Source organism: Cytobacillus oceanisediminis (genome assembly GCF_004366035.1).
In the GTDB taxonomy this organism is placed as follows: domain Bacteria; phylum Bacillota; class Bacilli; order Bacillales; family Cytobacillaceae; genus Cytobacillus; species Cytobacillus oceanisediminis_C.
On the sequence record NZ_SOEE01000005.1, the window covers coordinates 1 to 57,671 of the forward strand.

Sequence of the window (57,671 nt, forward strand, 5' to 3'; positions counted from 1 at the left end):
TGGTCCTCATTCATCTCTGAAAGTAAATTTATATACAATGGAAAATCATGTTCTAAAACTTTATATTGGAATTTATAATATAATGTTTTCGATTCACTATAATTACTAATTAAACTATTTGTTCTTTTTATTGCATTAATTCTATCTGTGAAATTTTGTTGTTCCAGTCTTTGTTGAGTTATTGATAGATTATTATCATCCTGTCTAATTCTCCAATTGTAAATATACTCCAGAGTCACATAAACATTTTTTGCTTTTAAATAGGCTTCAATTGAAAAAGGGATATCCTCATATAAGATATCTTCATTAAATTCAATTTCATTCTCTACAATAAATTTTCTTCTATAGATTTTATTCCACACACTTGTATCATACAGCAAATCACTATCTTTTTGGATACTAGTAGTTTTCAAGTGATTTTTAAATGCTTTCTTATGAAGTCCCGACAAAAAAAAATTATCATTTTGGAACTGCCTAACATTACCTACTGCTATATCAACTTTATGTTTTTCAGCAATGTAAAAAAGAGTTTCACATGTGGTTTTTTCATAAAAGTCATCTGCATCTAAAAAACCAATATACTTCCCTTTTGCCTGACGTAATCCTATATTTCTTACAAATCCAGGACCTCTTTTTTTCTTGCAATTTACTAGTTGAAAGTTTTTATATTCCCTTGCGTATTTTTCAGCAATTTTAAGACTTCTATCACTAGAACCATCATTAATCATTATTACTTCTATTTCTTTAAGAGTTTGGTGTTTAAGAGAATCCAATGCTTGCTCTAAATAATCCTCCACATTGTAAAAAGGTACAATCACGGATACTTTGAGCATCTATTTATCTCCATCTGCACTAAGCACAATCTTATAAAAACGTTCCATTGCCTGTTTATTGTATCTCTTATAATCAAATCTTTTCTGTTTTGGACACTCTTTTTTTCTATATTGTCTTGCAAAGTCAATTATGCTTTCTCTTAATGCAGACTCGTTGTTATCAATTAACTGACCATAACCACCTTCTAACACACTTCTTACTCCGGTAACATCAGTTGCAATAATTGGTTTCCCAATTATCATTGTCTCCAATAATACTAATCCTTGCCCCTCATAATTAGAGGACAAAATAAAACAATCACTTTCTTTTATTAAAACAAAAGGATTTTCAACCTGTCCTACTAAAAATACTTTTTTTGTTAAATTTAATTCATTTATTATTTCTATAAGCTTGCTTTTTAGTGGACCTTCCCCTACTATATAAAGTTTCATTTTATTATCTATTTCTAAAGCATCATAAAATGCACGAATAAGTTTTTCATGACCTTTTTCAGGGGATAATCTACCAATTGTTACCAAATTGATATCTGTCGAACCTGGAGATTGGGTTCCTTTAACCCTAATAACGTTCCCATTTTTATTTTGCTCTAAAACTATATAATTTTCCCCATTATAACTTATATATTCTCGTCTATTTTTTAGATTATTGACTTTCTTTGAATTAACTAAATTATTAATGTAAGTCATTTTTTTAGATGCATTAGGGACTAAGCTTCCTAAATTTTTAAAGTTTGTTTCATGTGTCGATTTAGCTACTGACACGATTTGATCATAATATTTATAGGTAGAGAAAATTACCTTTAAGTGTTTTTTATGTTTGAATTTACCACCAATTTTTTTATTAAATTCTTCTTTCATATCGTTGTGAAGATAAATTGTCTTTCTTTTAACTTCACTAAAGGCAAATAAGAGGCTCCAAAAATCATTGTATCCTCCAAAATTAATTACATAGTCAAAATGAGTATTTCCAACGATTCTTCTATACTCATTTTTATAAAGAGATTTAGGAACAACCATTTCCATTAATTTTCCTGATATTCCCCTATTTAATGTCCACTGGTGTCTGTAGCTTTCGAAAATTGTTCGATTCATAACTCCAGGCCTATAAATAAAGTGTACATTTTTATTTGCTTTTCTAATATTATTCCATTTTTCATCAGTTCCCTTGGGATTTTCAATAACTACTACTTCATATTTGTTATAATCAATATTATCCAATAAAGTTAAAGCAGACATTGTAATACCATTATTATAGAAGGCACCACAGTATATTAAAACTTTCTCTTTATTCGTTTGAACAGAAATTGTATTTTCCTTGTTTTTATTTCTGAAAATAATATCGATTAACCGATCTGTTGCATTACCATCGTCATTATAACAAAAAGACTGTTTATATTTTTGGTACTTATCTAAATATATATCCTTTATCAGTCCTTCTTTTAGAATGTTATCAGCTACAGCCTCTATTTCTTTACATAGAGGTCCTGGTAACGTATCTATGTTAAGGTAAAATCCTCGTTCTTCAGCATATTGTTCTATGTCATCACCGTAAAAAATAATTGTTTTTTCAGTAGGCAGAAACTCAAAAAATATACTAGAATAATCAGTTATTAATATATCAATTCCAGCTAGTATTACATTTGTATCAAACCAATTCGGAATACAAATATCCTCTAAATTTTTTTCTTCGAAATACTTATAAGCGAAGTAATGTGATTTTAATAGAACTATATAATCATTACCTAATCTCTCTTTTAATTGAAGAACTTCATTTAACAACTTTTGGCTAGTATCACTTTCATTCCCTACAGTCCCTCTCCATGTTGGAGCATATAATATAACCTTTTTGTCTGACTGAATTCCTAATTTACTCAAAACTTCTTCTCTATTGGAATTAATGGTCGAGTCCACACGCGGATATCCAATGTCTGCAATTTTTCCTGAAAAGATATTTATAATATCATGAGATGACAGTAACTTTTCATAGGTAAACTTATTAGGACTAATCAAAAAGTCAGTTTGCAGCAAATTTCTTTGAATATTCATGTGATCGGCCATGCCAGCATTATTTATATCTATACCCAACGTCTTTAGTGGTGTACCGTGCCAAGTATTTATATATATTTGTCCTTCTCTTTTAATAAAATAATAAGGAAAAGAAGTGTTATTAATTAAATATTTTGCAGTTGCTAAATATTTAAGGTAGTTGTCATCGTCAACTGATACTATTTGCACATTGGGTTTTTTCGAAAAGTTTTCAACCAATGGGTTATTCTCATTTACAACAATTATATGCTTGTAATTTTGAAATTCCTCAAGTGTAGATAGCTTTAGGAATATAGTTAAAGGATTACCCGTGAAATTTTTTCCATGGTACGATTCATAAAGTATAACATTATCCCTAACTATATATTTGTTAAGGTACTTACTATATTTAGAACGAATCCTAAACCTTTCATTCGTCTTGTACTCATTAATTGGTTTTTTTATAAAAGGGATTTTTCTTTTGAAATATTTAATAATTTTATTAGCCAAAGTTAATACTCCTTTCTAATTACAACGAGAAAACCTTTAGAAGAATCTCTTTATTTTCCCCTTCAAAAAACTGGTAACTATGTCTTTCAAACTCTATTATTGAATCATCTATAGCATGATCAATAGTATTTCTATATTGTATTTCTTTATCAATATTTGAATTATTAACTAGTACAAACAATTTATATATCCCATTTTTTGAAGGAAGTTGTGTAACATCTAACCAATTACCAAACCAAGCAAACCTGTAGTCCAACTTTCCATTTCCATGATTACTATGAGATAAAAGCCATTCAACCTTCTTGCTTGTTAAACTTATTTTTGTGATGATTTGGTCGTTTTTATCTTTAATTAATAATTCTTTATGCTCATTAGGGCTGTTTTCCTCAATATTTTTGATGTATGAGTATCCACTTAAATATACTTTTTTATCTTTCCACTTAACAGCATTAGACCGACCAACAATATTTCCGCTACTAACATTAATACTTATATGTTTATTTAGTTCTTTATTTTCAATAAATGAATATAAACAATCATCAATTCTATGGTTCTCAGGTATCTCTCTTGAAATAGAATTTATCAATGGAGCTTCTAATTCCAACTCACCTTGAATAATCTTTACTGATATAAAGAAATTTCCCATTGGCAACATTAGCTCTTTAAAATCAATCCATTTACCAAACCATGCAAAATCATAATTTACAAAGTCGTTACCATGGTTTGGATGTCTTGTTAACCAGTCAATGTACTTATTATCAACTAAAACTTCCCGAACTACATTCCCATCCGTATCTTTAAATAGTAATTTTTTCTCACAGGCATCAGGTGACTCTTGTGAAAAACCTGGTATATAAATATAGCCACTTATATAGGCAGACTTAATATTCCAATCAATAGTATTTAGTCTACTATTAGGGACAGGGATATAAAAGTCACAAAGTCCAATTAACTTAAATGGATTTATAAGACTTTCAATTATTAATACCCTTTCCTCAACATTATTTATTCTAGCAAACATTTCAATATATTCTTTTAGAGGGCCACGTCCAATTATAAATAAGTTTAATTTAGAATTATCCTTCATCTTTATTATTATCTTTTCAAAAGCCTTTTTTAAAGATTGTCCATATAAATATGTTAATGTCGCTATATTAATCGTATCTTTTTCAGGCTTCTTAATTCCTATAAAATCAATATTTCCATCAGCCCCATTTTGCTCAAGTACTAAGTATACTTCACCTCCAAAATTTACCGTATCGTTCGGTGATAGATTATTCTTACAAATACTTATTATATTTGAGAAATATTCACATCTTTCTTCTTTAAAAAAATTAATAATTTCATATTTATCTTTATTTGAAGTACCAGATAAATAGTCATTATTTTTTGAATTAATAAATGAATAATCTATGAAAAATGGATTGTTAACGTTATTCATGATTAAAACCTCACTTCAATCTATAATTCTTTTATATACTAAGGTAAAGGGAAGCTCTTTTTGCTTAACCAAAAAAATTAGACTATCCACACTGTGAATAATCTAGTTTAATAAAACCATCAAAAAAGCTTGTTATAATTAATTTAGTTTTAATAACTTTTTTCACCTGGATACCAGAAGAAGATCTTCTTTAATTTGTGTTGTAGATATCCCCTTTGTTCTTGGCAGATATACTACTTTACAATATTCTTGCAAAAAGTCGAACTTACCTTCCCAGTCATCACCCATCACAAAAATATCAATGTTGTTACTTATAACATCCTGTACTTTTTGTTCCCAGTTATCCTCAGGAATAACTTCATCAACATACTTTATAGATTCTAGGATTAATTTCCGATTTTCATAGTTGTGATAAGATTTTTTATTTTTTAGTTTATTAAATTCATCCGTCGAAATCGCAACAATTAAATAATCACCTAAATCTTTTGCCCGTTTTAAAAGATTTATATGGCCCCAATGGAGAAGGTCAAAAGTGCCATAAGTTAATACCTTTTTCATTTTGTACACCTCTTTAGTATTAATTAATTTTCCAAGGGATTAAGATTAATTAAGTATTTTTTCTTTATTTAGGATTTCTCTCATTATTTCTAGAACATCATATCGTAATTCCTCATGCTGTAAAGCAAACTCGATTGTCGTTTTAACAAAACCTAGTTTTTCACCAACATCATGACGATGTCCTTCAAAGTCATATGCAAAAACACGTTGTAATTGATTTAATTTTTGAATGGCATCCGTTAATTGTATCTCCCCACCAGCACCAGTTTCTTGCATTTCAAGGAATTCAAATATCTCCGGAGTAAGAACATAGCGCCCCATAATCGCTAAGTTTGAAGGAGCCGTTCCCTGGGCAGGCTTCTCAACAAAATTACTGACTTGATAACGTCTTCCTTCTATTGTACATGGGTCAATTATTCCATATCGATGAGTTTCACTATGAGAAACCTGTTGTACTCCTATAATAGATGAGCCTGTCTCTTCGTATTGACTTATTAGTTGCTGCACACATGGAACATCACTTTGAACAATATCATCTCCCAATAGTACCGCAAAAGGTTCATCTCCAATAAAGTTTCGTGCACACCATACTGCATGGCCTAATCCCTTTGGCTCTTTTTGTCTAATATAATGGATATTTGCAAGATTAGAAGAATATCGTACCTTTTCTAAAATATCTAATTTGCCTTTTTCCAATAAACTCTGTTCTAATTCCGGAGCATTATCAAAGTGGTCTTCAATTGCACGCTTACCTTTTCCTGTAACAATAATAATATCTTCAATTCCTGAAGCTACCGCTTCTTCGATAATATATTGGATAGTTGGCTTATCAACAATTGGAAGCATTTCTTTTGGCATTGCTTTTGTAGCCGGCAAAAATCTAGTACCTAATCCAGCAGCCGGAATTATTGCTTTTTTTATTTTCTTCATTATTTTTCCCCCTAGATACTTGATATGTATTGCTACTAAAGTCCGGAGTGACTATTTTACTACAAAACGGATAAATATGGTTTAAGATCAAATTAATTTCCTAATTCAGTAAAAAGAAATATGGCATAGTATAACATATATTTGTCAACAATTGTTTAATTTTGTAATAAAAATTTAATGTTTCAAATTAATACACTTTATGTATTCTAACATGTTGCCCCCACTTTTTTACAAACCTTTTTTTGGAAGACAAAAAAATACAGCCCCTATAAGAGCTGCACTAGTTTAATATGATGATATTTAGATTTTTTGTGGAGGTATGAAAGAAAATAATAAGATGAAGTCGAACTCAATAAAGAATTAATTGTAATAAACCAGAATTTATGCCATTCAATTATTATACGATTGACCATATTTACATCTCTCCTCCTTTATTCTCTTTAAGATATCATATGTATATTTATTAAAGTTTAACCCTGTGTAAAGAAAACATTAAGCTTTTTCTTCATATTATATATAATCCCCTCTTATCACTTAAGCACTTTCAGCCTTTGGAGTATTTCTCACAAAAACATCACTATTTACCCATAAGTTTAATAGAAATTTCCAAAAAACAATTGAAAACACTTAAAAGATGAAGTACATTAGCCTATATCACCTAGTTTTATGCAAATATGGAAGGACTATAACATGTATCAGAAACTATATTTTTTAACAGCAATAATGATTCTTTTTTCGTTGGTTTATAGTAATCAACTCCAAGCAAAAGAAAATAAAATCAACGTCTATGTCAACGGGCAAAATGTAAAATACGATGTTCCTCCTCAAAACATAAAAGGCAGAGTCCTAGTCCCCATCCGGTTAACTTCAGAGTCGCTTAACTCGAAAGTAGCCTGGTTTCAAAAGGAACAGTCTGCAACGATTTATGATGGAATTAACACTGTAAATCTTTACTTAAACAAGCCCTTTATTCTTATAAATGGGGAAAAGAAGAGAATCGACACCACTCCAGTCCTGATAACTCTAGGATTCTTGTCCCCATTAGGTTTCTAAGTGAATCATAAGGATACAAAGTAGATTGGAAAGGTTCCAGTAATTCTGTACTCATTACTTCAAGAGTATCAAAGAATAATGACATTACGATTCCTGTTCTGATGTATCACCATTTTTCTGAAGGGAAAGGCTCCCCCACAATCGTTAACCCTAACGAATTTATGGGTCAATTAAAGTACTTAAAACAAGCAGGTTATCAAACGATTTTTAATCATGATCTATTATTATATATAGAAGGCAAAGGAAAACTTCCTTCCAAGCCCCTAATGATTACCATGGATGATGGCTATGAAAGCAATTATATATATGCTTTTCCAATCCTAAAACAATTAAACATGAAGGCTACAATCTTTGTTATTGGAAGTGTAATGAGGGAAAACAATAATTCTCCGTATACGCCAAATACTTTCCCAAAGTTATCGTGGGAACAGGCTAGAGAAATGCATAATTCCGGACTTGTAGAAATCCAGAGCCATACCTATGATTTGCATAAGAAGGATAGATCCTATAACGAAAGAATTGATGCTGTCATAAAAGGTCCTATTTATCAGGATGGAACCCTGGAAACCATAGATCAATATTACAATCGAATAAAAGATGATCTAAACAAAAATAGAAGAATGATAGAAGAAAAAATAGGTAACACAGTTGTTGCTTTTGCCTATCCTTATGGGGCATACAGCTCAGATTCAGAAAAAATATTGAAGGAAACTGGTCACCTGTTAACCTTTACTGTCCAGGAAGGAGTCAATCAAAAGATAGGAACAACTCTCCTCAAAAGAATTAATGTTCCTTCTGGAACTACAGGAAAAATGATAGAGTCGAAAATAATTCATTATCATAAATAAATATGCTAAATTATTTGTTAATTTTCTTCAAAAAGTTGTAAATAACCCGTAAATTTGTCTATTTTTGTATTATAATAGGATGGAAACACTACTATTTTACTAGGAGGAGAAAAATGGCTGTTATAAAAAGAGGTTTTCTGATCCTGTTTTCAGCAATATTGGTTTTGGCCAGCTTTGCAGGTGTTCAAACTGCAAGTGCAGCTGATTCAGCTGAAAAGACAATCACGATCCTACATACAAATGATACTCATGCAAAAGTGGGGCCAAAAGATGGCGGTATGGGATTCGCGAAATTAGCGACTCTGGTAAAGGAACTGGAAGCCGATAACCCTAATACACTTTTGCTTGACGCCGGTGATACGCTGCATGGAACTCCTTTTGCAACTGTTGAAAAAGGAGAAAGCATTACTCAAATTATGAATAAGCTTGGATATGACGGCATGGCTGCGGGTAACCATGATTTCAACTATGGTTATGGGCGTTTATTAGAACTTACGGAAATGCTTGAGTTCCCTGTTTTAAGTGCCAACGTTCGATACAAAAAAGACGACACTCGTCTTTTAAAGCCATATGAGGTTAGAGAAGTTGATGGAGTCAAAATCGGTATTTTTGGTTTATCCACTCCTGAAACTCATTTTAAAACAAACCCTAAGAATGTAGAAGGTTTAGACTTTACAGATCCTGTTAAAGAAGCAAAGGAAATGGTTAAAGTCCTTAAGGAAACGGAGCAGGTTGATGTAGTAGTTGCTTTAACTCACCTTGGCATAGATGCTTCCAGCACAGATACATCTATCAAAGTGGCAGAAGGCGCTCCGGGAATTGACATAATTGTTGATGGACACAGCCACTCTACATTAGTAAATGGCCAAGAAGAAGGAGAAAACACTCTGATTGTAAGTGCAGGAGAACATACAAAAAACCTGGGTGTTGTTCAATTAACCTTTGATGCAGATAACAAATTGACTGATAAAAATGCTCGATTAATTACGCAGGAAGAAGCAGCAGATGTTGCTGAAGATTCTGATGTAAAAACACTAATCGAAAACATCAAAAAAGAGCAGGATGTAATTCTTTCCGAGAAAATCGGCACTACAGAAACACTGCTTGACGGTGTACGCGAGCATGTTCGTGCAGGAGAAACAAACCTTGGAAATCTATTAACTGATGCAATGATTGCAGCAACAGGTGCTGACGCTGCGATCACAAACGGCGGCGGGATCCGCGATTCCATCCAAGCAGGAGATATTACAAAAGGTGACGTAGTAAACGTATTGCCTTTTGGTAACTTCCTTGTAACGAAAGAATTTACAGGTGAACAGATCAAGGCTGCGCTAGAGCATGGAACAAGCGATTACCCTAATGTTAAAGGCGCGTTCCCTCATGTAGCCGGAATGACTTTTGAGATTGATCTTAAAGCTGGAAAGGGCAACAGAGTAACAAACCTTACAATCGATAATAAACCAGTAGAACTAGCTAAAACCTATACAGTTGCAACAAATGACTTTATGGCTGTAGGCGGCGACGATTACACAATGTTTGCTGATGGCCCGCTCGTTAATGAATACGGTGCGCTCGATGAAATCCTGATTGACTATATCAAGGAAAATAGCCCAATCAACGCTAAGATTGAAGGCCGTGTGGCAGCAGCTCTTCCATTTAACGATGTAAGCAAGACAGCTTGGTCAAGAATGTTTATCGCTGATCTTTATTCAAAAGATTTAATTAAAGGTACTTCAGCCACAACATTTTCTCCAAAAGCTGAATTAACTCGTGTTCAATTTGCATCCATGCTAGTTCGAGCTTTAGATTTAAAAGCAACTGCAAAAACGCCATTCACTGATATCTCAAATTTCCCTAAGGAAATTCAAGATGAAATTGCAGCCGCATTTGAAGCTGGATTAGTTAAAGGTGTTAGTGCAAAAAAGTTTAACCCAAAAGCTTCCATTAAACGTTATGAAATGGCATTAATGCTTGAACGCGCTTATGAGTACAAAACAGAAGCTGACTACAAAGCGAAAGAAGATGCTCCTTTTACAGACATCTCTCACTTAACAGATGAAGCTAGAGAAGCTATTGCAGCAGCTTATGAACTTCAATTCGTTCAAGGGTACGGCCACAATGACTTCCGCCCTACTGGCAAAGCTTCCCGTGAAGAAGCTGCAAAAGTAACTTCTGTATTCCTGAATAAAGTTAATAATTAAAAATAAAGCCTGCTTCTTTTTTTAAGAAGCAGGCTTTATTTTTTTGGACTTTACTTAATGTTTCATTAAATGCTTATTTGACTTGGATTTTCAATTCTTAACAAACAAGTAAAGTACAATTAACAATTGAATGATATGCTCTAAAAAAAGGTTAGGAGTGATACAAATGGTCAAACAATTAAAGATTGAATGGCATAAGTTATGGTTTATTACGTATAACACACTCTTAGGCTCTACATCATCTTCTATTCTGTTAGTAACATTTTATAAGAAATCCAAATATCACTCATCGAAACTCTTACAGCTTTTATAGCTGTTTAGATTAACTTTCCTGCGAAAACAGCCAAACAGACAATCACCCCAGTACAGGCATCAAGAAATTCCATCACTCCTGCTTACTTAGCAAATGTCTAAATACAAGTTAAATCCTGGAGAAATTATTGGTCATCATTCAATTTCCAGATATGATGGTGATGCACGACATCATTAAAATCGTAGTCGTACTCCTCTTCAGTAATTTCTTCACTCAGCGCTTCATTAATATCAAAACTTTTCATAATCCGCTCAATAATATTTTTCATACAAAACCTCTGGGCTTTTTTATAGAATTATTGCCCAATTCCTTAGGATTTATATCTAAATAAAAAGAGATCCAAGAGTAAATACGCGAATATTAATATCACACAAGAATAATTCCTTAACTAATTAACACTTCGACTGAGCTTGCCTGTTTTTTAATCAAACGTTTGATTGATATTTTACATTACGTATAGGCTATAAATGAACAGTGGACCCCAAAGATATTAATCTACTGAAATGCATTTCCAAGTGCTACTATGAAATTAATAATGAACCATACACCAAACCCAATATAAAACAAGGTCATGCATTTAATTAGTTTACTAAAACCTTTAATGATAACCATGATGACCATATAAAAGAACAGAGATATTAAGAGGGGATTTTTCCAGTATCCAGCATTCAAAGAATATTTGTATAGGAAATAAAGAGAAGAAATAAACCAAATTATAAGACTAACATTGTAGATTATCTTTTTGATTTTCATAAAATTATTTCCCTTCAAATTAAAGTAAAATCAAATTGTTGCTTATAATATTTAAATGACTCTCAGTGTTTGACTAATTCCACAGTATCGATCCCATCGCACCTGCATATGGCTGTGTCATCCCTACAGAAATTTTCGGACAGGATAAATAAATTCACGGGTCAAATTCCACCAATTATCATTCGAAATCTCTTCCTTAATATCGTCAGGACTTTGGACTTATGTAGATTGAGAAGTGATCACTAACTTTTCCCCTTGCTACTATACCATTATTGTAAATTGCCAAATAAAAAAATGAAAGGAAGCATTAAAAGATTCGAACATGGAATGAACCCTTTGAAAAACAGCCACCTCAACAAAGGATGACTGTTTGCTATGTATTATACTTTGCTGGCTAAGATGGTGACCATTGCACTAAAAAGAAAGGTAAGAAACAAAAAAGATATATAAAGCACCTTTCTCTTTATTCTCTATATTTCCCTCAGCAGTGATTCAGATAGATTTCGACATAAAATAATCTTCCATCCCTTGAAAAAACAGCTGGAGAATTTCGGTCAAGACTACAATAGAAAAAGCAGCCAGGCCAGAAAAAATCTTATTTCTTTTCAGTAAAAACAACGCATTTGTTAGAATGAAGAAGACATAAGCATGCCAGTTTTCATAGCAGGAATGCTAGAGACGGGCTTTCAGGCATCGCATGAAACAGATCGGCAAAAGACGATTTAGCGTCCCAATTAAAATGAATAATCCCATGCTCTAAAAAGCTCTCCAAACTAGCTGAGGAAGTACTTATGAAAATAACTGTGCACCAAAATAATAAAACAATCTCCCCGTCTCCTCCTTCCATACATTCTTGCCTTCGCGAGGGGTTGTATACAGAATTGGAACTTTAATAGTATAGGTAAGTACAAAAGACGGGCTTTGCCCGTCTTTTGCTATTTTTCAGCAGCCATGTTTGAATAACAAAAGCCCTGCGAAGACGATCCTCTTCACAGGGCTTTGCGGTAAATTCTTATACTTTTTTTCTTCTCTGAGTGTAAATAAATAATATTGAAGCTGCCAGCAATGTCAGTAGACCCATGGCTAATAAATTATAATGGTTCGTTGCAGTATTAGGCAGCTTACTTCCACTTGCTGCTTTCTTTTCTTTAGCTGCAGTAGTTTTCACTTTATCAGCTGGCTTTGGATCTGACTTGCCGCCTGAAGCTGGCGTTTTTCCTGGAACAGGGGTATTATCTGAATCTCCATCCTCTTCAGGGTCTTCTCCAGGATCTTCTCCAGGCTGTTCTTCACGATCTGTAACTACATTTTCGGATGCCTGAGCAATAACCATTCCTTCATCATTCAGAGCTTCGACCATGATGCGATAGCTCGTATCGGGTAATAATTCTTCAAAAAGATAGCTGCTGCTTTCAGAATCCAGGGAATCCATATACTCACCATCTAAGTAGACATCATAGCCGGAAATCTCCTCTTCTCCTTCGTATGTCCAAAAAGCTTCAATTGAGTCTTTATCTGTTTTCATATCGGTAAAGTAGAAGTCTTCACTTGCTGTCCATACATATTCCCAGGCATAATCAACTGGTTCCTCTCCAGCATAGGCTTCCAAGGTAATCTCATATGGTGTTCCTGGCTCCAATCCTTCAAAGGTATAGCTTGTTTTAGAGGAATCCACTTCATCAACCAACTCTCCGTTTAAATAGATACGGTAGCTACTGATGTCTTCTTCCCCTTCATATATCCACGATGTTTCAATCGAAGTGCTGGTTGTATCTATCCAATCGAAATATAAATGTCCTTCTTCACTGTAATTTCCGTATTCAACATACACACCTTTTGCTTCAAGCTCTTCAATCACACGCATGGCTTGTGATCCTTCAGATAGGTCGAGCAGGTCATTGTTATAGAGACTTACATATTCCAGATGCGGCAGCTCCAGCAGGACCGTAATATCCGTGATTGGCAGCTCATTTGCACTAAGCATAATCAAATTCTTCAAATCGGCCAGAGGGCTTAAATCCTCAATATTGTTGCCATCAATACTCAAAAACTGCAGTGCGCCTAATGATTTAGCCCACTTAAGTTCCGTGATGTCAGTATAAGCGACATTTAGAGCCATAAGATTGAGGCTGCCTAAAGCAGACAGATCTGATACTGGATTATGGCTAACTTCAAGCGCCTGAAGATTTTGGAGACTTTCAATTCCCTTTAAGTCAGTCAGGCTATTATCATCCAAGACCAGATACTCAAGCTTTGTCAGTTTCGATAGATTAGGGATTGAGGTCAATCCATTTGAAGACAGGAAAAGGTAATTCAAATTCACAAGCTGATTTAATGGCGAATAATCCTTGATATTCGTATTTGATAAAAACAGAGTGTTCAAGTTGTTCAAAGAATCAAGCGGCTTCAAGCTTGAAATCGGATTATCATCCAAATCAAGTTCACTCAGCTTAATAAGACTGCTAAGCGGAGTCAGATCACTGATCTCGTTCCCCCATAAAGAGAGAGACTCAAGATTTACAGCTTTTTCAATGCCTGACAGATCTTTGATAGATGCTGCACCAAGATCAAGATTAGTGAGATCAATCAGATCACTCTCTTGTACATCCCTGACAATTCCCAAAGAGTCCTTGATGGCCTTTTCCAAGTTTTTATCTTTGAAAGTAATGACTTTGCCGGAAGGCGGCTTCTTGGTCGTCACATCCAGTGATGCTCTTCCAATCAGTTTTCCATTTTCATACGCTTTTACCTTAAAGGTGTATGTGGTATCAGGTTTAAGATTTTCAATGATTTTTGATGTGGTATCTCCTGACAGCTCCTCTTCTTTCTCATCAAACATGAACACATATTGATCCGGATAAGAATAGTCCTCCTCATCCTCTGTCCAATAACCCCATTCAAGTCCAATTCTTGACTCGTTTACAAAGATTGGGTAAATTTCGAGATTCACATTTTCCTGTAAATCATGATAGACCTCAACACCTTTGGCTTCTAAAGCCTCTATTACCGCCAGGGTTGGAGCATGTTCTTCTATTTGCAGATTTCCATATAGATAAACAACCTGCAATTTTGACAGATCTTTTAAGAATGTAAAGTCATTAATATCGGTGTAGGATAAATCAAGATTGGCTACATTTAACAAGTTGGTTAAAGCACTTGCTTCCGCAATCGGATTGTCTCCAATATCCAGGATAATCAGTTTTTTCAAGCCGGCTAGTGGAGTTAAGTCCTGGATCTGGTTGCCGTATATCACCAAGTGATCCAGATTAAGAGCATCTTCAAGTCCCTCTAGTGACTCAATGTTCATATTTGGTGCAGCAAGAGAAGTTAATCGTTCCAGGTCGCTTTTATAGAGTTCGCGTTTCAGCCCTAGCTCCCCCTGAATGGCAAGAAGCAGGTTTTCATCGGCGATGGCTGTCTTTTCACCCTGGGGGGCAGAGAGTGTTGTAAAAGAATGCACCTGGTTTGCAAGAGCCTTGCCGTCTTTTAGGGCTTCGACTTTAATTTCATAAGGAGCTGAGGCATTAAGTCCTGATAAATGATATTCATATACCCCGCCGTCTAACGTTTTTTCCAGTTTTCCATTCACATATAGTTTGTACTCTTCTACCGTATCGCGATTATACATTCCCCATGAAATCTGCGCGGATGATTCTGTGATCCGGTAAGCTGTCAATAAAAATGAAGAATCTTCATCAAGTGTTTCAACAGTGACTCCCTTCGAAGCCAGTGTCTCAAAAACGGATGAAGTTCCTAAATCCAGGTCCAGATAACCCGCTTCCACCTTTTCCAATTGCGGCAAAAATAAAAGTACTTCAATATTGGAAACAGGCAAAGACAATAATTTCACGGAAGTCAGTTTGCTTAGTTCCTTCAGAACAGAAATGTCTGAAACAGAAATGTTTTCAATTTTTATTGTATTTAAATTCACTGCATTTTCGAGCCCTTTTAGACTGGGAATATCACCATAGCTGTTATTGATCTCAAGCGAGGTTATACCAGCTAGGTCATCCTTTAAAATGGCCCCTTCTGCTTTCCCGATTGCGAACCGGATCAACTTCTCTAAATTGGCATCTTCAAAAGAAACCTCTGCCTCTTCAGCTGGCACTTCAGCTTTTTCCTGCTCACCGTTAGCTTCATCTGAATTTCCTGTTTTTTCTTCACTTTCGCCAGTATTGGAAGGCTGCTCAGAAGCTGGCTGAGAATCATCGGCATCCTTTTCAGTCAGGTCTTCATCACTTTCCTTCACCTCAGCGACTTTGACCTCCTTCGAGTCACTCACAGCCTGATCTTCTGCCTTCTTGACTGCATATGTATATGGATGATCTGATTGAATATCAGCATCGATATACTCATATTCCTTTATTACCTTTTCATCCAGGTTTGAAGTTGATTGTAATTTTGCACTAATGGATGTTTCCTGGGAGTTTTTGATGATAAAGAATGTTTCCTCGGCATCTGTCTCAGACAGGGTTTTCCACTTTAGAATGACCTGCCCTTCTTGATAGGTTGGATCCAGCAGCTCAATGGCAGTCGAAGGATTCTTGCTTTCTTCTGCGTTGGCAGCCGGACTGAAAAATGAGAAAATCATGGTTAAAACAACTGCTAAATGTAACCACTTTCTTTTTGGCATTCTCACTGCTCCCTTTAATGTAAAATTTTACTATTTCTATTTATATATGAAATATATACTATAAATAGGAAGCTGTATATCGCGATTTTTGTCGTAAAAAATATATTTTTTAAGGGTGATAGAGTTGAAATATGCGGTCCTATTTTTACTGCTCGCAGGATCTGTTCTAACAGGCTATTCATTATGGCAGATACGTGATTCACATGTTCAGACGGAGGAAAAAAAAGAAGAAGCAATGGAGATTTTAGAAGCTTCAAAAACTGAACCCATCAGTTTGGATTTTCAGCCGAACGAGACAATTGGCCTGCTCACCGTTCCAAAGCTGCAAAAGGACATCCCCATTATCGAAGGAACGGATGAGGAGCAGCTTGCAGTCGGTGTGGGGCATTACCCCGGAACGGCATTTCCCACCCAAAAGGATCAGATTGTGCTGTCCGGGCATCGTGATACAGTCTTCCGGCAATTTGATCAATTGGAGTTAGGAGATATCTTCACTGTAAAACTCCCTTATGGAGAGTTTTCCTATGAAATTTATGATACGAAAATAGTCGATGCAGATGACCGCACAATTATAAGACGCACAGCTCCCGATGAGATCCTGACTGTAACAACCTGCTATCCCTTCAGCTACCTTGGCGATGCACCCCAAAGATTTATTTTTTATGCGAAACCCCTATAATACTAGCAATCACACAGAGAACACCCAAATAAGGTGTTCTTTTTTCTGTATTTCATCAATATTGTACTGATCCACATATTCTCAGCACCTTTTCTCATTTATCCACCCACACCCGAATAGGATAATAGTAAACAAACTATATGCGTAAAAGGAGCGTTATCCATGGGATCAAAAAGACATCAGCAGAATACAATCCTAAAAATGATTTTGGGCTCATTGTGGCGGTTATGATCCTGTTTGCTTTCAAACTCCTATTCTCATCATCTGAGAAGGGATCGAAAGACCTCGCTGAAGAATTCTATTCATATGAACAAAAGGGAGAATTCTCCTCCTCATGGGAGCTCTTTCACTCCAATATGAAGAAGAAATTTTCAAAAGGACACTATATCCAGGACCGCGCCTACGTTTTTATGAATCATTTTGGTGTAGATACTTTTACATATACTCTAGGCAATCCCGAAAAGCTTAAATCCTGGAGAATGTCCAAGGAGGACACTGCTATCAAGGAAGTTTACAAGCTTACTGTCATCCAAACGTTCAAAGGGAAATATGGTAATTTTGATATCGAACAGGACATCTTTGTGGGGAAAGAAAAAGATGAATGGGCAATTCTGTGGGATTATAATAAGTGACTATAACAATGAGCAGCTAAGCTAAGATCTAACCCCTAAACTCAAATACTTCTACAAAACTAATCGGTCTCAATTGTGTTCTTTTTTTACTGCATGGCAGCTGTTCTTTTGGACACTTTAAATAGATTGTCGAGGCATTCTTTCTTAATTCTTTCGTGGCAGATGAAGTCATGGCGGATTTCTTTTTCCAGCTTTGATACGATTTCTTTAATATGTTTTTCTTTATTTTTTAATTTTTTATTCGTAAGATGCGTATCAATCTTTTGTTCAAAATATTCTACTGTTCCAAATAAAGGTCTCATAGATGCTCACCTCTTTCTTTAAATTTATCGCTCTTTAAAACCAATTCCCTTTAGAGCGCCTATCAAACCGAAAAAATTTTTCCAGGTTAAACTTTTTTAAGTTTCGACATGGAATTCAGAAATTTCCCAGGAAAACATTTATTTCAGCAAGAATTTACAACTATGTATAAATTACTTCTCTTCAGGGTGTTGAAAATTACATGTTCCTATTTACCTAAATAACCCTTCCTTTTAGGTAATATTATAGTCGAAGCTTTCAATCAAAACGTTTGATTGAAATGTACCTGCCAGATGTTTAAGTGTAAAGCCGCCCTATTAATCGGACGGCTTTTTAATTCCCCTATGTATTCCTAACCTTCAGGAAATAACCTTTTTCCACACGATTATAGGCAACGCTGTTAACTAACGTATTGTATTTATATTTAGAGTAATAGATATTTATTTCTTTCAAATCTCTATGTATCGTTTTTTCACTTACTTTAAAGCGTTCTGCTGCTTCTTTCTTTCTTATTATTTCCCCATTATTCAACATTTCAAATAGAGACAAAACACGTATCGTTTTTTTGAGTGCTTCTTCAATCACCTCTTTTACTCCCTCCATCTAATATATTTAGGGAAATAATAACATGTTTTTAGTTCTTTTATCATATAATTAATCTTTTATTATCTTAACTATGTGTAAATTCTTTCAATTTAAACAAAAAAAAAGCTTAGCAAAGCCAAGCTATCTTTAATCCTTCCTGTATAGATTTTTCCTTCTTTTATAAAAACTTTTAATAAGAAGGGACACCTCACGGTCATTGACCATTTTTTATTTTAGTTTAGAAATATACTCGAACATTTCTCCACCTTCACTGATCGTATACTTTACGTAATTATCACTGGTTGTCCATAAACCTAACCTGAACGAAATACTAATACCAAAGCTTCCATTAGGCTGGATTTGTGTCTCTATTCCTTCACTTTCAAAATCCGTTTTAGTAAACCTGCTGCGCAATGAGGTATCTTCAAATACTTCCACTTTTTCAACCGTCACTGTTTTATTGTACTTGTTGTAAAAAGAAGTACTGATGCCCTTTATTTCATTGTTAATTGTTACGTTTGCATATGTGTTAAACTGCAGAATTGGCTTATCGCTAACTGTAATGACAGACATCGCTTTTTTCCCATCTTCCGTCTGAACTGTAATTTGTGCAGTACCTTCACCGACGGCAGTTACAGTTCCATCATTAGCAACAGTTGCAATAGACAGATTGCTGGATGTCCATGTAACCGGAATCTCTGTTGGCTGTTCAGGAGTAATGGTCGCTGATAACTTAACTGTCTCTCCTGTTTTAAGAATATAGCCGGAGTTATTTAAAATAATTCGGCCATTGATTAAGTAATCCATTCTGCTTTCAGCACTTTTAAGCTTCGCTAAACCTTGGATTTCAGCATCTTCTTTAATAGAGAATACCTTATTAACAAGAGCTCGAGCATGCTCAACATCCTCTTTATCTTCTATTGATACTTTCTCAGGAAGAGCTGCAATGGCTGCCACTGCATTTTGAATGGCAGGTGTAAGGGCATCATAACTGACGACTGCTGTATAGGAAAAATCCTTATAAGTAAAGGTAATTTCATTTTCACCATGGTTAAGCACCATTTCAAGGTCTATTTCAGCTGTACTGCCATCATCAAATGTCACGGAAATGGTATCTTCATCAACAGCCTTTATGTCTTCAATTTTAGGAGGCAATGCTTCAATGATTACTGTTTTTGAAACAGCCCTTGATGCCTTTCCTTTTCGGTATGCAATCACACTGAAAGTATGCTCCCCTGGCTGTAATGGCTGGAAAGTCAGTGTATATGTACCGTCTTGATTCAGCTTAGCTTCAGTCTTAGCATTTTGATTAAGGGATATCTTTACAGCATCTGCATTCACTGTTTTTCCCGTTACAACAACTGAGTTATCCTCACGAATGTCTGCCTGAACTTCTTTAACTTCAGCAACGAGTTCAACGATATCTACAGAATCCTCCAGCTGAACTTTTCCTTTATCATCAAGGAAGAAAATTTTATATTTACCCGGCGCCAACTCATCAGTGGTAAGTGTAAATTCACCATTTAGTGCAGGTGCTTCTAAAACGATTTTTTCTTGCTCAGGCTTAGTTGTATTTGAAAGAGTAATCTTGACTGTCTTAATGCCTGTTACTTTCCCGTGGAAGGTCAACGTATTGTCTTTATTAATAACCCTGCTCATTTCTATGATTCGTGATGGCTTCTCAAGTGTATCTCCAACCGCCCAATCAGTTTCCGTTAATAGCTTGGCAAAGTCCACTCGCCGAACGTTGTTATCTGGAGAAAATGTGGTTAAAGTGGTTCCATTAATCAGTTTATTTTTATAGAGTGTCTTAACGTAATTTTCATACCAGGCACCTTTTTTTAGATCTGTAAATGGCACGCTCGCTTTAGGGTCAATTTTCAAGCTATAAGCATCCACTACCAATTTAGCAAACTGAGCACGTGTTAGCTTATCATTAGGGGCAAATTCAGTAGAACTCACTCCTTTAATTAAACCTTCTGAGTAAAGGGCATTAATATACTTTGTATACCAGACATTATCTTTAACATCTTTAAAAGGCGTTTTCGGTGCACTTTCAGCATCCAGCTTAATAATATTAACAATCATTTTGGCAGCTTCCGCACGGGTTACATGGCCACCTGGATCAAAAGTGCCATCTGGCCTGCCCTCAATGATGCCTCCTTCATATAAAGCATCCACATACTGTGAACCTGTATCCACATCTGAAAAGTGAATGGATTTAGCAAATCCGGCTGCTGGAGCAAATGAACCAGAAACTAGCGCCACAGATAAAGCCGCTGATAAAAGCTTTTTCCGAATCTTTGGCCGATAAGTCATTTTATAAATTCTCCCTTTTTTATTGCCCTCTGATCACTATTTTCTCTCTATAAAAATATGTATAAAAGGATCAAAAAGCTTATAGTTTTTAGGAATAGTCCCTTAATAAGTTTAATAGCAAGCAGAAATTTTCACAATACTAAATATTTATTAATTGGCAGTTAAAGTTATTTGAGTGATTCTTTTTATCTATAAAAACACTTCTGATTAATGTGGTACAACCAGGTAGGGATGATCACAATTTTTAAAAGATACACCTAGGCTATTGAAAAACATTAAAAATCCTTGCTGTAAATTTGCAAGGTTCAATTTCATCAATTATATTGTAGAATTGTAAATGCGTATTCGGGTTTAGACACCATTTTAAAGCACCTTTCTGATATACCCTTATCATCGGATTAGAGAAGCTCTTATACTTTTTCTGGTTTGAATATATAATTCCAAGGTTAAAAACTTTTTGAAATATTAGACCCATCTAAATAGAAAGATAGTTAAAAATAAACCTTTTGGGGGTACTACTATTTGAAAAAATTATTTTTTTGATGGTTTTCATAATATCCACTTCTTCAAAACTTATTGCTTGTCAATCGAAAGAAAACTACTGAAACCTCTGCTAAATCAAAAAATAATATCAATCAACAATGATTTTAAAAGCATTAGTATTTCAAAAACAAAAGGTTCCAATGAAATCACCTTTGATGACAAAAAAACCTTAAAAGCCTTTCAGGACATCTTTTCAAATGCTATAAGAGAACCTGGTATAGTTGATATAGCTGAACCTGAATTTAATTGGATGTCGTTTAGATAAGAATGTTCAACAAAGTTATATCTATGGATAGGCGAAAAAGGACAAAGAAGCCATTTATTAAAACAGAAGATACAAATACTATCTATACAGTTCAAATGATATGATAAATTGATTGAATTAGTAGAATTCGATTTAATTAAGACTTTGCACGAGGTCTTTTTTATGCACTTCTTAGCATTTCAACAGTAGTGTTACTGGACTTTTGACAGGCTGGTGCCTCCAATGAAGAAGAACGGTACAATCATCAGCCATTGATTAAACATGGACATACTTTTAATTGTTATAGCGTAGACGAAAAGTGGCAGGATGAACAACCATTTCAGATCTATATTTTGGTACAGGTGTATGGAGATGCACGTGGGGGTCCAGCAACATTAATAACACCAATTTTTTTGTATCTAAGCCTCATATATCTCAATCGGCAGCCCATCTGGATCTTTAAAAAATGTGAACCTTTTATTTGTATAAGGGTCAATTTGTACCGGTTCTGCTTTTATATCTCTTGCCAGAAGATATGTAGTCCATTCCTCAATATCCTCAACCTCAAAAGCTAGTGGCGGAGGCCCACTGCTTCAGGATAACTTTGGCGTTCCGGAGGATTAGGAAATGAAAATAGCTCTACCTGATAAGAACCATTAACTCCAAGGTCCAATTTATACGATTGCCGCTCTTTCCGATAGACTTCACGTAATACTTGTAACCCAAGGATATCTACATAAAATAACCTGGACTTTTTATAATCACTACAGATAATAGCTATGTGATGAACACGATTAAGTTTCATATAGACCTACTAATATAAAAGATTTTCCAGTTCTAGAAGGAAAGGACTTAAATCTATTCTTTATCTAGACTCGATGCTTTCCCTAAAAACGTCCTTTTGTGAAAAATAAAAACCATGCTGCAAATTAGTAAGGTTCTATATTAATCAACAACCTTGGTTTATTCTATGGTAAGCAGGTCTTTTTAATTTTGCCATTAGTTATAATTGGAAATGGATCACTCCTTTTCACTTCCAGTTGGCCGCTAAACTCAGTAATCTTTCCTTTTCGGGATTGGCTGGATCTGCAGATTCAATATTTTCGACTGCAGGAGCACTAGAATTTAGGCTGTTAAAGCGTGGAACTGTTATTCAATAAAGCTCTGGATGAACAACGTGCTTATACCATTACCATACTTGGATCTAACTCACTTGGGGAGGGGTCTGATTCCTGGCCAGAACTTTTAAAGGCAGAGCTCCAGTCTGCGTACGGGAAAGACCTTATTAAAACTAAATCTCTCTCCTACGATATGACATCAAGTCAATTTGTTAATCAAAATATGGGAGATCTTCTCAAAAACCCTGGCGATTTGATTCTCTTTGAACCTTTCACCTTGAATGACAATAGGGAAGTAGAAACAAAAGACGGTCTGGAAAACATCGCTTTTGTTATGGGTGAAGTGAAAAGCAAACATCCAGACAGCACGTTTATCCTGCAGCCCCCTCATCCGCTATACGATTCGATTTACTATCCGACAGATGTGGAAGAGCTGAAGGAATATAGTGAAGAAAACTCAATTCCTTATCTGGATCACTGGGCTGCCTGGCCGGAGCTGGATGATCCTGAAATGAAAGAGTTTCTAGCCCCCGACAACAGCCAGCCAACCAAAAAAGGCCACCGTGTATGGGCGGACTTCTTAATCGATTATTTTATTCATGGAGAGTAGTCATCCAGACTAAGCCGCTTCGAACCGGCTTAGTCTAATTGGTAATTTGAATATGCAAATCTCCATCTATTAATTTATTCTCCACTTCAAAAGCGGTTAATATTTCTCCAAGGGGAAGTCCCTTTATCTCTCTTTTTTCAAAAAAGGCTGCTTTATCAATCTTCAAATTCTCCTGGTTCACTTCTATGCTTTTGCCATTATAGGTTACTTTCATTGATTTTCCTCTATCCTCTTTAACATCCATGTTTAAATAATCCCGTACAAACTTATAATCAACATATAGCTCTCCGTCACAGTAAAAAAAGAAGTCTCTGTACGAATAAACCTCGCTCTCAGCTGGTTTTACCTCTATTTTTGATAGATACTGATCCGCTTTCACATTGGCTGCATATGCATTCAGGATGCTTTTTTTCTCCGTAATGGCGTAATTATTGATTTTCCTGCCTTCCGGTGCATTCACGAGATTATTCACATCAAAATAGTAAACAAATTTAACCCGGGGATATAGTTCAGGAAGATATTTATACATTCGGGTTATCTTTTCAACTGCGAAATTATCATGGTGCTTCCCGTCTGTCACAGTGTAATTAGTTGCCCCATATTCTCCTATGACAATGGGCTTTTTATGGCTATAGGTATTATAGACGTAGTCCAATAAACGCAGCGGGTCTTCAAAATCCGACTTTTCTTCGATTTTATCATTGTGATAGAAGACGTTATAAATATTGACGCCAACATAGTCGACATATTCATCACCCGGATAGAAATCATCGATCGCTGCTTCGGGCATGGTAAAGACATTCCAGAGCATCATGACGTTAGGGGCTTCTTTCTCCATCACATCATGGACCAATTTCCATTTCTCGATGTATTGCTCGGAATGACCGGAATAAAAGGTCCAGGTTCCATTCATTTCACTGGCATAGCGCAAAAGGATCGGAACGTTTAATTCACCGGCATCCTTTGCGAACTGTCTTAAATACTCATCATCCTTTACTTCATCCAGGCCGTTATTCGGCTCCCATGCTACCTGAGGGAACCCGCCTGCTGCTATGACCTCTTCAGCCCAGTCCTTGGGGAACGGTTTACCATAACCGACATATTTGAAATAAGAGGCATGTGTCTTCCCTGTAAGCTTGTTGAATGTATTCATGCTAGCATCGATGAATTCATCCTGCAAAACATACCCGCCCGGGTAAATGCCGCTTCTCGGTTCGTATTTTTCGGCTGGCACATTGTCCTTATGTACATAAATCGTTAAACCCAATTCCTGATCCTGAGGCTTTTTGGCCTGCTCCTCCGGACTCTTAATGGAGACAGTGTTCGTTTGTTTATCATAAAAGAAGCCGATTTGAAATCCCAACCTCTCGACAGACACATCGGGGATATAGATAGTGTCATTTATCCTTTCATATCCACACAGCTCATCCTTAGTCTGACTGCACTTTTGAATAAATCCATTGTCATATATCAGCCTTTTATCTTTATATCGAATGGTAAGCTGATTCTCTTTTTTCGCTGTTTTTAATGATGTGATGGCTTCTAAATCAGGCAGGGAAATATAGAGGGTGTTGTTTTTTTCACCAATAGGATGAAGTAACTTATAATGATTGCCGTCATATACGACATTGTCAGAAAATCCGCCTTTGAGCTCTTCGCTATTTTGTTTGATTCTACTCAAAATTTCTGCAGGCTCTATAATCACGATTCCAAATAAGATAATGATGAAAAATGCGGTCACAACCGAGAGTACTAGCTTTCGTTTTGACATCCTTTAAAATCCCTTCTTTACAAGTAATTGATCAAAAGGCTTACGGGCATTTTACTTACCCTCATTCTAACAATAGGCCTGATGAACCGCTGTAAAGATTCTGTTAATTTATAGCAAATGTTTGTAAATAGGATATATCATTGATAGTGTCTTTATTCATGACTGCAGAACTGCCAAATGGGGAAGGCCGCATTACAAAGCACGCAAAAAAGAGAAAAGGCTTCAGCCTTTCCCCTTATCCTTTACTTTTTAGATACAAGATGAGCCACCAAAATGTATCTCTGTGGTGCATCCCCGATAAAATCAAATGGGTAGCAGGTTGTAACGGTCAGCATGGCACGAGGCTTAGGGACAATGACCGTCCTGTCGTCCGCGTCCACAATCCGCACCTTATTTACCCGGTACTCAAAGGTGCCGGCCTTTGTCGTTACTTCCAGCATATCTCCTTCTCCAACTTCACCTAATCTTCTGAAGACCGTATCCCGGTGACCGGATAGGACAGAGTTATCTTTTTCGCCTGGCATGACACTGCCGGCATAATGCCCTACCCCTTTTTCCAGCTCATCTTCATCGGTTCCGTGAATGATCGGCAGAACAGACTTGATTTTGGGAATATACAATTCTCCGATTTCCTCGCCGATTCCCGGCTTTTCCTGGTATAAAACCTTCTCTTCTTCTTTCTCGATGCTGCCTGCTGCAGTGATTTCTTTCTTTAGATTTATTTCTCTTTCAGGCGCATTCATCTTGTAGGAGATATACCCTTTTCCCACTTTATAGGCGCTTGTCGTGGTAAACCAAAGTCCCAGCGCAATTAAGCTCAAGCTGAAGAAAAGAAGAAGCAGCCGCTTTCTGTGGCTGACTTCTCTTCTCTTTCGGCTACTCCGTTGCCTCATATTATCTGGTCCTTACTCTTCGGAATAATGTCGTTCCGATCACAATGGCAAGGAATCCAAGAACACCGTATATAAGATTGTTTGAAGCTGTATTTGGCAGCTCTCCGCCTTTTACTGTTTTCTTTTCAGCAGAAGGTTTTTTCACCTTTTCCGCCGCATTTGTTATATCCTTGCCTGTTTCTTTAACCAAGTCTGAATCAAACATTTCACCTGTGATGATAAGATCTGCCAGAAAATCGCCCGCTAGATTATAGATGCTGACTTTCAGTTTGGCATTGATCAATTCTTCCATATTCATCAGTTCAAACAGAGTCAGGTTCTTCTCTGTATCTTTTGTGATGAGGGTATACTGAGCTTTCACCTGATAGATTGAAAGCAGTTCATCAAAAATGGACAGCAATTCCTCAACCTGAGCTGAAGTCAGATCATCTGTCACATCGAACTCTCCAATGGCCATCATCCGATAAGATAAGTCCTCCAGCCGCTGCATAGTCTCAGCACTTAAAAGGTCATCCTCTATAGAAAGGAGATGATTCTTCAATCTCCCAATCTCGTCATCTGTTAAATCAAATTCAGCCTTAAAAACTTCTAGAAGTTCCAGAATCATTTCTTCATCTACCAGCTCTTCTTCATCCGCTGTATAAAAAAATACGCTCTCGTCAAGGTCACCAACGAAAATGTAATCCTCTAATTCCTCACCAAATTCCGCAAGCAGGCTTCTTAAAGATTCTTCATTCAATTCATATTCATCATAGATAAATTGAATGTTGCTTAAATCGGCTTTGATGACTTCACCAAGGCTGTCACTTAATTCTTGTACAGTACTATAATCTTCAAGTGTTTCGTCATACAAGGAAAGAACCATTTCAATATCTTCCTCCGTGACATCAAAACCTCTGATAAAGCTAATGTCATTTAAGTACTGCTGGAATTCTTCCTCAAATTCCGGACTTTGAGCTGACGCGGCAGGGATAAATAAACTGAAAATTAAGACAAAGACAGTTAAGATTACGCCTAATTTCCTCATGATCTTCCTCATTTCACCATTTTTTTAATACTTCTCTATTATATTTCCTGTTCCTATTTTTTACAATATACAAAATGAGAGATTAATAGACAAATAAAAAAGAGAAGCAGTTGACTGCCTCCCCTAGTTTAAATCCTCTATCTTCCCTTGTTCTTTCCACAACAACCTTTGGACCCGTTTTCTTGATAGCCACCCTATTCAAACCTAAAAGCTTCTACAGGTTTTAATTTGGCTGCCTTATTAGCTGGTATTATCCCAAATATGATCCCTAAAATCACTAAAAAGCTTAGAGCTGCTATGATGATAATAGGTGAAAAAACAACTTTCCAGTCAAATATTAAGGCAATCACTGAAATTGAACCATAAGCAAGAATGATGCCAAGTATGCCTCCCAATAAAGTAAGCATAATGGACTCAATCAAGAACTGAAATAAGATTAGGCCTCTTGTTGCCCCCAGTGCTTTTCTGATTCCAATCTCTTTTGTCCTTTCTGTTACAGAGATAAGCATAATATTCATAACTCCGATCCCGGCAACAAAGAGAGAGATACCTGCTATTCCTCCAATTAATAATGTGAGCGTATTGGTTAATACGGAAACCCCTTTTTTCATTTCTTCAAGGTTCAGTACTTCAAATTGCCCGGTAAATTGCTCTCCCTTGTTTTTATTCAAGATATTCACGACTTCTTTACCTGCTGATTCCATATCTTCTACAGAAAAAGCCTCCACTTCAATTGTATCTATAGATGAACTTTTGAATATATTTTGATACAGCTGCAGCGAGACAATCATTTTATTGGTGTTTAAGCTTAAAGCATTGTTTGTTTCTTTATACACTCCTGCTATTTCGACTGGATACCCATTTACATTTATAATTGATCTAATGATCTCCTGTTTCACTTTGTTTCCTAATAACTCCGATTCTAATTCTTCAGAAATAATTGCACTGGATTTGCCGAATTGAAAATCAAAAGGCGTAAGGTTTTTTCCCTTAATAACTTCAAACCCTTTATTATTAAAGGAGGTTTCCTCAATCCCCAGAAGATCAGCCTGCACTATTTCATTCTGCTGACCTTGCAATTTTATCGTATTTGTATTAGATAAAATGAGATTCTTCACCTTTTCACTTTTTCTAATCTCTATTATATCTGTCTCGGAGATTTTTGGAGATTCATTTACATTGACATCTATTAGTGAAGTGTCTCCTTCTCCGGCAAATGGGTTGTAATTAATGCTGACAATATTTCCGTCTGGTCCTGCAAATTGTGATTTTAATGAAGCTTCAGCCATTTGTCCCATTGTTACAATGATAATGATTGAAGCGACGCCCACAATAAGTCCCACAATCGTAAGTATGGATCTTAATTTGTGGTTAATGATTGATTTCACCGCAAACCGTATACTTTCAAGGGCTTTCATCTAATTTCTCCTTTTATCATCTACAATTTGCCCATCATTCAAAACAATTGATCTTTTTGTTTGAGCTGCAATATTAGAATCGTGTGTAACTATAATACAAGTGGTTCCTTCTTCATTTAATCTTTTAAATATCCTCATTACTTCAATACTTGTTTTCGAATCTAAGGCACCCGTGGGTTCATCAGCTAAAATTATTTTAGGTTTGTTGGCTAAGGCTCTTGCAATAGCAACTCTTTGTTTTTGTCCACCTGACAACTCACTTGGCTTATGGTTCTTGAATAATTCCAATCCTAAGTCTGATAATAATTGACTTGAAATATTACGTCTTTCCCTAAAATGAGTACCCTTATAAATTAAGGGGACAGTCACATTTTCCAAGGCGGTCAGGTCTGGGAAAAGGTTGAAGTTCTGAAAAACGAAGCCAATATAATCATTTCTCAGTAATGCTAATTCTTTCTCGGACTTTTCGCTTATAACCTTATTATCCAATAAATATTCACCTGATGTCTGAGAATCCAGGCACCCGATTATTTGCATTAAGGTACTTTTTCCGGAACCTGATCTTCCCATAATGGAAACATATTCACCATTCTCTACTGTTAAATCGATGTCTTTCAGAACATTTATTGTTGAGCTGCCCTGGCTATATAATTTACAAATTCCTTTTAGTTCAATAATTTTTAATTCACCTTCATTCCAACAGCTGCATTTGATTTTGCGTCTTTTACAACTTGTTCTCCTTCTTCTATGTTTCCAATTGCCTCAATGAGGTCCCCTTTTTCTAAACCTGTCAGGATGTCCTCTTTCACCAGCTCACCATTTCTGGCCACCAAGACAAACTCCTTATCATCGATGGTTCGGAATATTGATTTTTTAGGTATTAATAAAGCATCTATTGGTGCAAGTTCTAACTCTATTGATATATGGAATCCCGGCAATAACTTATCCTGGGATTTAAGATCCCCTGAGAAAGTGTAGCTGGATAAACTATTCTCTTCACCATTTTCAAGCTGATTGATTGGACTGCTTGATATGTCTGTGATTTCACCTTTCCATGCTGCATCTGGAATAGCCTTTGTCTTCACTGTATATTTCATGCCCTTTTCTATTGATAGTCTTTGCAGCTCACTGACTTTCCCCGTAACACTATACCTGTCATTTTCCAGGAGACTGATGATACTTGGTGCGCCTTCCATCGTTTGATCAGTTGATTGCACTTCATGATCTTGTACAATTTTTTGAACTTTACCAGCTGATCTGCTGTAAATTTTTAAATTTGCAAGTTTATCTTCTATTTCTTTCTTGGTTAGCTGGAGGCTCTCCAATTCGATCAACTTAAGGTCAAACTGATATTTAATTTCGCTATATTCTTTTTCCAGGACTTCTTTTTCTTCCTCCTGAGCTTCTTTTATCTTTTTATCCAGATCGATCTTCTTATTAAGAATATTTGAATAATCGATATTTGCGGCTCTTAATTGGAGGTTTGTTTTCTTCATCTGGAAACCAAGCTCTTCATTAACATAGGAGTATAATAAATCGCCTTTTTTTACAGTATCTCCTTCATTAACATGTATTTGATATTCCTTTCCTAACGAGGGATCATAATAATATTGACTTTTATCATTTTCATTAACTAAACCCGGAATTAATAAATTGTTACTAACCTTATGCTTGCTCACTTTATAATAGGCAATTTCCTCTGCAGAAGCAGCTTCATGTGAATTTTTCATTTTATTAACCAGAAATAATATTCCAGCTGCCAACAACAGTAAACCTATTGCACTTAAGATCAATTTCCTTTTCAATTTACCACTCCACTCTCTTGATCTCTATTTTACAAAAACATAGTTCAAAGAACATTTTTTACATAAAAGTAAAACTTAACCAATTCACAAGATAGAAATTACTATAAAGAAAAATATATATCAAGTAAAATTCGGTCTATTTACTACTATGAATAATTTGAACCATTTCTTTTGATCTATTAAATTCCACACTTTTTTAATTACCAGTTTTTATGAAACTCCTTCTTTAATACGGGATAAAGGCTGTACTGATTCTAGTAAAGTCAGTAAATACTATTAAAATAGAAAAATGGTATTAATTAACTATTTTGTATTATTTTGTATATTCCTGTTGATAATATCCAATTCTTCAACTAACATTACAGATATGGAATTATTACATAATATTCCATATCTTACAGAAAAGAGGTGAATATTTATGTTAGAAAAGCTAAACTGGCTAATTGTTGCGACTTTTGGTGTTGCAACTCCAACAGCAGCTGCAATGGCTGCGGTAATCACAAAAGCAGTAGGCGGTGCCATTACTTGGTCTAGAGCCCTTCAGTTGCTTGCACTTACAGGTGTTGGTGCAATCATTATTGCTGGTATTGCCGCTATCGGTTTCTGGTGGTTATCACAGTATGTGAAGAAGAACGGCGAGGCAGGTTTAACTGCTTGGTAAACTAAGAATATAAGACAAAGGGAACTGTTTTTTTGTTACCTTTGTCTTATATATTTTTTGCCTGAAAGTTGAGAAGATGTAATTGGCAACTTTTTCAAGTTTTCTTAATTAAGAGTCTTTTATTAAGTATTAACCAGAAAGGAGTGTGTCTCTTGAAATTAAGCAACTTGCTCAAACTATATATGTTAGAATGCAAAGCCTTTTGGAGAGAATATAGGAATCTTGCCAAGATTAATTTGATCTTTTACATAATTTTTTGCCTTTCACTATACTTAATCATCTATATTGCCATGATATTTGATGTCAATCATTTCATCATATTAAATACATACTTACTATTATTAATCATAATTTTTGGAGCCCGAAACTTTGATAATAAGGTCAAAGTGTTAACCAGTAAGAAAACAAACTATTTATATACACTTCCTTTGAGTGCTAAAACCATCGTTAAACTGAAGTCTCTAAAATTCAGAATAGCGTTCATTTTAGATAGTACAATCATCTTCTTTCCATTATTCTTAATCCTATTAATCCAGAATTTCAATTTAATAGATCTTATCTTATACACTATAATGGGCTTCTGTATTGGAGGCATATTATCATTTTATAAACAATATATTGCGATTCGCAGGGCAAAGCATCATCCATTTTCTTACTTTAAAAGCTTCTTGTTGGGAGTCATTTTTGCTCTATTGATTGTTCAGGGCAGATTGATTATCGATTTAAATAGTGAGGAAATTTTGAAGTTTTATAAGGAGATATTAGCCTTTAATTTAAGTGGAGCTGCTGGAAATATCATATTGGCATGTGCCCCATTTATAGCCTTTAAAAATCATTTGTACATTATTAAGTTTAATCATAAAAAAACAGGAAGGTCAGAGCCTTTCTCTTTTATTGAGTTGAAAGGTGAAGTTTCCAGACAGATCATTATCTCTAATAGAGAAGGAGGATTTTTAAAAAAGGTATTAAATAGCCTATTTTTATATATCGGTTTCTTTGTTTCCCTCGTTTATTTTTCACAGCAAATAGGAACAGCCAATATATTTAGTGATGACCTGATTTTTATATTTTCCATTGTCATTATCAGCAGAAATACAAAACTATTTTTTATCTCCCGCCCTGTTCATAACGATGCAGGAATGGTGTATTCATTTGTTTTCGCGAAATATAAAATCAGTAAAATACTTATTAGCAGGATCGTAATAAATATTTCTACTGCAATCATTAGCAGTATTTTTGTTTTAGCCCCTCTTTTTTATATATCCCTTGCACCATCACAGCTCATAGCAGCCATTCTGCTGGTTGGTACTCTATTTATACTGGCTTTATCATTGATTCAGGAATATTACTCAGTTTTTAAAGTAAAGTTTTTTGAAGCTCTGGAAAATGAACATCGAGGATCCATGATTAAAAGGGTAATCTGGGAAAGTTCAATGATTATGGTAACTTTATATGGATTTTTATTTATAAAAGCCATAAGTATATCTATTCTCCATTACTATCTAATCATAATAGGCTTCCTGTTTTTAGCTATTAGTTTGGTATTCTTTGCGAAAATAATAAAAGGGAATGAAAATTTTTATGGGGAACTTAAGGAATATTATTAGAGACCCTTTTTACATTAGTATTTTATTAACCACAATGATTGCTCTGCTATTTTTTGCAATGGGGTTTCAATCTGGCCTTAACGAAGAACTTTCCGAAGCTGATTATAAGCTATCTTTCTTCGATTTGCTGTTTCATAACAGTTTTCTAAGTTTACTTAATATACTTGGAATGTTTACACTTGGTATTTTCAATCTTTATGCATTATTTGTAAATGCATTTGACTTAGGCAATATTTTAAATGACTCCATAGCTTCAAGCGGATTTGGATATAGCATGAGAAAATTTTTACCACATGCCATCTTTGAACTTCCTTCTATGATAATCAGTTTGGCAATGGGTTTTGCACCTATTTTTTTGATCATACTAAAAGCAAACAATTTTATCTCGACACGCTATACGTTTTGGTTTTTCCTTAAGAAAGTTCTATTTTTTTCTACTATTATATTAATCCTTAATATTTGTGCTGCCTTTATGGAAAGCTTTATATCGGCAAATCTCTAAAGAAGGTGTTTACTAATGAACCGACTTCATTCAATCATTAACAAGAATATGGCTGGCAACCAAATTTTCGTTATGGCCATAACACTGATTGTTTTATTTGTTTATACAAATGCTTTTTTAAAACATGGGTCACTTATAAACGAATTAACCCTGTTGTACACTTCTGAATCCAACAAAACAGTTGTTCATATTATGGAAATACTGACAAGTATGGAGTTTAATATAATAACCCGTTTCGTTTCTATCTTTTCAGTATTATACATTGTTTCTTTCTTATTATGGCTAATCAGCCGCTTTGATCTTGCTTTTTTTAACCCAAACCAACACTTAACACTCAACTTTTTTACTAAAGCATATTTATATAGTTTATATATATCTATATTGGATTTCTTATGCCAAACCATTTATATGACCTTTACAAAACAGGATATACCTTTGCATATACTTCCCTATTACATGGTCATATTTATTACACTTCAATGTATTGTTATTCTATATAACTTAAAAATCAGGGAAAATAAATTATATATAACAGCAGCCTTCTTTAGTCTGCTAATTATTGCTTTAGATATTGCAATCATATACATAGGAAGTGTTTACCAATGAGTTTCTTTCTTGAAATAACGGATATTAATAAACAAATAGATGAAAGAAAAATACTTGATAACTTCAACTTAAATATTTCTAAAGCAACAATTCATGCCCTTTTAGGTCCAAATGGTGCCGGAAAAACCAGCTTACTGAAAATCATATTAGGAATAAGCAAGCCTTCCAGCGGAACAATCACCCTTGACGGAGAACTGATACAAATTCCCTACACACAAAACATCAGAAGAAAAATAGGCTTTCTTCCGGATGAACCAATATTAACTAATCAGCTAACTGGTTTTGAAAATATAAAATATATGAACCATATATATGACAACCCTAAAAATGATTTGGAATTAAAAGAGATATTAGAACAAAATGGCCTTGGAGATTCCCGAAATAAGCTAGTTAAAGATTACTCAAAAGGAATGAAGCAAAGACTTTCCCTTTGTATAACAGAGCTGTATACTCCGTCTCTGTTAATACTGGATGAACCAACTATCGGACTGGATATTGTAGGTATAAGTAATCTAAAGAATAAACTAAAAACATATCGCTCACAAGGATGCACAATCCTATTAACTACACATGATATTCATTTTTGCCAAGAAATTGCTGATGATTTAACACTCATCAATCACGGAAAAAATATTGATGGCGGGCTAACATCTGATTGGTTAAATTCCTATAGTAATATTGAAATGGCAATGATAGACAAACTAAAACTTAAGGAGGAAACACATGTTTCAGTCTAAATCTTTTAACACCATTTTTTATATTATCCTGGGGATTATTGGTTTAGCCCTCTTTGCACTTGGGATGTTTAATAGTGAAAAATCAAGCCTTTGGATTCTTTTGGGGATTGTCGGACTTTCCTCAGCTGCTATCTCTGCCTTTATTCTTTTCAGCAGACTAGGTTCTAATAAATAAATCTCTTTGGCTTAATGCTGTATTGGCTGATGCCGTTTAGGTTATAAAGCAAATAAAAAGCACTGGAGGCGAGACAATAACCCGTCACCTTCAGTGCCTTTTTTATATGCATTTAATTTTTGTGTTTAAAAATTTTTCTGGTGTATGGAAGTACAGAATACTCCCTGTTAAAAAGAGTAGGTATTCTTAATGCTCTGATGGGATCCCCATTGTAGAATATGCCGGACTGTGTTCTGAAGGAATACCAGCCAACTCAATAGGTTTTCCAACACTATGTTCAGATGGAATGCCTGCTAACTCTAAAGGTTTAACGACACTATGCTCAGATGGAATGCCAGCCTCCTGGTTCCCCGCGAAGGACGCTCCAGCCCCAATTACCCCTAATGCCAATGCTCCTGCTAAAATTAATTTTTTCACGACATTGACTCCTCTCTTTTGCATAATTTATTGAATTATTTATATATTAACATTTATTGAGTAATTTTTCCATTTCCGATTCAACAATTTGGATGAATTTATCATTTTTTTGCAGCTGCAGGATATAAATAGCTTTTTGAAGAAACTCAATTCCCTTTTCTTTATTGCCAAGCTTTATATAATTCTCTCCGCTTTGGTAATGCAGATTAGCAAACAAATATTGGATTTCTTCATGTATGCAAATTTCAATTCCCTTTTGGCAATATACCAGCGATTCCTGATATTCCCCGACCTCAGTCAGAGCCTGGGATAAACCAAACAAGATCCTGACCTTCCCTCTGCTCTCAAGGATATGCGGCAGTTTTTCCAAATCATTAAGTGCCTTCTTGAACATCGATATGGCTTCCTTATAATGATTCATATCTTTATATAAAATAGCGATGCTTGCTAGTATTTCAACTTCTCTTTCCGATAAGTTGACCCTTTTTTCATTTGTAAGATCTAAAGCGCCATGCAATATTTGGATCGCTTTATCAAAATCATTTTCAAGATAAAAAACACAGATCCCCTGATGCCAGACTAGGAATTGCTTCAGCATGACAGGCTGAAAAATGGGATTATCCAGTTCCTTTTGCACAATTTCATAGATGGCCTGATAATTCCAATTCCGCTTGTGCTTATTAATAATTTGCATAACAGCTGTAGAATAATTTATGGTAGACTTCGAGGCAATATTAAAGAAGTACGTAAGATCAATATTCATTTTATTTGCTAATTGATTCAGCGTTTCCAGACTTGGATACGCTTTCTCTCTTTCAAAAGAAATAAGTTCTTCCTCTGAACATATTCCCTCAGCAAGCTCCTTAACACTTAACCCTTTATACTGACGAAAAGATTGTAAGCTGTCGCCAATTAAATACTCACTTAAATTCATCAGCTTTCCCTCACTTAGTATGATTAATAGTATTATTTTACCACAAAAGGTATAATATCGTTTAATATGATTCAGGTGTGTCAGAAACTGCATCAGTCTATATTCTGTTTGTGGAGAGCATGCTTTAAAGATGTACTGAGATGGAGAAAAACATCTTCGCAGCTAATTTAAAATTAGTCCCACTATAATATTATTCGATATTCCCGGCAAATATCCTTTCATTAATTAAAAATTTTATAAATGACTGCATTCAAAGTGATGACAGCTTTATTCACTTTTTTAATACAAAATAAAAACCCTTCTATAAAGAGGGTTAAGTATACATCTATATTCTATGTCCTAGTTGATATCATTAATTACCACTATTTTTCTCAGGTCATTTTCAATCTCTGAAAGAAGCTGGTTAACGCTCATTTCCTTATCCCCAACTCCGATTTCATATACTTTTGTAAGCATCTCGAAAAAAAGCTCATTTATCGTTTTGTGACCCTCATTGTCTAGCACCTTTTACTCCTCCTATTTTCCTAGCAATCTCATGACAACATTCTATTTCTTTTTCTGCCATTTTACAATATTTTTCCAATTAAAAAAATAAAAAGAACCGCTTCCTTATATGGAACCGGCTAAAATTGGAGATTTAAAAGGATATTCCTTCAGTTGCAGTTAGGATTTCCTCCTATCAGCAATTCACATTTTAATTAAACCACTAATATGCAATTCATGTATCATTGATAATTACTCATTTTTTATGGGTTTCAGAGAGAAACCTCTTGTATATATGGATTTTCAATAGTAAATATAACTATAAGAATATTTTTAGGAGGGTATTGTTTGGACTTTTCTGCGATTGGAAAAAAAATCAAAGAGTTAAGAAAAGCAGCAGGGTTTTCCCAAAAAGACCTGGCAAAGGATATATGTACTCAGGCGCAAATCAGCAAAATCGAAAAAGGAGATGTCCTTCCTTTGGCATCCACTTTATATTTTATTTCACAGAGGCTGGGTGTTGATATCAATTATTTTTTCGAGCACGGAACGACCCCTAGGCTTGATTATGTTCAGGAGGTCAATAACCAGCTTAGAATAGCCAGGCGCAACCTTGATTACCCCCTCATAAAAGAGATAGTGGAATCTGAAGAAAGGAATCCCCTCTTTACATCCAACAAGAAAAACTTCCAGATTCTCCTCTGGCATAAAGGAATTTACAAATACCATGTGGATCACCAGCTGGAGGAAGCACTTTTATTTATCGATAGAGCTATCAATTTGACATTTGAGAAGGTGTGGAGTGAAAGGGAAATCGAGATTCTGAATAGCAAAGGAATATTATTATATGAAGCAGGAAAATATCCAGAAGCCCTTGATATCTATCTTCAAGCAATGAATCATTTAGAGGGGATGCTATATCTAAATGATGAAACCGTCCGAAGCAGGCTTCTTTATAATACGGCCAAAACCTATACAGATTTAAAGGATTATGATTCCTCTACCAAGCTCTGCCATGAGGCCATTGAAAACTGCTTAGAAAAGGATCAGTTATTTCTATTGGGACATCTTCATTACCATATTGGATTTAATTATGAACTCCAAGAACAGTTTATTTTGGCAAAAAAGTATATGGAGCAGGCTCTTGATATTTTCCGTCTTCAAAGAGATGAACGATATAATGACTTTATACTTGGAAAAATGGCAATTTTCGACAGAAATATCCAATAGTCACCTCGACATAAGTCGACAGTCCCTTATTATTGTAAAATAATAGTTATTTTTTTGTATGATCATGTAAAAATATGATCCTTTTGGACGATATATGTGATAAGATGGTAGCAAAATATGTCCAAGGAGTGATTCGGAAAAGTGAAAAAACAGATGGTTTCAATTGCTGCTGCAGCAATGCTTTCTTCTGCCTTTGCCTCTCAGGCTTCCGCCGATACATACACAGTTAAAAAAGGAGATACCCTGTTTCATCTGGCTATTAAGTACAAAACGACTGTTACGGATATTAAAAAAGCCAATAATTTAAGTTCTGATTTCCTATCAATCAATCAAAAACTCGAAATACCAGGGGCAGCAGAGAAGCCTGAATCCAACCAGCCATCAGGCGGCAACACAGCACCTGCACCTGCTAATACGTCCAAAACCTATACAGTTAAAAGCGGGGATACTCTATCTAAAATTGCCTTAAATCATAATATTAGTTTAAAAGATTTAATGAGCTGGAATAGCCTTAGCACACACTTAATCTACCCTGGACAAGTCTTTAAGGTTTCAAATTCTGCTGGTAATAGCTCAGGAGATTCCCAAGAACAGACAGGTTCAGCACCTGCACCGTCAACACCTTCCAATGGCGGCAGTTCAGAGGTATATGTAGTTAAAAAAGGGGACACTCTAGGCGGCATTGCTGCTAAGTATAAGACTACTATTCAACAGATAAAAATGTGGAATAACTTAAGTTCTGATTTAATCCTGATTGGACAAAAGCTAAACTTAAGTGCAAACGAGGATTCAAATGAATCTGTTTCCAGCGGGAAGCCAGGAAATAATGAGCAGACAAGCGGGGCAGCAGCATCGGTTTTGGCTGAAGCCCAGAAGCATGTAGGGGTTCCCTATCAATGGGGCGGCCAAACTCCTTCAGGCTTTGACTGCAGCGGGTTCATTTATTATGTCTTAAAGGAGACAGGCTCCAAGATGGTGCGCTACTCTTCTGAAGGCTACTACAGCCGTTCATTTTATGTGAGCACACCACAGCCTGGCGATTTAGTATTTTTTGAGAATACATATAAGAAAGGCATTTCTCACTTAGGTTTCTATGTAGGAAATAATAAATTTATCCATGCTGGCTCATCAGGTGTTGAAGTTTCCAGTCTGGATAATTCGTATTGGAAGAAACATTTTGATGGATTCAAGAGATTTTACTAGGACACCTTTTTACAGGTGTCTTTTTTCATATTCTGGAAGGAACATACATATATTTTGAAGAATACTATAAATAGCGGGGTCTAAAGGAGGGGATCAAATGAACATCGTAGGCATTATTACATTTTTGTCCTTATCTTTATTATTAATGAGTCTTCTTTTAATTTATTCCAAGTTCCAGCATCAGACGCCGGGCAAGCTGGCTGCGATTATTGTTTTTTTCCTTTTGAATGCAGCCCCCCTTGTGTATATAGTGTATACCGAGTTAAGTAGGGATTACGCAAGCAATTCCTTTACACTTGGCTCAGCCTTTATGATTGTATGGCTGGTCACAGCCGTGATCCTGTTTATTGGCATCCTGTTCAGGGTCCGGTCCAGTAAGGAAGATCCTTATTATTAGACATAAAGAACCAGCAGCACAGCCGGCTGCTGGTTTCTTTATCTAGATAGAAAACCTCTTGCAGTGTATTTCCACTTTTCTTTTGCCCCCAGTTTTTTTAAGCCTTTTTTATCTATCTTGGCTGGATTCAATGGCGTGATGAGCGGAGTACCTGCTTTTAAGAAAGGCGGCCTTTCCTGTACAACCTTTTCTCCTTTTATCAAACCATCTTTAATTTCCTGAGTTTGGTCAATTTTAACCCCCAGCTGAAGCTCCCTTTTCTCCAGCCTTCCTGTATTTGTTATGGTGAAGGCATAGAATTTGTTATTATACTTTTTAATACTATCAAAAGGGACAGTACGAGTGTCGATAATTTCATTTAGTACGACTTTTACCTGAGCATGCTCTCCGTGGAGGATTTGATTTTCAGATGGTTCATCCAGAAGAATGGAAAAGGCATACTTGCTTTTCTTGTCCACATCTGGCTTGGAAGTTGGGTATGTAAGTATCTTCTCTATCGTGCCATTTACCTTTTCATTCGTTCCTTCCCGTGTAATGAACACTTTCATCCCTTCGATAATCTGCTTCACTTCATCCTCTGTCAGTGTTCCCTCAACCCGTTGTTCATCGGATATGACGGTGACAATTGGATTCCCCAGATCATGCTGAATATCTTTGATTGTGCCTGAAATTTCGCTTGTAACGGTTAAATTCAACAAGCTTTCTTCTGCAGCATTTACCAAATCCTCATACTTTTCAATTTCATTTTCAATTCGGCTGACTTCGAGCTCTTTTTCCTTGATATTCTGCTCGATGGTTTGGATCATATATTCATTAGACATTATACTTGTATCATCGGTCAAGGAGTTCCTCATCAAGCCTGCTTGCATGTATTCCAGCTCGTTTATATGACTTTCCATATCGCTCTGCTCTTTTTCAAGCTTCTCGACTTCAATTTCGAATTTTTCTTTCGTAAGCGTAATGTCTTCCGGAGAATAGGCGAACAGCCCTGTTCCCGGTTCAACATCATCGCCTTTATTTACAAGGAACCCTTCAAAGGTTCCATTTTTGCTATCATAGTAGACATGCTGTTCCTCCTTTGGAACGTAAACTCCTTTGGCAGGCAGCGTTTCAATGATGTCCTGTTCTTTGACATCTGTCCATTTATCCACATAATAGGTTCTGCCGACTTTTTCACTTTTCAGAACAAGCACCATATTTACAGCTAAGAACACCGTTGTGGCAATACTTAATGCTCCTATCTTCCAATTCACATAAATCCCCCCTTTTATATGATTTTTTCAAATTGTATAGTCGATAGGAGAGCCGATACAATAGCAATAAATAAATGAATACCCAGCAGCATTATCAATATGAACCGCGGGTCTCTCTCTGACAATACTTTAAAATACTTATACTGAACGACAAAGGTCCATATTTGAAAAAGGGTGATCGAGGAAAATAAATGAATAAGAAGCTCGATGGAAGTTAAGGATTGAGCTATAATACCGAATGAAAAAAGACTGGAATCTTTATTTAATCCCATGAAAATAAAAAATGGGATGCTTAATAATTTTTCCAATAAATAGATAAAGAGGACTATGAACTGGACTGCTATGATTTTTCTAAATTCTACATCAATCAGGGTCCAAAAAAACAACGCAGGCAAAAACATAGTTATATTTGCAAATACCATTCCCCAGCCAACTTGTCCTAATCCAAATAAAAGTTTGTAAGTTTCATAATCACTTCGAGGTAGCTCTATTAGTTTCTTTGAAACCATCTCACTGCCAATGCCGAAAAATCCACTTATCCCATATATGAATGCCGCCAACAAGGTTAAAAACAGCCCCTGTTGCCATAATCCCGACAGACTTTCCTCTTTCCTGACTTGGTGCGAAATAATATAAGGTTCTCTCAACCCTCTCAAAAGCGGAACTCGGTAGCCCATAACTGTATCCTCCAACCAAAATATTAAACTCTACCTAACATATTGTAACCTAAAATCAAAATATTGGGAATGGTGCCAGGTACCGGTCGATTTTTGTCGATTTATATTTTGCCTTTATGTATGTTATCCTTCTAGGAGAGATTTTTAACACCTGCTAAACATTCCATATTTTACTATGTTAGAAAAATAAATATCAGGGAATTAAAAAAGTTGGTATGTATTTTTTAATCTTGGGAGGAAATTTGGGGAATGATAAATAAAACGACAATTTTAGAGGTATCATTATGAAAAGAAGAAATCTGGATGAAATACAGATGGCCAGGGCATTTGCCATTATTGCTGTTTTAGTGGTTCATACAACATCAGAAGGAGTTACGATTATTCCATTTGAATCTGCCCTCTTTCCTTTATATAATTTTTTAAATATTGCAGGGAAGCTGGGGACACCTACGTTTATCATGCTTAGCAGCTTTGTGCTTTTTTATAATTATTATCGAAGGGATATGACGCCTTCTCTTATTAAGAACTTTTATATTAAAAGATTAAAATTTATTCTTTTGCCTTATTTTATTTTCTCACTTATATACTTTAGCCTTAACTGGTATCTTTATTATGACTACGCTAACCTTTACGAGGCTGCAAAGGCATTCTTATGGGATCTTTCACTTGGTAAAGCATATATGCACTTGTATTTTGTATTTATTAGTGTGCAGCTTTATATTATGTTCCCTATATTAATGGTCCTATTTAAGAGGTCTTCGTTCTTGCGCAAGCATGCCATCTGGATCGGACTTGCCATCCAGTGGATTTGGGTTTGGGCCAACCGTGAATACTTTCAAGTTCAATATAAAGGGTCCATATCGCTTTCATACATGTCCTTTTATTTTGTCGGGGCATACCTGGGGATCCATTATGATCAGATCCTGGAGAAATTTAAAAATAAAGGTTATCGGATATCTACACTAGCTGTTTTAATAACTGGCTATATAACATTATTAGTACTTTACCCGGGTTATATGTATATTTCCCGGACAGGTAGATTTTCCTATATTTTAGATAGTCTTCCTGAATGGATTCAGATGAATCTAGCTGAATTCACGTGGGCTACACATGCCTTATTTGCTGGTGTTATGCTGTTTTTTATCGCTCATGTATTAGAGGGAAAATTATCTGCCAGGCTAAAATCCTTTTTCATGGAAATAGGTGCAGTATCATTTGGCATTTATTTGGTTCACCCCATGCTGTTAATTCTATTCAGGACATTAATTTCTGGTGGAAGTCCGCTACTCTACAACACTTGGCAGGTTGTCACATTCTTTGGAATTACCATTCTTAGCTGGCTTATTGTCCGATTTACTTATAGCACCATTCCAGCATATTGGATATTCTTTGGGAAAATGCCTCCTGTTTATTCAGTGCCGAAGAAGGAGAAAGAAAAAAAAGATGGGATTTCCTTTACCGAAGCTTACGAGGGACGGAAGAAGAGATGATAAGATTCAGGGCTTTTGCTCTGAATCTTTTTTGTTTTACCAAATTCGGCATTCTTATGCTGAAATGCTGTCGGAAATTGCAAAAACTTTTGTTGTTTCAAGTTACCAGAAAGGCGGTATAGATAAGTAAGAATTTTACAACTATGTCCTTGTCACGAGAGTATTAAAAATCGAGGAGGGCTTACTAATGAAAATAAAAGCTGGAAACTGGAGAATGCTGAGTGAGCAGGAGAAGTTATTTATTTTGGAAGCTGTCAGCTTTTTTCAGTCTAGAACGAAGAAGCGGCAATAATGCCAAATGATCATTTAAATATATTTACATTAATCAGTTCGATATAGAAGGCACCTTGCCTGGTAACATAAGGTGATGGTGCCTTAATAATTCGTAAGATTGGCTCAGACATTAAATATCCACCCTCTCATAATTTTAGTTAAGGGTTTTTAGATCTATTTCCTATTTAGAGTTTACTAAAAAAGTGTTTGCACCTATAGATGCAAACACTAGATTAATTACGGCATTAAAACCGCCCTTTATGCTCCTCAAAAACCTTCTTCACTTTCTCCACTACCACTTTCGATCCGCCGCTCTTTTCAACACCCTCCATCATCATCGCGATGAGCAGCTTAGGAGACTGCGGATTATAGGCAACGAACAGACCATTCTCCTGGCCTTTTTCATCGGCACTTTTCTTCAGTTCAGCCGTTCCGGTTTTCCCAGCCAGCGGGTAATCTTTCATATAAGCCGCATGGCCGGTTCCGCTTGAATCCTGGATGACTTTAGCCATTGCGGCTGCCACCGTGTTCGCTGTTTCTTCACTCATGACTGCTTCTTTCAGCACCTGGCCCTTTTCCTCTTCTTCCAGAAGAACAGGTTTGATCATCGAGCCTTTATTGATGAAAGGTGTGTAAGACGCTGCTAGATGGACAATGCTCATTTCCACCTGGCCCTGGCCGTAGCCTGAATCAGCCAGCAGGATCTCTGTGTCCAGGCCGCCAATCTTGGATGGTTCAAGCGGGAACGCGTATGGAATTTCCTCTTCAAACGCGAATTTCTTAAGCCCTGCTGAAAACTTTTCTTTTCCCAGCTCAAGGGACTGCTGGGCAAAATAGATATTATCCGAGTACATCATCGCTTTTTCAAAGTTAACCGGTCCGCCGGGATCTTTAACACGAGTAACTTTATAGCCGCCCCATGAACTGTCCTTTTGCCATTGAAGGCCGCTGACATTAATGGTTTCATCAAGCGTTAGTGTTCCCTCTGTCAGTCCGATTGCGCCTGTCAGCGGCTTCATCACTGAACCTGGCGCATAGGTCTGCTTAAATCGTGTCAGAAGCGGCATGTCCTTATTGCCTTCAATTGCCTTCCACTCATCCGCGGTAAATCCAAGTGAAGCCTGGTTCGGATCAAAGCTCGGGCTGCTGACGAGCGCCAGCGTATTTCCTGTAACTGGGTCAATTGCTGCTGCAGTTCCCGGCTTTCCTCCCAGCTCTGTGTAAAGAGACTTCTGCAGATTCATATCGATGGTAAGCTGAATAGTTTCACCGTTCTCTACCGGTTTTTCAGAGAGGACCACTTCAGAGCCGTCCTTCTTTTGGATGCCGATTTTGATTCCGTTCGAACCCTTCAAGCGCTCCTCAAGGACTTGTTCAAGTCCTCTTTTTCCGATTATATCAGTGCTAGAATAGCCCTCACGCTCTTTCATTTCATCTGCTGTAATCTGTCCAACATAACCAATTAAATGGGCAGCCGACTCACTCATCGGGTAGACTCTGCCTTTGACATCCTGTTTCAGGACACCTTTAAGTGTGAACACTTTATCTAATGTTGCCCTATCATCAGGGGAAACCTTCTTAATTGGCACGAAGTAACTTGGCTGCACCCAGCTGGCATTCAAGCTTTTATTAATCTGCTCTTCTGACATTCCCAGGGCTGATGACAAACCTTTGATGGTCTGCTCCTTCTGATCACCCATCTGTTCTGGAACAACACCAATTTCATATAGTGTGCCATTTAAGGCAAGCGGGTCACCTGTTCGGTCCACAATATCCCCGCGCTGCGCCGGAACAGTTGAATAACTGATTTTATCTTCTGGGCCCAGCTCCGGGAAAATATAAGTCGTATCCCAGGCAACAAACCAATTGTCTTCCTCTTCCTTTTCTTCCTTCACAAGCTTGGCATCATGTGTAAACTCAATCTTGCCGGCTGCACTATCCATGCTTGCTGAAAAAGGAAAACTCGCATTATCTTCTTTTTTGTATTCCTTTTCCATATCCGGCTTGTATGTTACCTTCAGATTATCTATCTCTAAATCCTTATAAATCTTTTCATAACGGGCTGCAAAATCCTCTTTGCTGATTGACTGTTTCGTATCCTTCGACAGGAATTCATACATCTTCTCAAACTCCTGCTTATTCCAGTGCTCCACATACTGCGAAAAGCGATCCTGCGGCTTAATTTCCTTATTGCATCCGCTTAAAGCGAATAAAACCAGGATAGTAAAAACAAAAAACAAAACCTTTCTCATAACTCACCCTCCCTATTACTATATTATCATTTAATTGGAGAAATTTCCTAGCGGCAGGTGCAACTCGAATTTTGCCTAATGTGAACTTTGCAAATTTACATTGTGCACTTTTTAAATCGCCTATCAAAATAAAAATGGATGCAAACAATATAGGTTTGCATCCTTCTAATTATTTTATTTAACCGATTTTTTCAAAACCAATTCAGTATATAAACATACAAAAAAGCCATCCCTGTAACAGACATAAAATATACACCATTCCATCTGAATGCAACGGTCAGCCCGTTTTTCTGAACACATTGGCTGATGATGATATTCAGGGCATTAAGTGGTGAAATGGAGGAGGAAAGCATCCAGGTGAAAATACACATAAATGCAACACTGACTACCGTAATATCAGGCATTTCCGCAAAGTTCAGCGAGGTTAGGATCAGCGGAATGACTATAATTTGATGGACTCCAAGAAAGGCCATTAGCGTAACAAACAGGATGATGAACGAGAACAAAATTCCGATAGACTGCTGTGCTGACCATTGCATGGACCGTTCCAGCAGCTGTTTTACAGGTGTGTGTGAAACAGCGTTGCCAAAAAGACCCGCGCTTAGAAAGAGGCAAATTTCCATCTTCTGTGCCAGTATCTTGCTCTTATAGAGGGAGACTTCTTCCTTTACAGCCTTTTTTTGCTTCCGCAGGACCATCCAGCCTGCCGGCACAATCAGACCATGCTTACCAGCAATAGCATTGATTTGTGGGAAACCTGCTCCATGACAATCAAGAGGAGCACCAGGCCAAGTACAAAGCCGGCCAGCGTGTACAAATCCTTTTTTCTGCCTTTATCAGCTGCCGCGTTTCCAGTTTCCTCCTCAAGTGCAGCAGCCGTCTCCACAGCTCCTGCCGGACGGAACAGAATCATCCCCGCTGCCATCTGCAAAATGGCAAAAACCACACCAAACGCTACATAAGAAAGATACGTGATCTCTAAATAAAACAAAACAATTCCTACTGAAGCAAAGAATGGTGACCAAATAACAGCCGGTGTAAACCCTACATAGTACGACCTTGATAATAACTTGGACGGGATTCTGATGTTTTCCACAAAGCCGTGTACAATCCGTAAGGCCCCCATGTTCAAAATGGGAGCCAGAGTCAGCATAAATGAGCTTATGCCATAAAAAGTATGGGAGGGGCTGTTTTTCAGCTCATTTAAATACGTTATAACTGTGTCAATAATTCCTTCCCTTCTTAAGGGAATGGACAGAAGCGGAGCCAGAATGAGAATGGCCAGCAGAGCCATATTCTGAGTGATGCCCTCGATCAGTTGCATGCCCCTATCCCCGACTGCATAATGAATGAAAATCCCTGCAGTGAATAGGCCCAGTGTAAATATCCTGCCCTTCCTGTCCAATAAAGGCACCATGGTGAAAAAGACAGCTGCAGCTGCCACATTAAAAATAAAGCTAATGTACATATTGGGCACAAATGCCTCAAGAATATAAAGAAAACACATACCTAATACGAGAGAAAACCGTATCATAGGAACCCTTCTCTCTATTATTTAACTCCACTCGAAGGACTTTTAACCTTAGCCGGAGCATGATTGCTTAAAAGCTTCATAAATTCATTGCCAAGCTGATCTGTTGAAGCTTTTCCACCCAGATCCGGAGTTAGTGAACTCTTATGATGAAGCAGTTCTTTCATCGTTTTCAGGATGGCGCTTCCCCAGGCCGGTTCTCCAAAATGATCCATCATCTGGCTAACGGACCAGATGGCAGCCAGTGGGTTAGCAAGACCTTTCCCGGCAATGTCCGGTGCGGAGCCATGAATAGGCTCGAACATGGATGGGAACTCCCTTTCAGGATTGATATTCGCTCCCGCGGCCAGCCCGAGTCCTCCTGTAATCGCAGCCCCCAGATCGGTTAGAATGTCCCCGAATAAATTGGAGGTAACGACAATCTCAAATCTTTCCGGCTGCAGAACAAAGTAGAGGCTTGCAGCATCCACCAAATAGGAGTAAGTTTTGACATCCGGATATTCTTTCCCCACTTCATTAAATACTTCATCCCAGAATACCATGGAGTAATTCAGCGCATTTGCTTTACTGATGCTGGTTAATGTCTTTTTTTGTTTGCGGGCTTCTTCATATGCATAGCGAATAATGCGTTCTGTTCCTTTCCTTGAAAACACACCGGTCTGCAGGACTACTTCCTCAGGTTTTCCTTTGAAGAGCCAATCTCCTGCCCCGGCGTATTCCCCCTCGCTATTCTCCCGTATCACCAGAAAGTCTATCTCTTTTTCCCCTTTGTTTTTAAGGGGGGTCAGCTCCGGGTGCAGAAGTTTAATAGGACGAATGTTTACATACTGATCAAACTCCTTCCGGATCTTCAGAAGCAGGTCCCACAGTGAAATATGGTCAGGCACACCAGGATAGCCTACTGCCCCCAAATAGATCGCATCGAATTCCTTTAATTGTTCGATTCCATCATCAGCCATCATCTTTCCTTTATCCAAATAATATTGGCAGCCCCATGGGAACTCTGTAAATGAAAAAGATATACTGGGATCCAGTTCCTCTATTTTTTTTAATACTTTTACCCCTTCTGCCACAACCTCCGGGCCTATTCCATCCCCAGGGACCAGTGCAATATTCCAATGCTTCATATCATAACCTCCTATGCTTTTGGGCCTCCGGCAACATATAAGACCTGACCGCTAATAAATGAGGATGCCGGGCTTGCAAAAAAGCTTGCGGCCTGTGCGATATCCTCTGGAGTGCCTGCTCTATTTACCGGAATTTGCTTTACTTTGGATTCAATTAATTCCTGAAAGGAAATGCCAAGCCGTTCTGCAACTGCTTTTGTCATATCCGTCTTTATAAACCCAGGTGCAATGGCATTCACGGTAATATTGTATTTTCCCAGTTCAATAGCCAGTGTTTTCGTAAATCCCTGGATACCCGCTTTTGCTGCTGCGTAATTGGCCTGCCCCCTGCTTCCCAGCGCTGATACGGAAGATAGATTGATGATTCTTCCATATTTGTTCTGAACCATTAATTTCTGGGCATATTTACTGCAGAGGAAGGTTCCCTTCAAGTGAACATCCATGACACTGTCCCAATCATCGGCATTCATTTTAAATAACAGGTTATCCCGGATGATTCCGGCATTATTGACTAATATGTCCGCCCTTCCATGCCTTCCCTCTATAAAGGAAAAAAGCCGTTCCACTTCCTGTTCATTGGTGATATCCGCCTTGAACATTTCTGCAGCAAAGCCTTTTTCCAAGAGTTCATGTCTGGTCTCAGCTAAGGCTTCTTCATTAATGTCGACCAAGTAAACATATGCGCCTTCCGAGGCCAGTCTTCTGGATATTTCTTTGCCTATCCCCCTGCTTGCGCCAGTGACAACAGCTACCTGGTTTTCTTGACTGAACAATGACTTCGCTCCTCCCTATTCAAATTCCTGTACAAAAATTCAAGCTGCTGTTCGTACTCCTGCACAATATCCTTGATAATCTCTTCTGTCCTTTTTATTTCATCTATTAATCCGATTGTCTGCCCTAGTGAAATGACACCAGAATTTTCATTGCCATTCTTGATTAATTCCATATAGGCTTCTCCGCTTATATATGGAAACATCTCCTCTAAAGCAGCTCCGGCTTCTTCTTTTTTCAGCAGCTCCAGCGCACGGTCTGTTTTCATCACTCTCATGGCTTTCCCGATTGATTTTTTCACAAGCAGGGTATCTGTTTCCTGAAGCTTTATCAATTTGTCTTTGATTGACTTATGGAGTGCTGTTTCCCTGGAGGCCAAAAACCTTGTACCCATCTGCACCCCTTGTGCCCCTAAAGCAAAAGCAGCAAGAGCAGATTTTCCTGTTGAAAACCCTCCTGCTGCAATGACAGGTATCGAAAGCTCCTGAACTGCCTTTTGAATCAAGGTAAGGCTGGTTACATCCTCTTTGCCCGGATGGCCCCCGCACTCATATCCAACCACGACAACAGCGTCGCAGCCAATTGCTTCTGCTTTTTTGGCAAATCTTACAGAAGGCACGACATGAACGACTTTTATTCCGTTCGCTTTAAGGCTCTCCATATATTTCTCGGGGTTATTGCCTGAGGTGAAGACAATCGGAACACGGGCTTCAATTGCCCCTTCCACATATTCATCCATTGGCTTGCGGATTCCAAGAGCGATATTTACGCCAAATGGTTTGGATGTGAGCTTTCTTGCCGACTCAATATCCTCCAGCATTTCTTCCTTGGACGAAAAGCTTCCAGCTGTTATCAGGCCGAGTCCGCCTGCATTCGATACGGCGGACACAAGCGGGGATGTTCCAAGTCCTTGCAGCCCCCCCTGGATAATGGGATAGCGGATATCAAACATCTTTGTAATAGTTGTGTGCATCATCCCTTTTCACCTTTTGACAGCTTAAAGGTTCCGGTGCAATGTCCAATCAGTTCACCGTCTTCATTCTTTAGCCTGCCTTCAATCAATACCGTGCTGCGATTTTGATGAACAATCTCTGCCTCGGAGTAAACCGTTCCGTCCATCACAGACTTAAGATATTGAATGTTTAGCTGGAGTGTCGCAACCTCATCATATCCCAGCGACCTGCCTGCCATGCCCATTGCTGTATCCATTACCGATGCATATATCCCGCCGTGGACAGAATTTCTTACATTTATGAAATCTTTCTGTATTGGCAGTGCCAGCAAAATATAGCCTTCTTTTAATTCATTTAACCTCAGCCCAATAAAGTTCCAGAATGGGCTGCCTTCAAAATCGGCCCTTACCTTCTGCAAATGCTCCGCTGTCATGAAACAAACCCCTTTCCTGCTTCAGCCAGCTCAGCCTTATTTGCGACAACAGAAACTCTTTCTCCATTAATGGCACGGATTAGATTTTCAGCTATCCGAATGGAGGTTTGCCTGGCAGCTTCCAGGGTGATTCCTCCAATATGGGGACTCACTGTCACGTTTTCCAGCTGAAACAATGGATGATCAAAAGGAGGCGGCTCTTCGGTAAACACGTCTACCCCTGCTCCTAAAATACGATTTTTAGTCAATGCCGCCACTAAATCATTCTCGTTGATCACACCGCCCCTGGCGGTATTAATCAGTACTGCCGTTTCCTTCATTAACTCTATTAAACGATTATCAATCATTTTATCTGTATCTGCCGTTAAAGGAATATGTAAGCTCACTGCATCACTTTCAGAAAAAACCCTTTCTAAGGAAGTCGTTAACTCGACCCCTAAGCGGTCGGCCGCCAGCTGCTTTTCTTCTGAAATACTTCGGACATAGGCCATCGCCTTCATCCCGAACCCGCTGATTAATATTTTTGCCGCCTTTTGGGCTATGCTGCCAAAGCCTACAAGTCCAAGCCTCTTTCCTTCCAGTTCAAAGGTATAAGCTCCATCTCTTGACCGGAAGTTTCCGCTTCTGGTTTCCCTGTCAAAATAAGCCGTTTTTTTCATCACTGCCAAAAGCAGGCTCACTGCATGTTCTGCCGTGGCGGTACTATTGAGTTGTGGAGCATGCAAAACGGCTATTCCCTTTTTGGTCGCATATCCGACATCAATATTATCAAGTCCGACTCCCGCTCCTGATATTGCTTTTACTTGCCGGCAGCAGTCCAAAATGGCTGGAGTGATTTTTGCCGGTGCCCGAAGGATGATTCCGTCGACATGATGAATCTTTAGGTAATTACATATTTCCTGTTCGTCATATTCGGTAAACTTTTTCACATCAGCATGTTTGTTCAGCAGATTCTCCCCATCTGCATGATACATGGGGAGAATCTGAACAATATGAGGCCTGTTCATCTCAACACTTCCTTCATGGATATTCTTAAGCTTGAAGGTTTTCGATTATCGTGGTAATTCCCTGGCCGCCGCCAATACAAAGAGTGAGCAGACCATATTTTTCGCCTCTTCGTTCCATTTCGTGCAGCAGCTTTGTCATCAAAATGGCTCCTGTAGCCCCTATTGGATGACCTAAAGCAATGGCACCGCCATTCACATTCACCTTATTTATATCCATTCCGGATTCACGGATGACTGAAAGTGCCTGAGCTGCAAATGCTTCATTCAGTTCAATCAGTCCAATGTCATCGATCGATAAACCACATTGCTTTAACGCTTTAAATGTAGAGGTAACAGGACCAATCCCCATAATCTCCGGAGATACTCCGCTCACAGCCTGGGCAAGGATTTTCGCCTTTGGCCTTAAGCCATATTCATTGACCTTCTCTTCATTCATCATCAAAATGACAGAAGCTCCGTCATTGCGGCCACTGGCATTGCCTGCTGTCACGGTTCCATCTTCCTTAAAAACCGCCTTAAGCTTCGAAAGCTTCTCGATATTTGTACTGCGCGGATGCTCATCCACACTAAAAAGCTGTGTTTCTCTTTTGTGCTTATATTCAACCGGGATGATTTCTTTTTCGAAGCGGCCAGATTCAATAGCAGCATGCGCAAGCTCCTGGCTGCGCAGCGCAAACTCATCCTGTTCTTCCCTTGATATAGTATATTTCTCAGCGAGGTTTTCAGCGGTTAATCCCATTGTCAGATTCCCGTATTTTTCAATTGGCTGGGAACAAGGCTGGCTTTCCGTATTCGGGTCCAGTATTTGTGCATTTCCGGCCTGGAAGCCATAACGGGCGTTCCGAATATAGTAAGGGGCTGTGCTCATGCTTTCAGCTCCTCCGGCCACGACTACATCAGAGTAGCCGAGCCTGATTTGCATATCTGCATTATTGATGGCTTGAAGCCCGGAACCGCATTGGCGGTGAACCGTATAGCCTGTAACCTCAATAGGCAGCCCCGCTCTTAAGGCGGCGAGACGCGCAAGATTGGAAGTATCCGCACTTTGCTTGGCCTGGCCAAGAATCACCTCATCCACTTCTACATCCGCATGAGAGCGATTCAATACTTCCTGAATGACCTTCTCTGCAAGGTGATCGACTGGAACATCTTTTATGGTTCCGCCCATTCTGCCAATAGCTGTCCGGACAGATTCGACAATATATGGCTGATTCATGCCTTACACCCCCACATAGGAAGATTCCCGCTTAAGCTCATTCGCAATGATATTGCGCTGAATCTCAGAGGTTCCTTCGTAGATTTTTGTAATTCTTGCATCCCTGTAGTAGCGTTCAATCGGATAATCTCTCATATATCCGATTCCGCCATGGATTTGCACGGCTAAGTCTGCCACCTTGTTATATACCTCTGACGCAAATAGCTTTGCAATGGCTGCTTCTTTCACAACCCTCATTTTCTGATCGGTCATCCAGGCAACCCTGTACGTCATGGATCTAAGCACTTCGATTTGCATGCTGATTTCTGCCAGCATATGCTGAACAGCCTGGACTTCGATGATCGGCTTGCCGAATTGCTCCCGTTCCTGGGTATATTGCAGGCAATGCTCAAGAAGCTTTTCGCAGGAGCCAAGGTTTCTGGCAGCCAGGCCAGCGCGGCCATTAGCCAGGATTTTCAGCGCATTGATATATCCCTGTCCTTCTATACCAAGAACATTCTCGGCGGGAACCTCCATGTTTTCAAAGAAAAGCTCTGCCGAATGGGATCCTCTTAACCCCATTTTTTGTTCAACACTTCCCAGAATAAAGCCGGGGAAGTCTTTTTCAACTATAAAGGAAGTAATTCCTTTTGCTCCTTTTGCCCGATCCGTAACTGCCATCACGGTGAAGACATGTCCGTCAACTGCATTTGTAATATAATGCTTGGATCCGTTTAGTATATATTTGTCACCCTTTCTGACGGCGGTCGTTTTCAGCGCCGCAGCGTTCGAGCCAGCGCTCGGTTCAGTTAACGCAAAAGCGCCTATCCATTCCCCCGTTGCCATTTTCGGCAAATATTTTTGCTTTTGCTCTTCTGTCCCAAGCTCCACTATTCCGACAGAGCCGATTCCCGTATGCGCCCCTATTAAAGTGGTATAGCCATTATGTGTTTTGCCAAGCTCTTCATAAATGGCGCACTTTCCGACCATGTCAAGCCCGAGTCCGCCATATTCTTCGGGAATGCTTAATCCGAATAAGCCCATTTCCTTGGACATTTCCACCAGCTTTTCCGGTATCATATCCTTCTCTTCAATTTCCATCGCCAATGGTTCTGCTTCTTCTTTTACAAATTTACGCACATTTTCTCTTAAAAATTGTATATCTTCAGAAAAATTAAAGTCCATTTCTGTCTCTCCCTTATTGGTTAGTAAATGCTGCCGTTCTTTTATCCAGGAATGCCGCTGTACCTTCTCTTTTATCCTCTGTCCCAAAAGCTACAGCCTGTGAAAGCTTTTCAATCAGCATGGCTGTCTCCAGATCAACATCAAAGCCTTTGTGTACTGCAAGCTTTGCCAGTTTGATTGCAACAGGCCCTTTTTTAAGAATCTGAGAGGCAACCTCCTCTGCTTTCGTAACCAATTCATCATCGGGTGCAAGGTATGTGACTAGACCGATTCTCTCGGCTTCTTCTCCATCAATGATTTTGCCGGTCAGAATCATATCAAGTGCCCTTCCCTTGCCAGCCACTCTGGACAGACGCTGTGTACCGCCTGCACCCGGAATGATGCCCAGATTAAGCTCCGGCAAGCCGAATTTTGCTCCCTTCGCTGCGATTCGAATATCGCAGGCAAGGGCCAGCTCGCACCCTCCACCCAGTGCATATCCCTTTACAGCTGCAATCGTTACTTTGCTGGATTGTTCAATTTTTTTGTAGAGCCCCTGCATGCCCGGAATCAATGCCTCGAGCATTTTTCTTTCATGAAGCTGCTTTATGTCCGCACCTGCTGCAAAGGACTTCTCCCCTGCTCCCTGGATGATGATACATTTCACCTCATCATTTGCATCTGCCTGGCTAAAGGCATCTCCAAGCTCCTGGAGTGTCTCCTGATTTAATGCATTACGCTGTTCAGGACGGTTTATGGTCAGCCACATAACCCCCTGTTCGATTTGAACAAGCAGATTTTCGTATTGATGCATGTTCTCACCCCTTAAGAATATTGATAGAATCCGCTGCCGCTCTTTTTCCCCAGCCGTCCCGCTTTTACATATTTGATAAGCAGCGGACAAGGACGGTACTTTTCTCCAAGTGTCTGGTATAAATACTCCATATTGCGCAGCCGGGTATCCAAGCCTACTAAATCCGCCAGAGCAAGCGGGCCCATCGGGTGATTAAGCCCCAGCTTCAGGGCTTTATCAATATCTTCAGCAGAGGCTACACCTTCCATCAGCATGTTCATCGCTTCATTACCGATCAGGCAATTCATCCGGGAAGTCACAAATCCCGGAAATTCATTCACTTCAACGGTTTCCTTTTTAAGCTTTTCACCGGCTTTTTTCACCATGCGGACCGTGTCATCAGATGTTTCCAGTCCACGGATAATTTCAATCAGCTTCATTTTGTGGACCGGATTAAAGAAGTGCATGGCCACCACTTTATCGGGCCGTGATGTTTGTGCCCCAATTTCCGTTGGGCTCATGGTTGAAGTATTGGTAGCCAGAATGGTTTCTGGAGAACAGATGCGGTCCAGCTTTTTAAAGATATCAATCTTCAATTCTATCTTTTCCAGAACTGCTTCTATCACAAGGTCCGCATTTTTCGCAGCAGTCTCTAAATCTGTTTCAAAATAAAGCCGGTCTTTTGCCTTCCCATATTGTTCTTCTGAAATAAACCCTTTTTGAAGGCTGCCTTCCAATAAGCTATAAATATCGTTTTTGGCTTTATCTATTATTTCCTGATTAATGTCATTCAAGTAAACTTTAAATCCCGAAACGGCACAGGTATAAGCAATCCCTTTTCCCATAACACCTGAACCTACTACTGTGATGGTGTCCATTCTGTTCCCCCTTAGTTTGATAATGTATTGGCCACTGTATTTCTAGGTATAAACTTTTGATATACAAACATTGCCGCCAGGATGGCAAAGCCAATGATGTCTGATAAAAATCCCGGGTTGACCATCAGAAGAGCCCCGATAAAAAGAACGGCTCTTTCATACCAATATGAATGGCGGAACAGCCATCCTTCTGCAGCCCAGGCAATCCCAATAATTCCAATGATGGAGGTTGCAACAGATAGAATAATATCCGGAACGTCTCCAACAAGAAGCAACGTTTCCCCATATACAAACATATAAGGGACAATAAATGCCGCGAGGCCAAGCTTTACTGCAGTTAAGCCTGTTTTCATCGGCTCGGAACCGGCAAGTCCTGCCGCTGCAAATGCAGCCAGTGCTACTGGCGGTGTTATGGCAGATAAGGCTGCAAAATAGAAAACAAACATATGGGCTGCAAGCGGGGATACACCCAGCTCGATTAATGCAGGAATGGTAAGCGGAACCTGTACGATGTATGCCGCAACAGTCGGGAGCCCCATTCCAAGAATAATGCTCGTGATCATCGTGAATACAAGCGTAATAATTAAAATGCCGCCTGATAAATCAATGATTAAACTGCTGAATTTAAGGCCAATCCCGGTAAGCCCAATAATTCCGATAATAAAACCGGATGCCGCACAGGCAATAGCTGTTTCAATTGCAGCCCTTGCTCCTAAATCCAATGCCTTGAAAATCTTAGAAAAGGATAATCTTGTTGCCCCTTTTAAAGCTGCAACCAATATCGTCACACCGATTGAGTAAAGGCCTGCCTTCATTGGTGAAGAGCCGGATGCAAGCATGACCACAATCACTACTAAGGGGATAAAGAACATGAATCCGGTTTTCAAAACACTCGAAACCTTGGGAAGTTCCTCTTTCTTTAAACCTACAAGCCCCAAACGTCTTGCCCTCATATCGACCTGGAAATACAGGCAGCAGTAATAAAGGACTGCAGGAATTAACGCAGCTATGGCTATGTCCATATAAGGCACACCTAAATAGGAAGCAATGATGAAAGCCGAAGCCCCCATGATCGGCGGCATGATCTGGCCTCCAGTAGAGGAAACCGCTTCAACCGCAGCTGCAAAGTGGCTCTTATAGCCGGTTTTCTTCATTAATGGAATCGTAAAGGCACCAGTTGTGACCGTATTGGCAACCGCGCTTCCTGAAATGGTTCCCAAAATGGAGCTGGCCACGATAGCCGTTTTGGCAGGACCTCCACGATACTTCCCCATACCAGCCACTGATAAATCAATAAAAAATTGACCTGCTCCTGAAACCTCCAGAAACTTTCCGAACAGGATAAATAGGAAAATAAAGGTTGCAGATACCCCAAGAGGAGTACTAAAAATGCCCGTCACCGTATAAAAGAGGTGATCAATAATCCACATCATAGTAAATTCACGGTGGGAAAGAGACCCCGTAATCAGATGACCCCAAACTCCATAAACGATGCAAATGAAGATAATAATCACCAGTGTATTTCCAATAACGCGGCGTGTTGCTTCAATCAGCAGCAAACCGGATATGATTCCTATGGCAATTTCCAATGCTGTCAGCGGCTCTATATAACTCATCCGCGATGAAATGACCTGGGAATTCATCACATAATAGGAATAACAAGCAATGGACAAAACCATAAACAGCCAATCATACCAGGGGATGCTTTCATTTTTTACCGCTTTCCTGGAAGGCTTATAAATGGCAAATGTTAAAGCCAGCGCAAATGCAAGGTGTGCCGACCGCTGCAGAATGGATTCAAATACCCCAAAGAAAGCTGTATACAAATGAAAAAGAGACATTAAAACGGCAATAACGGAAATGATTTTGGCAGCCGCGCCCTTTAATAGGCGCAGCTTGCTGTTCAGATTTCCATCTTCATCGTATTCCGCAATCACTTTTGAAGCTTTTGCTTCCGTTACGTCATGTTTAGACATCATTTCACCTTCTTTTTAAAAGGATAATTTTGGTTTATTTAAGAGCCCCGACTTCCTTGTAATATTTTTCTGCTCCCGGATGAAGCTTGCCCACGTTGTTTTGCACTGAATACTCTGCATTAAAGTCTTTCATAATCGGGGATAATTTCGTCCATGTATCTTTTTCTTCAACCATCATTTTGGTAAGCTTATAAACTGACTCTTCATCCATTAGATCATCATTAACCAGCAGAACCGTATAGCCGGCAACCGTTTTAACATCTTCTTTCACATTCGAATAAGTTCCGCCTTCAATGTCATATTCCAAGTATCCTTCATTTAACTCATGCAGGCCTTTTACTGTTTCATCATCTAAAGGAATCAGGCGAATTCCAAGGGTTGTGTCCAGCTCCTGGAAAGTAGAAACCGGTGCAGAAACCATTCCAACAATCGCATCGATATGTCCGTCACGCAGCAGGTCGGCTCCATCTGCCGTTCCGATATATTCAATGCCGCCAAGATCGTCATAGCTCATATCATTCAGTTTTAAAATATCCTGGAATGCCAGCTCTCCGCTGTATCCTTTAATTCCCGGGCTAACCTTCTTTCCCTTTAAATCTTTCACGGATTTTATATCAGAATCTGCTCGGACAACGATATGAAATACATTTGGATACAGGGTTGCAACCGTGCTGACATTATCCACTTTTTCTTTAAAAGCATTAATTCCGTTCAATGCCTCAGGAACTGTTTGGCCATTACTGAATCCAAGAGCAAAGGTCCCCTGGCTTAAGCCCAATAGATTGGAAACAGATCCGCCCTCTACTACCGTAACGGAGGATTCCGGGTAAACTTCCTTCATTTTCTCTCCCATCGCCCCGGACAATGTGTACCAGAAACCGCCTACTGTTGCAGAACCGAAAGC

At 37.9% G+C, this 57,671-nt stretch carries 50 protein-coding genes and 1 pseudogene (1 of these 51 running past the window's edge); 15 read left to right on the top strand and 36 right to left on the bottom strand.

Features of this window, described 5'->3' with window-relative positions; all coding sequences use genetic code 11:
* The 5 genes from DFO72_RS13355 to galU all read right to left on the bottom strand — a co-directional run.
* Positions 1-833: glycosyltransferase (locus DFO72_RS13355; RefSeq protein WP_134177254.1), on the bottom strand; the 833-nt coding region annotated here is incomplete at its 3' end.
* The gene (locus tag DFO72_RS13360; RefSeq protein ID WP_113885908.1) at positions 834-3,368 is read right to left on the bottom strand and encodes a glycosyltransferase; all 2,535 of its coding nucleotides are present in this window, start codon (positions 3,366-3,368) and stop codon (positions 834-836) included.
* 19 nt (positions 3,369-3,387) lie between these two features.
* Positions 3,388-4,809, bottom strand: a complete 1,422-nt coding sequence (locus DFO72_RS13365) for a hypothetical protein (protein WP_134177256.1) — start codon at positions 4,807-4,809, stop codon at positions 3,388-3,390.
* Positions 4,810-4,971: 162 nt separating this feature from the next.
* Positions 4,972-5,367 (bottom strand): glycerol-3-phosphate cytidylyltransferase, encoded by a 396-nt coding sequence (gene tagD / locus DFO72_RS13370; protein ID WP_113882163.1) that lies wholly within the window; start codon positions 5,365-5,367, stop codon positions 4,972-4,974.
* Positions 5,368-5,412: 45 nt separating this feature from the next.
* Positions 5,413-6,297 carry a UTP--glucose-1-phosphate uridylyltransferase GalU gene (galU, locus tag DFO72_RS13375; protein WP_113882164.1) on the bottom strand — a complete coding sequence of 295 codons (885 nt, stop codon included), beginning with the start codon at positions 6,295-6,297 and terminating at the stop codon, positions 5,413-5,415.
* 690 nt (positions 6,298-6,987) lie between these two features.
* Here galU and DFO72_RS13380 point away from each other — a divergent pair.
* From DFO72_RS13380 to DFO72_RS13390, 3 genes are all read left to right on the top strand, one after another.
* Complete coding sequence (locus tag DFO72_RS13380) at positions 6,988-7,350, top strand: stalk domain-containing protein (RefSeq protein ID WP_166672480.1); 363 nt, start codon at positions 6,988-6,990, stop codon at positions 7,348-7,350.
* Positions 7,351-7,511: 161 nt separating this feature from the next.
* Positions 7,512-8,198: a polysaccharide deacetylase family protein gene (locus DFO72_RS13385; protein ID WP_258549814.1), complete on the top strand. Its 687-nt coding sequence runs from the start codon at positions 7,512-7,514 to the stop codon at positions 8,196-8,198.
* 113 nt (positions 8,199-8,311) lie between these two features.
* Positions 8,312-10,399 carry a 5'-nucleotidase C-terminal domain-containing protein gene (locus DFO72_RS13390; RefSeq protein ID WP_113882167.1) on the top strand — a complete coding sequence of 696 codons (2,088 nt, stop codon included), beginning with the start codon at positions 8,312-8,314 and terminating at the stop codon, positions 10,397-10,399.
* 437 nt (positions 10,400-10,836) lie between these two features.
* Here the strand turns inward: DFO72_RS13390 and DFO72_RS29485 are convergent, their stop codons facing one another.
* Both DFO72_RS29485 and DFO72_RS13395 read right to left on the bottom strand, forming a co-directional pair.
* Positions 10,837-10,980 carry a hypothetical protein gene (locus DFO72_RS29485; protein WP_166672482.1) on the bottom strand — a complete coding sequence of 48 codons (144 nt, stop codon included), beginning with the start codon at positions 10,978-10,980 and terminating at the stop codon, positions 10,837-10,839.
* A 1,497-nt stretch (positions 10,981-12,477) separates the two neighbouring features.
* Positions 12,478-16,098 (bottom strand): leucine-rich repeat domain-containing protein, encoded by a 3,621-nt coding sequence (locus DFO72_RS13395; protein WP_113882502.1) that lies wholly within the window; start codon positions 16,096-16,098, stop codon positions 12,478-12,480.
* Positions 16,099-16,213: 115 nt separating this feature from the next.
* Between DFO72_RS13395 and DFO72_RS13400 the strand changes: the two genes are divergently transcribed.
* Positions 16,214-16,777: a class D sortase gene (locus tag DFO72_RS13400; RefSeq protein WP_243856157.1), complete on the top strand. Its 564-nt coding sequence runs from the start codon at positions 16,214-16,216 to the stop codon at positions 16,775-16,777.
* A gap of 140 nt (positions 16,778-16,917) precedes the next feature.
* Positions 16,918-17,409 carry a hypothetical protein gene (locus tag DFO72_RS13405; protein WP_243856158.1) on the top strand — a complete coding sequence of 164 codons (492 nt, stop codon included), beginning with the start codon at positions 16,918-16,920 and terminating at the stop codon, positions 17,407-17,409.
* Positions 17,410-17,495: 86 nt separating this feature from the next.
* Here DFO72_RS13405 and DFO72_RS13410 read toward each other — a convergent pair whose 3' ends face one another.
* The 4 genes and pseudogenes from DFO72_RS13410 to gloA2 form a co-directional block, all read right to left on the bottom strand.
* Complete coding sequence (locus DFO72_RS13410; RefSeq protein WP_113882170.1) at positions 17,496-17,711, bottom strand: hypothetical protein; 216 nt, start codon at positions 17,709-17,711, stop codon at positions 17,496-17,498.
* Between the two features lie 340 nt (positions 17,712-18,051).
* Complete coding sequence (locus tag DFO72_RS13415) at positions 18,052-18,294, bottom strand: DeoR family transcriptional regulator (protein WP_166672483.1); 243 nt, start codon at positions 18,292-18,294, stop codon at positions 18,052-18,054.
* A gap of 228 nt (positions 18,295-18,522) precedes the next feature.
* A complete protein-coding gene (locus tag DFO72_RS13420) occupies positions 18,523-20,613 on the bottom strand; it encodes an S-layer homology domain-containing protein (protein ID WP_113882172.1) in 2,091 nt (696 codons plus the stop codon).
* A 1,206-nt stretch (positions 20,614-21,819) separates the two neighbouring features.
* Positions 21,820-22,205 (bottom strand): annotated as a pseudogene (gene gloA2, locus DFO72_RS13425) (SMU1112c/YaeR family gloxylase I-like metalloprotein).
* Positions 22,206-22,540: 335 nt separating this feature from the next.
* On the opposite strand from gloA2, the gene DFO72_RS13430 reads away from it, so the two are divergent.
* A complete protein-coding gene (locus tag DFO72_RS13430) occupies positions 22,541-23,128 on the top strand; it encodes an SGNH/GDSL hydrolase family protein (protein ID WP_113882173.1) in 588 nt (195 codons plus the stop codon).
* A gap of 34 nt (positions 23,129-23,162) precedes the next feature.
* Here the strand turns inward: DFO72_RS13430 and DFO72_RS29765 are convergent, their stop codons facing one another.
* The 6 genes from DFO72_RS29765 to DFO72_RS13460 all read right to left on the bottom strand — a co-directional run bounded on the left by DFO72_RS29765 (position 23,163) and on the right by DFO72_RS13460 (position 30,042).
* On the bottom strand, positions 23,163-24,899 hold the full coding sequence (locus DFO72_RS29765) for a glycoside hydrolase family 26 protein (RefSeq protein ID WP_208326891.1): 1,737 nt from the start codon (positions 24,897-24,899) through the stop codon (positions 23,163-23,165).
* A gap of 242 nt (positions 24,900-25,141) precedes the next feature.
* Positions 25,142-25,792 carry a class D sortase gene (locus DFO72_RS13440; protein ID WP_113882174.1) on the bottom strand — a complete coding sequence of 217 codons (651 nt, stop codon included), beginning with the start codon at positions 25,790-25,792 and terminating at the stop codon, positions 25,142-25,144.
* Position 25,793: 1 nt separating this feature from the next.
* On the bottom strand, positions 25,794-26,819 hold the full coding sequence (locus tag DFO72_RS13445) for a processed acidic surface protein (protein ID WP_166672484.1): 1,026 nt from the start codon (positions 26,817-26,819) through the stop codon (positions 25,794-25,796).
* Between the two features lie 194 nt (positions 26,820-27,013).
* On the bottom strand, positions 27,014-28,237 hold the full coding sequence (locus DFO72_RS13450; RefSeq protein ID WP_113882176.1) for an ABC transporter permease: 1,224 nt from the start codon (positions 28,235-28,237) through the stop codon (positions 27,014-27,016).
* Complete coding sequence (locus tag DFO72_RS13455; protein WP_113882177.1) at positions 28,238-28,915, bottom strand: ABC transporter ATP-binding protein; 678 nt, start codon at positions 28,913-28,915, stop codon at positions 28,238-28,240.
* Positions 28,916-28,917: 2 nt separating this feature from the next.
* Positions 28,918-30,042 carry an efflux RND transporter periplasmic adaptor subunit gene (locus DFO72_RS13460; protein ID WP_113882178.1) on the bottom strand — a complete coding sequence of 375 codons (1,125 nt, stop codon included), beginning with the start codon at positions 30,040-30,042 and terminating at the stop codon, positions 28,918-28,920.
* 418 nt (positions 30,043-30,460) lie between these two features.
* Here DFO72_RS13460 and DFO72_RS13465 point away from each other — a divergent pair, with 418 nt between their 5' ends.
* The 5 genes from DFO72_RS13465 to DFO72_RS13485 all read left to right on the top strand — a co-directional run bounded on the left by DFO72_RS13465 (position 30,461) and on the right by DFO72_RS13485 (position 34,330).
* Positions 30,461-30,703 (top strand): hypothetical protein, encoded by a 243-nt coding sequence (locus DFO72_RS13465; protein ID WP_113882179.1) that lies wholly within the window; start codon positions 30,461-30,463, stop codon positions 30,701-30,703.
* Positions 30,704-30,855: 152 nt separating this feature from the next.
* Positions 30,856-32,310 carry a hypothetical protein gene (locus DFO72_RS13470; RefSeq protein ID WP_113882180.1) on the top strand — a complete coding sequence of 485 codons (1,455 nt, stop codon included), beginning with the start codon at positions 30,856-30,858 and terminating at the stop codon, positions 32,308-32,310.
* Positions 32,285-32,812, top strand: a complete 528-nt coding sequence (locus DFO72_RS13475; protein WP_166672485.1) for a stage II sporulation protein M — start codon at positions 32,285-32,287, stop codon at positions 32,810-32,812. The genes DFO72_RS13470 and DFO72_RS13475 overlap by 26 nt, the downstream gene beginning before the upstream one ends.
* 602 nt (positions 32,813-33,414) lie before the next feature.
* Positions 33,415-34,155, top strand: a complete 741-nt coding sequence (locus tag DFO72_RS13480) for an ABC transporter ATP-binding protein (RefSeq protein ID WP_113882183.1) — start codon at positions 33,415-33,417, stop codon at positions 34,153-34,155.
* A complete protein-coding gene (locus tag DFO72_RS13485) occupies positions 34,142-34,330 on the top strand; it encodes a hypothetical protein (protein WP_113882184.1) in 189 nt (62 codons plus the stop codon). Before DFO72_RS13480 ends, DFO72_RS13485 begins: the two co-directional genes overlap by 14 nt.
* Before the next feature lie 186 nt (positions 34,331-34,516).
* Here DFO72_RS13485 and DFO72_RS13490 read toward each other — a convergent pair whose 3' ends face one another.
* The 3 genes from DFO72_RS13490 to DFO72_RS29490 all read right to left on the bottom strand — a co-directional run bounded on the left by DFO72_RS13490 (position 34,517) and on the right by DFO72_RS29490 (position 36,185).
* On the bottom strand, positions 34,517-34,747 hold the full coding sequence (locus DFO72_RS13490; protein ID WP_113882185.1) for a hypothetical protein: 231 nt from the start codon (positions 34,745-34,747) through the stop codon (positions 34,517-34,519).
* Positions 34,748-34,793: 46 nt separating this feature from the next.
* Positions 34,794-35,681, bottom strand: a complete 888-nt coding sequence (locus DFO72_RS13495) for a helix-turn-helix domain-containing protein (RefSeq protein WP_113882186.1) — start codon at positions 35,679-35,681, stop codon at positions 34,794-34,796.
* A 339-nt stretch (positions 35,682-36,020) separates the two neighbouring features.
* A complete protein-coding gene (locus tag DFO72_RS29490) occupies positions 36,021-36,185 on the bottom strand; it encodes a hypothetical protein (protein ID WP_166672486.1) in 165 nt (54 codons plus the stop codon).
* A gap of 327 nt (positions 36,186-36,512) precedes the next feature.
* On the opposite strand from DFO72_RS29490, the gene DFO72_RS13500 reads away from it, so the two are divergent.
* From DFO72_RS13500 to DFO72_RS13510, 3 genes are all read left to right on the top strand, one after another.
* A complete protein-coding gene (locus DFO72_RS13500) occupies positions 36,513-37,394 on the top strand; it encodes a helix-turn-helix domain-containing protein (protein ID WP_113882187.1) in 882 nt (293 codons plus the stop codon).
* Between the two features lie 141 nt (positions 37,395-37,535).
* On the top strand, positions 37,536-38,597 hold the full coding sequence (locus DFO72_RS13505) for a LysM peptidoglycan-binding domain-containing protein (protein ID WP_113882188.1): 1,062 nt from the start codon (positions 37,536-37,538) through the stop codon (positions 38,595-38,597).
* Between the two features lie 97 nt (positions 38,598-38,694).
* On the top strand, positions 38,695-38,994 hold the full coding sequence (locus DFO72_RS13510) for a hypothetical protein (protein ID WP_113882189.1): 300 nt from the start codon (positions 38,695-38,697) through the stop codon (positions 38,992-38,994).
* Between the two features lie 38 nt (positions 38,995-39,032).
* Here DFO72_RS13510 and DFO72_RS13515 read toward each other — a convergent pair whose 3' ends face one another.
* Both DFO72_RS13515 and DFO72_RS13520 read right to left on the bottom strand, forming a co-directional pair.
* Positions 39,033-40,247 carry an efflux RND transporter periplasmic adaptor subunit gene (locus tag DFO72_RS13515; protein ID WP_113882190.1) on the bottom strand — a complete coding sequence of 405 codons (1,215 nt, stop codon included), beginning with the start codon at positions 40,245-40,247 and terminating at the stop codon, positions 39,033-39,035.
* A 14-nt stretch (positions 40,248-40,261) separates the two neighbouring features.
* Complete coding sequence (locus DFO72_RS13520; RefSeq protein ID WP_113882191.1) at positions 40,262-40,924, bottom strand: hypothetical protein; 663 nt, start codon at positions 40,922-40,924, stop codon at positions 40,262-40,264.
* Between the two features lie 284 nt (positions 40,925-41,208).
* Between DFO72_RS13520 and DFO72_RS13525 the strand changes: the two genes are divergently transcribed.
* On the top strand, positions 41,209-42,414 hold the full coding sequence (locus DFO72_RS13525) for an acyltransferase (RefSeq protein ID WP_113882192.1): 1,206 nt from the start codon (positions 41,209-41,211) through the stop codon (positions 42,412-42,414).
* 518 nt (positions 42,415-42,932) lie between these two features.
* Here DFO72_RS13525 and DFO72_RS13530 read toward each other — a convergent pair.
* From DFO72_RS13530 to DFO72_RS13590, 14 genes are all read right to left on the bottom strand, one after another.
* Positions 42,933-44,939 carry a penicillin-binding transpeptidase domain-containing protein gene (locus DFO72_RS13530; protein WP_113882193.1) on the bottom strand — a complete coding sequence of 669 codons (2,007 nt, stop codon included), beginning with the start codon at positions 44,937-44,939 and terminating at the stop codon, positions 42,933-42,935.
* A gap of 191 nt (positions 44,940-45,130) precedes the next feature.
* On the bottom strand, positions 45,131-45,652 hold the full coding sequence (locus tag DFO72_RS29965) for a hypothetical protein (protein WP_243856159.1): 522 nt from the start codon (positions 45,650-45,652) through the stop codon (positions 45,131-45,133).
* Positions 45,653-45,654: 2 nt separating this feature from the next.
* Positions 45,655-46,473: a hypothetical protein gene (locus DFO72_RS29970; protein WP_243856160.1), complete on the bottom strand. Its 819-nt coding sequence runs from the start codon at positions 46,471-46,473 to the stop codon at positions 45,655-45,657.
* A 17-nt stretch (positions 46,474-46,490) separates the two neighbouring features.
* Positions 46,491-47,597, bottom strand: a complete 1,107-nt coding sequence (locus tag DFO72_RS13540; protein ID WP_113882194.1) for a tartrate dehydrogenase — start codon at positions 47,595-47,597, stop codon at positions 46,491-46,493.
* Between the two features lie 11 nt (positions 47,598-47,608).
* Positions 47,609-48,370: a beta-ketoacyl-ACP reductase gene (locus DFO72_RS13545; protein ID WP_113882195.1), complete on the bottom strand. Its 762-nt coding sequence runs from the start codon at positions 48,368-48,370 to the stop codon at positions 47,609-47,611.
* A complete protein-coding gene (locus tag DFO72_RS13550; RefSeq protein WP_113882196.1) occupies positions 48,346-49,344 on the bottom strand; it encodes an NAD(P)H-dependent flavin oxidoreductase in 999 nt (332 codons plus the stop codon). Before DFO72_RS13550 ends, DFO72_RS13545 begins: the two co-directional genes overlap by 25 nt.
* Positions 49,341-49,754 (bottom strand): PaaI family thioesterase, encoded by a 414-nt coding sequence (locus DFO72_RS13555; RefSeq protein WP_113882197.1) that lies wholly within the window; start codon positions 49,752-49,754, stop codon positions 49,341-49,343. The genes DFO72_RS13550 and DFO72_RS13555 overlap by 4 nt, the downstream gene beginning before the upstream one ends.
* Entirely contained in the window at positions 49,751-50,761 is a 1,011-nt protein-coding gene (locus tag DFO72_RS13560; protein WP_113882198.1) for a hydroxyacid dehydrogenase, read from the bottom strand. Before DFO72_RS13560 ends, DFO72_RS13555 begins: the two co-directional genes overlap by 4 nt.
* Before the next feature lie 25 nt (positions 50,762-50,786).
* Positions 50,787-51,977 carry a thiolase family protein gene (locus tag DFO72_RS13565; protein ID WP_113882199.1) on the bottom strand — a complete coding sequence of 397 codons (1,191 nt, stop codon included), beginning with the start codon at positions 51,975-51,977 and terminating at the stop codon, positions 50,787-50,789.
* 3 nt (positions 51,978-51,980) lie between these two features.
* A complete protein-coding gene (locus DFO72_RS13570) occupies positions 51,981-53,141 on the bottom strand; it encodes an acyl-CoA dehydrogenase family protein (protein WP_113882200.1) in 1,161 nt (386 codons plus the stop codon).
* Between the two features lie 13 nt (positions 53,142-53,154).
* Positions 53,155-53,934, bottom strand: coding sequence for an enoyl-CoA hydratase/isomerase family protein (locus DFO72_RS13575; RefSeq protein ID WP_113882201.1), 780 nt, complete (start codon positions 53,932-53,934; stop codon positions 53,155-53,157).
* An 11-nt stretch (positions 53,935-53,945) separates the two neighbouring features.
* A complete protein-coding gene (locus DFO72_RS13580) occupies positions 53,946-54,791 on the bottom strand; it encodes a 3-hydroxyacyl-CoA dehydrogenase (protein ID WP_113882202.1) in 846 nt (281 codons plus the stop codon).
* Positions 54,792-54,802: 11 nt separating this feature from the next.
* Positions 54,803-56,770, bottom strand: coding sequence for a TRAP transporter permease (locus DFO72_RS13585; RefSeq protein WP_243856161.1), 1,968 nt, complete (start codon positions 56,768-56,770; stop codon positions 54,803-54,805).
* A gap of 31 nt (positions 56,771-56,801) precedes the next feature.
* Positions 56,802-57,671, bottom strand: partial view of a TAXI family TRAP transporter solute-binding subunit gene (locus tag DFO72_RS13590; RefSeq protein ID WP_113882204.1) — the 3' portion only. 129 nt of this gene lie beyond the right edge of the window; 870 of the gene's 999 nt are visible here — the last part of the coding sequence; its start codon lies off the right edge, out of view — the gene reads right to left on this strand; the stop codon is at positions 56,802-56,804.

Bases quoted from the DNA above. Each gene is read 5' to 3' on its own strand.
- DFO72_RS13365 (WP_134177256.1), bottom strand. From the start codon at position 4,809: ATGAATAACGTTAACAATCCATTTTTCATAGATTATTCATTTATTAAT.
- tagD (WP_113882163.1), bottom strand. From the start codon at position 5,367: ATGAAAAAGGTATTAACTTATGGCACTTTTGACCTTCTCCATTGGGGC.
- galU (WP_113882164.1), bottom strand. From the start codon at position 6,297: ATGAAGAAAATAAAAAAAGCAATAATTCCGGCTGCTGGATTAGGTACT.
- DFO72_RS13380 (WP_166672480.1), top strand. From the start codon at position 6,988: ATGTATCAGAAACTATATTTTTTAACAGCAATAATGATTCTTTTTTCG.
- DFO72_RS13385 (WP_258549814.1), top strand. From the start codon at position 7,512: ATGGGTCAATTAAAGTACTTAAAACAAGCAGGTTATCAAACGATTTTT.
- DFO72_RS13390 (WP_113882167.1), top strand. From the start codon at position 8,312: ATGGCTGTTATAAAAAGAGGTTTTCTGATCCTGTTTTCAGCAATATTG.
- DFO72_RS29485 (WP_166672482.1), bottom strand. From the start codon at position 10,980: ATGAAAAATATTATTGAGCGGATTATGAAAAGTTTTGATATTAATGAA.
- DFO72_RS13395 (WP_113882502.1), bottom strand. From the start codon at position 16,098: ATGCCAAAAAGAAAGTGGTTACATTTAGCAGTTGTTTTAACCATGATT.
- DFO72_RS13405 (WP_243856158.1), top strand. From the start codon at position 16,918: ATGCGTAAAAGGAGCGTTATCCATGGGATCAAAAAGACATCAGCAGAA.
- DFO72_RS13410 (WP_113882170.1), bottom strand. From the start codon at position 17,711: ATGAGACCTTTATTTGGAACAGTAGAATATTTTGAACAAAAGATTGAT.
- DFO72_RS13420 (WP_113882172.1), bottom strand. From the start codon at position 20,613: ATGACTTATCGGCCAAAGATTCGGAAAAAGCTTTTATCAGCGGCTTTA.
- DFO72_RS29765 (WP_208326891.1), bottom strand. From the start codon at position 24,899: ATGTCAAAACGAAAGCTAGTACTCTCGGTTGTGACCGCATTTTTCATC.
- DFO72_RS13440 (WP_113882174.1), bottom strand. From the start codon at position 25,792: ATGAGGCAACGGAGTAGCCGAAAGAGAAGAGAAGTCAGCCACAGAAAG.
- DFO72_RS13445 (WP_166672484.1), bottom strand. From the start codon at position 26,819: ATGAGGAAATTAGGCGTAATCTTAACTGTCTTTGTCTTAATTTTCAGT.
- DFO72_RS13450 (WP_113882176.1), bottom strand. From the start codon at position 28,237: ATGAAAGCCCTTGAAAGTATACGGTTTGCGGTGAAATCAATCATTAAC.
- DFO72_RS13465 (WP_113882179.1), top strand. From the start codon at position 30,461: ATGTTAGAAAAGCTAAACTGGCTAATTGTTGCGACTTTTGGTGTTGCA.
- DFO72_RS13475 (WP_166672485.1), top strand. From the start codon at position 32,285: ATGGGGAACTTAAGGAATATTATTAGAGACCCTTTTTACATTAGTATT.
- DFO72_RS13480 (WP_113882183.1), top strand. From the start codon at position 33,415: ATGAGTTTCTTTCTTGAAATAACGGATATTAATAAACAAATAGATGAA.
- DFO72_RS13485 (WP_113882184.1), top strand. From the start codon at position 34,142: ATGTTTCAGTCTAAATCTTTTAACACCATTTTTTATATTATCCTGGGG.
- DFO72_RS13495 (WP_113882186.1), bottom strand. From the start codon at position 35,681: ATGAATTTAAGTGAGTATTTAATTGGCGACAGCTTACAATCTTTTCGT.
- DFO72_RS13510 (WP_113882189.1), top strand. From the start codon at position 38,695: ATGAACATCGTAGGCATTATTACATTTTTGTCCTTATCTTTATTATTA.
- DFO72_RS13520 (WP_113882191.1), bottom strand. From the start codon at position 40,924: ATGGGCTACCGAGTTCCGCTTTTGAGAGGGTTGAGAGAACCTTATATT.
- DFO72_RS13525 (WP_113882192.1), top strand. From the start codon at position 41,209: ATGAAAAGAAGAAATCTGGATGAAATACAGATGGCCAGGGCATTTGCC.
- DFO72_RS13530 (WP_113882193.1), bottom strand. From the start codon at position 44,939: ATGAGAAAGGTTTTGTTTTTTGTTTTTACTATCCTGGTTTTATTCGCT.
- DFO72_RS29970 (WP_243856160.1), bottom strand. From the start codon at position 46,473: ATGATACGGTTTTCTCTCGTATTAGGTATGTGTTTTCTTTATATTCTT.
- DFO72_RS13540 (WP_113882194.1), bottom strand. From the start codon at position 47,597: ATGAAGCATTGGAATATTGCACTGGTCCCTGGGGATGGAATAGGCCCG.
- DFO72_RS13550 (WP_113882196.1), bottom strand. From the start codon at position 49,344: ATGATGCACACAACTATTACAAAGATGTTTGATATCCGCTATCCCATT.
- DFO72_RS13555 (WP_113882197.1), bottom strand. From the start codon at position 49,754: ATGACAGCGGAGCATTTGCAGAAGGTAAGGGCCGATTTTGAAGGCAGC.
- DFO72_RS13560 (WP_113882198.1), bottom strand. From the start codon at position 50,761: ATGAACAGGCCTCATATTGTTCAGATTCTCCCCATGTATCATGCAGAT.
- DFO72_RS13565 (WP_113882199.1), bottom strand. From the start codon at position 51,977: ATGAATCAGCCATATATTGTCGAATCTGTCCGGACAGCTATTGGCAGA.
- DFO72_RS13570 (WP_113882200.1), bottom strand. From the start codon at position 53,141: ATGGACTTTAATTTTTCTGAAGATATACAATTTTTAAGAGAAAATGTG.
- DFO72_RS13575 (WP_113882201.1), bottom strand. From the start codon at position 53,934: ATGCATCAATACGAAAATCTGCTTGTTCAAATCGAACAGGGGGTTATG.
- DFO72_RS13580 (WP_113882202.1), bottom strand. From the start codon at position 54,791: ATGGACACCATCACAGTAGTAGGTTCAGGTGTTATGGGAAAAGGGATT.
- DFO72_RS13585 (WP_243856161.1), bottom strand. From the start codon at position 56,770: ATGATGTCTAAACATGACGTAACGGAAGCAAAAGCTTCAAAAGTGATT.